The organism is Aquamicrobium sp. LC103 (assembly GCF_001014615.2).
Lineage (GTDB): Bacteria > Pseudomonadota > Alphaproteobacteria > Rhizobiales > Rhizobiaceae > LBCQ02.
In genome coordinates this window covers 1-57,671 of record NZ_LBCQ02000015.1, presented here as the reverse complement: position 1 = coordinate 57,671, position 57,671 = coordinate 1, and the positions used below count along the sequence as shown (strand labels likewise).

The following is a 57,671-nucleotide window of genomic DNA, read 5'->3' as shown; positions in this document are numbered from 1 at the left end:
TCCCCGACCCGGACGCTGACCTCTGTCCGGCTACCTAGGAATTCCTTTTGCAGGATGCGTCCCGACACGACCTGGGTATCCTGCGGCGTGGCTTGGCGCAGGCTCTCCGGCCTTATGATCAGATCGACTATCTGGCCCTTGGCCGGCTTGTCTTCGGGGCGCCGGCGTGCGTTCAGCTTCAGGTCTTGTCCAAGGCCCGATACTTCCACGAGAATCTCCGTCTCCGCCACATCGAGGACGATGCCCAGCACGACGTTGGCTTGGCCGATGAATTCCGCAACGAACCGGCTTGCCGGGTAGCGATAGAGGCCTTCTGGCGTCTCGGCCTGCGCGATCTGCCCCTTGTCCATGACCAGGATCCGATCCGACATAGACAGGGCCTCGGCGCAGTCGTGGGTAACATAAAGGGTGGTGGTGCCGAGCTCGCGCTGGATGCGCATGATTTCGCAGCGCATCCGGTTGCGCAATACGGAATCGAGATTGCTAAGCGGCTCGTCGAGGAGCAAAATTCGCGGCTGAGTGGCCAGCGCGCGGGCCAGCGCCACGCGCTGTTGCTGGCCGCCGCTGAGACCGGTCGCCATCCGGTCGGAAAAGGCGGTCAGGCCGACGAGATCGAGCATGTCCGTCACCTGCTTGCGGATTACCTCGCGCGGCAAGCCTTTCATCTTCAGCCCGTAGGCGACATTGTCCGCTACCGTCATGTGAGGCCAGATCGCATAGGACTGGAAGACCATGTTGATCTCGCGATGCTCCGGCCGGATGTGCAGGTCGGCGGTCGCAACCGGAATCTCGCCAATTCGGATTTCGCCCGCATCGATCTGATGGAGCCCGGCGACGCTGCGCAAGGTTGTGCTCTTACCGCAACCGCTGGGGCCGAGCAGTGTCAGGAATTTCGATGGCGGTATCGAAAAGCTGATGCCGTCGACCGCCGTCAGGCCGCGATAGCTGGCGACAAGCTTGCGGACGTCGAGACCGGCCGCCTTGGTTCCAAGTGGCATATTCATGGGGGCAATCTCCTCTCGTCAGACCGGGCTTTTGGATGCTTTGACGCCGAAGAAGACGCGAGCAGCCACGATCACGATGATCATCAGCAGGGTTTGGACGACACCGACAACGGAGGCCGCGGCCATGTTGCCGTCCGACGTGTAGTTCCAGGACAAGACGGAAAGCAGGATCGAATTGGGCGAATACAGCAGGATGGCGGTGTTCACCTCGCGGACGCAGAATACGAAAATCATCACCATTGCCGCGTAGACGGAAGGACGTAGCAGCGGCGCCACGATGGTGCGCAGCACCGTTCCCCTGGATGCCCCGTTAATGCTCGCCGCTTCTTCCAGCGACCGGTCGATCTGCGTCACCCCGTTGCTGACGATGCGGATCGCGTGGGTGATGTAGTTGGCGACAAGCCCTAGCGCGATCAGCCAGATCGTGGCGTAGAGCGGGGTGTAGATGTAGACGACGAATATCCCCGAGGCGAAGACGATGGCGCTGATCGCTATGGGGATCGAAGCGAGGTAGTTTGCAACCTCCGATCCCTTCAGTCTCAGCCGATCGTTGGCATAGACAAGCACCAGCGCGAAGAACACGCAGACGATCGGCACGATGATGCTGATGATCAAGGTGTTGACCGTCGCCAGCTGCACGCTGGTTGCCTGCAGCACCATGTTCAGCGTGTCGAGGTTGAACTCGGTCGTTGCGAGCGAACCGGTGCGGAATTTTGCGAACACCATGAAGAGCAAAGCCCCGTAAGGAAGAATGACCGTCACGAAGGTGTAGAACGCGAACACGACGAGGATGAGCGGCATGACCGCGCCGGCGTCGATCTGCCTGGTCGCGAAGCCGCGGCCGGAAACGGTGACGAAGCGTTGGCTCTCCCGCATCGAGCGTCGATAGAAATAGAACGCCACGACGCTGATGATGATGAGCATCGTACCGATCGCGGTGGCACGACTGAAATCCTGCGGGAAGCCGTGGACCGATTCATAGATATGGACCGACAGTGGCACGAAGTCTGTTCGCGCACCGAGGATAGCCGAGACCGAGAATTCACCGCTCGACAATATCGAGATGAACAGGATCGAGGAGAGCGTGGAGGAGCGCAGCAGCGGCAGAAGAATGTTGAAGGCTGTGCGCGGCACGCTGCCGCCTGCAACATAGGAGGCCTCTTCGAGATTGGCATCCGTGTTGCGCAGCGTGCTGGAAATGAAAAGGTAGCCGTAGGGAATGTAGTGGGCCGCTTTGACGAAGGCTATGCCGGTCACGGACATGATGTTGATGCGCATCCAGTCCGGCCCGCCCGCCATGTCGATGAACTCGTTGATGAGGCCGGAATTGGGAGCGCCGAGCGAAACCCAGGCAATCACGCCGATCAACGGCGACATGAAGAGCGGCATGAGAACCAGCATCTCGAGCAGCCCAGGCGCGGGAAGGCGGAACCGCGTCACCAGCCACGCGAGCAGCCCGCCGATCGCGGTCGCGGCAATGCCCACGGCGACCGACATCCAGATGGTTTGCCAGAGCGACCTCATGATACGCGGGGAGGTGTAGACGGCCACGAGCGTATCGATCGAAAATCCGGAAGCGAGATCGAAAGGATCGTTTAAAACCGAGCTCAAGCCGATGAAGAGCAAGGGCAGGCCGATGATTGCGATCAGCGAGCCGATGACGAAAATTCCGAAGGCGACTTCCATCAGGGTCTGGAAGCGGCGCTCCTTGAACAGGCCTGACGTCGGAAGGTTGATTGCTGCGGAAGCGGATTTCATTGAAGTCATCTCGATCCTCGTGGATCCGGTTCAGCCGGCGTCGGCTCGGCGGGAAATCACGGCATCGGTCAGCTCGCGCGCCAGCCCCAGATGGTTCTCCGGTTTCACCAGAGCAAGCAGTTCCTCGCGGGTAAGGGCCGCGGTCACGTCTTCCCGCTCCAGAAGCAATTCGAGGAGCGGCCGCTTTTGTTCAGATGCGGCACGTGCAACCTCCACCATGACGTCATGGGCCTGGGTTCGGCCCATCTGGGCGGCGAGCCCGAACATGACGGCCTCGGAGACGATGCCACCGCCGGTGATCTGCAAGTTCTCCAACATCTTGTCCGGGAAGATCTGGAGCCCTGCGAGGATGGTCTCGGTGTACTGTAGGGAGCCGTCGAAGGTGATGAGGCATTGCGGGATCAGCAACCACTCGCCCGAGACCGATGCAAGGTCGCGTTCGTGGCATCCGACCATGAGACCCTGCATCACCGGCACCATGCCGCGCACGATGCGGCAGCCTGCGACTGAGCGCTCGCACAAGATCGGGTTGTGCTTTTGCGGCATGGTGGAAGAGCCCACCTGACGTTTGCGGCGCGGTTCGTGCAGTTCGCCGATGTCGTTCCCCGACAGCCGGCCGACTTCCAGACAGATCTTTTCCAGGGTGGCCGCGATCATGCCGATGGTCGAGACGAGCTCGGTCAGGCGATCCCGCGATCCGTGCCAGGCGATATCCGGCTCAGCGAGGCCTAACCGCTTGCAGAACGCCGCCCGCACCCTGAGGCCGTCGGCCCCCAGCGAGGCGAGGGTTCCTCCCGCCCCGTGGAGTTCGGCGACCGAGATGAGCTCGCGGCAATGGCGGATCCTTGCCTCGTGGCGTGCCAGTTCGTCGATCCAGAGCGCGAACTTGAAACCCAGCGTTATGGGAACGGCATGCTGCCAATGCGTGCGTCCCGCCATGGGATGATGGCCTGACGATTCTACATGGCCAGCGAGGATCGTGATCAGGCGTTGAAGCGAGGGTTCAACGATGTCGAGAGCGTTGCGAAGCTGCAGCACCATGCCGGTATCGGTGATGTCCTGCGTCGTGGCTCCCCAGTGAACGTAGCGGCCGGCGTCGCCGGAAGCCGCAGTCAGCGCGTTGATCGCCGGCATCAAGAAATGCCGGCCGGTGCGCACCTCCTCTCCTATCCGTTCCACATCGAATTCATCCGACCTGGTTGCGTGCCGGATGCGTGAGGCGGCCTCCCGGGGGATCAGGCCGACGTCCGCCTCTGCCTCGGCCAGGCTCGCCCAGACCTCGAACCAGCCCTGAAGCAGCTGGCGGGTATCGAAGACATGGCGCATGCGCTCGCTGCCGAACACGTTGCGGAGGATTTGACAGTCGAGCGAAGTGCCCATGAGACGCGACCTTTCGATTGTCCGACCGCCTCGAAGAGGTCGGGATCATGGAACCTGGGAGTGTGGAAACGGCCTATTGCCCGTAGACTTCGGCCCAACGTGCATAGAAGGAGCGAAGCTCCTCATCCCGAAAGCGCTCGTCTGACTGCCACTCGACGTAGAGCGTGCTTGCGGGTCGATACCAGTCGAACCGGCTTACCTTGCGCCGGTCTTCCCAACCCTCGATGACCACATCGCCTTCGGTGATCTCCGCGAGCGAGTTCTGCGCCTCCAGGCTGGTGGCCCATTCTGTGAAGAGCCGTGCCGCGTGGGGGTTTGGGGCGTTCTCTGCAACAGAGGTATAGAAGATCGACGCCGCCGCCGTATCCGGCGCCTGGAAGGCTATCGGCGCTCCATTGACCGCCTGTGCGGCGAAAAGGGAGGTATAGGCGTCGGTCGTCGCCCAGTAGTCGCCGGCGATCACGCCATCCAGCACGACGGGTGAGGTGCGGATGATGGCGGGATCCTGCGCCGCCAGCTTTTCCAGATATTCCCAGCCATACTGGTCCTCGAGATTGTAGACGAGATTGGCGCTCGTTGCGAGCTGGGGACCACCGGCCGTCACGTCGACGACGGCGATCTTGCCCTTCAAGCGAGGATCGAGAAGCGCTGCCAACGGATCTTCGAACAGAGCCTTTTGCAGGTCTTCGGGAACGACGCGAGTGTTCCAGCCGACCGTCGAGACGGTCAGGAAGAGCGGGTAGGCGATCGCGTCCTTGCGCATGTTCTCAGGGAACAGAGCCGCGTTCTGAGGCGTGTAGCTGGCGATATAACCTGCTTCCTCTCCCGTTTCGATCACCGTCAGATCGCTGAGGGCGACGATGTCGGCCTGATTGCGCCCGGAACGCTGCTCCTGGACGAAGCGCTGAAAGATCGTATTGGTCGGACCGCGATAGTACTGGACGTCGATGCCGTATTGTTGCTCGAAATCCCGTACCCATACCTCGAACTTGTCCTGGCTCGGCGCACCGTAAACGAGAAGGTTGCCTTCCGCCTTTGCCAGTTCCGCGAGGGCTTCGATGCCGCCGGCCTGTTCTAGGTTGGCCGGAATTTCCGACTGGGCGTGGACATGGCCTGCTGCGAGGGCCATCGGGGCGCCGGCGAGTACGAGGCGCAGATACTTCCTGATCATGATGTCTCCTCCATCCGAGCCGCAGCGTCACCAATCTCCTCCGGTAACGGTGCGGCAGTCTCCAGATGCTAAGCGGCATGCGTTTTGAGGGTCAAACCGCGGCAAATGGTGAAAAACAGCGGGGCTTGACACCCTTTCCGGGTTCTTCGGACTATTTCCGGTTTGTCTCGGTAGCCTTGAGTTGCTGCTGTCCCCACTGTCTTTCCATGGTCTGCCGCCGCCGCGCCACGACCGCCCTCAGCGCCTTGACGATCGCCGCCTTGTTGGCCCGGATGAAGGAGATCGGGCCACCCACGCCCAGACCCAGGGGAGGCTGGTGCGGTGGGGTGGCGAGCAACACCGCGATCATTGCCGCGCCCTTGGTCGCGGCTCCTTCCGAGTGGGCGTAGCCTTCGTCACGGAAGCGGGCGAGCCGCTCCATAATGTCTTGCTGTTTCACCCACTTATCGGGCTCGGCCTCTTCCGCGTTCAAGCGGCGGATAATGGGCGGGACGTCCTCGGGAGGCATTGCTGAAAGGAAAACCTGTCCCATCGCCGAACGCAGAAGGGGGCGCATGCTACCTGCGGTGATTTCGCTGTTCGGCGGGAAGGCGCTGGAGCGCTGGACATGGATGTATTGGACGGCCAGTCCGCTCAAGGCGCCCAGCACAACGGTTGCGCCGGTCTTGGCCTGCAAGCCGATCATCAGCCGCAGGATCGTTCCGTCCGAGATCATGCTGTCGTTGATCCATGCGCCCAGGAGAGCTGCCTTCAAGGTGGGAACAAACGTTCTACTTGAGTGATCGCAGCTTATGTAACCTTGTGCCTCAAGCGATCTAAGCAAAGCGAACGTACTGGATGGTGGACAAGAGATCATGTCCGCAATCTCTCCAAGCTTCATCGGCTTCTGAGTGAAAGAGAAACATTCAAATATTCTTATCGTACGGAATGACGATTTTACAAATATATCACTTACGTTCGCGTTCATTTGATAACTCCAGTAGAATTCCGAGGTATCATATCGTCTCGTTAGCCACCGAAACTGCCGCCGCCTCGATGTTATTTTCAGATATGTGAATAGCTAGGCCAAAACCTCTCTTTTCACATAGCTGAAATCTGCTGCGGCTCCCCTTTCCCGCTGCCCGGATTTCGGTTCTTCATGGCCGCGGCCTGCGAGCCAAACGGAATGTGGAGAAAGCACGATGAGGTTCGGAACGGCTTTTGTGGAAGGAGAGCACGCGCCTGTCATGTCGCTTGACGGCAACGACTGGTATCTGATGGCCGCCTGCTTGAAGGACATGCTAAACGGCGTTGATGAAAATCCAAGCCTTGCCGACTTCATCGCCTTCGGAGACGAATTGGTCGAGGCTTGCCGGGTGACCAGGACTAAGGGTTTCCCTTCAGCGGCGCGGATCGAAAGCCCCGATTTTCGTGCGCCGATACCGCGTCCTGGCAAAAACGTCTTTTGTGTAGGACGCAATTATGCCGACCACATCGCCGAAGACAACCGATCGCGTGATCTCAATACCGATCTGCCAAAATACCCGCAGTTCTTCACCAAGCCTGCCACGTCGGTCGTCGGACCAGGAGAGCCGATCCTGCTTCACGAGAAGGTCACGCGGCGCCTCGACTACGAAGTCGAACTCGCCGTGGTGATTGGCCGAGCCGGGCGCGACATCGCCCAGGACAGGGTGGAGGAGCACTTATTCGGCTACATGATTTGCAACGACGTGACCGCTCGCGACCTGCAGCGTCGCCATGATCAATGGTTCAAGGGCAAGGGCCTCGATGGAAGCTGCCCGATGGGGCCATGGATCGTTCACAAGAGCGCGCTGGGGGATGTTTCGAATCTTGCGATCCGCTTGAGCGTCAATGGCGAGAGCCGCCAGGACGCGCGTATCAAGGATATGATCTTTACGATCCCGGAACTCGTGGGGTCGCTCTCGGCGGGCCTGACTCTTGAGGCGGGCGACATTATCGCGACCGGGACACCATCCGGCGTGGGATATGCGATGGACCCACGTCAATATTTGCAGGCGGGCGATGTCGTTCGATGCGAAATCGAGGGTATCGGCGTGATCGAAAACACGGTCGCTCTTGCCACCCTCCAGTCACGGTAACGATCATGGACGACATTTTTGCTCCGCTTCGCGGATTGAAGGTCATCGAAATCGGGATTGCGATGGCTGGCCCGTTCTGCGGCCTGATGCTTGCCGACTATGGTGCCGACGTCATCAAGGTCGAACGGATCGGCAGCGGAGACGAAAGCCGGAACTGGGCGCCGTTCTTCAAGGGCAGGACATCGCACTATTTCGCTGCCGCCAATCGCAACAAGCGCAGTCTCGAGATCGACCTCAAATCGGATGAAGGCAGGCAAATCATCAGGAAGCTCGCCAGGGAATCCGATGTGGTGATCGACAATTTCCGGGTCGGCGCACTCGATCGAGCGGGGCTGGGTTACGACGAACTCAGCAAGATCAACCCGCGGCTCATCTACTGCGGCATCAGTGGGTTTGGACGCCAAGGACCTCGCGCTGGTGACCGGGCGAACGACATCTTCATGCAGGCCTTTGCAGGCAATATGAGTGTGACGGGGGAGGAGGGTCGTGGGCCCGTAAAGGCAGGTATTTCCGTGGCTGACATCGGCGGGGGCATGTTCGGCACCATCGGCATCTTGCTTGCGCTTGCCGCGCGCGAACGCACTGGGAAGGGGCAGCGGGTGGATACGTCGCTGATGGAGGGCCAGCTGGCCATGCTGTCCTACCATCTGACCTACTATTTCGCATCCGGCACCCCGCCGGTCCGGCGTGGCGCCGCAATGCAGCTTTCGCCCGCCTATCGTGCGTTTGAGGCGGCGGACGACTGGATCGTCGTGGGCGCCTTTACCGATCGGATGTGGGAAGGAGTCTGCCGGGCAACCGGGCGTACGGAATGGATCAACGATCCGCGCTTCAAGACCGGCACCGATCGCGCCAAGCACCGCCTCTTTCTCATCGACGAATTGAACGCCATCTTCCGAACCAAGATGGTTGCGGAGTGGGTGGATATCCTGAACGCTCAGGATGTGCCGTCGACACCGGTCCAGTCAATCGACCAGGTGGTGATCGACGAGCAGGTGCTGTCACGAGACATGGTCGTTAGCGTCGACCATCCCGTCAGCGGCGAGATCCGGATGGCCGGACTTCCCGTGAAACTGTCCGACACGCCGGGCGCGATCAGATTCGCAGCCCCTCTTCTGGGACAGCATTCGACCGAGATCCTGTCGGAACTCGGTTTCCACAGGGACCAAATCACGGACCTGATGGAGCGAGGGGTGGTGGGAGCCAGCCGTGCATGATCTGTAACGTAATGATGTTGCCGGACTAAGCCGACTCGCCTCAAAAGAGGATCGGCCGGCGGGCTTTTATCGGTTGAGGAGGCGGAATAGCGCGCGTCGGGCATCAGAAACGTCTGCCGCAGTCGTCCAGTTGTCACCTCACCTTGCCGTGCTTCATCAGGGTGACCGGTTTATCGTCCATGGGCTCCACGAACGGCCATTATTCTCGCTGCTGAAAGTTGGCGGGGGATTTTTTGCAATCAGGCCGGGGCTCTCAATAGAGAACGCTCCGATCCTTTGGATTGTAGCCGCGCAAGTCCGACCATGCACCACGTTGCACTTTGGTGACCCACTCCGGGTCGCTCAGCAGCGCGCGTCCCACCGCCATGAGGTCGAATTCGTCCCGCTCGATGCGGCGGACCAGCTGGTCGATCGGCGCGGCGGAAGATGTATTGCCTTTCAGCAATGAATCGATGAACTCTCCTGAAAGACCCACCGATCCCACCGAGATCGCCTTCTTACCGGTCAGCTTTTTGGCCCATCCGGCGAAGTTCAGTCCGTCTGGCCCGTCGACCTCGGGAAACTCCGCATCCCAGAACCTGCGCTGGGAGCAGTGAAAGAAGTCCGCGCCTGCGTCGGCAAGAGGACCAAGCCAAAGCTCCATCTCCCGCGGTGTGCGGGCCAGACGATAGCCGTAGTCCTGCTGCTTCCACTGGCTCAGGCGAATGATGATGGGGAAATCGGGCCCGACCGCGGCGCGCATCGCCTTTAGGATCTCGAGTGCGAACCGAGACCGCTCCGCGAGCGTCCTGCCGCCCCAGTCGTCGGTGCGAAGATTGGTGTCGGCCCAGAAAAACTGATCGATCAGGTAGCCATGTGCGGCATGCACCTCGACAATGTCGAAGCCGAGACGCTTGGCATCTGCGGCGCCTGCCGCATATGCCGCGATCGTGGCCTCGATGTCTGTTTCGCTCATGGCCACGCCACGATGGATCCCAGGCGATACGAGACCTGACGGACTCTCCACCGGCTCGGGCGTGTCCCAGTCGAGCTTGCGGAAAGAGCCGGTGTGCCAAAGTTGCGGGCCCATCTTTCCACCGGCGGCATGCACGGCGGCTATAATGCCTTGCCAACCTTCCAGCGCTTGCGGCCCGTGGAAAAACGGAATGCCTGGATTGTTTCGAGAGGCCGGCCGCGCGATGGCTGTACCTTCCGAAAGGATGAGGCCCACATCGTTCCGGGCCCGGCGACGGTAGTAGGCGGCGTTGGCGGAGCCCGGTATCCCGTCGATCGCCATGTAGCGCGACATCGGCGCCATCACGATGCGGTTCTTGAGTTGGAGCCCCTTGAAGGTGAAGGGGCGGAAAAGCGCGTCCATGGTTCAATAGCCTCCCGTTTTAATCCGGCTACGACCGAACCCCTCCCGGTCGCCGGTACAATCAATCATCTTTCGCCCGCAGCCGCGGCGCCGTCGTCACGGGTTCGCGACTTGGGAACCAGGTTAGGGCAGGAATCCGCGTATGATCAGCTTCACGTAATTCGAGGCGATTGATTCAGCCGTCTCCGGTCCGTTGGGGCGCCACCACCTCGCCATCCAATTGAGGCAGGAAATGATGGCGCGAGCAGCCAGCTTGACGTCCAGTTCGCGAAATTCGCCGTTCTCGATCCCTTCCCGAATGATGCCCCGCAGCGTCTCTTCATAGCCGTCGCGCATGCGCTGGACCTTCGCCTTGGCATTGGGATCGGCGATCTCGTTGTAGCCAAGGGCGGCGGTGAAATAGAAGGGTGCGCTTTCCGAGATGTGCTGGGCATGAGCGCGGGCGAAGGCCTCGGCCTTGTCGCAGGCCGTCATGCGTCCTTGAACCTTTTCGTGCACCAAAGCCGTCAGCCGCGTGATCGAGGCAAGCACGATGGTGCTGTGGATCTCGGCCTTGTCGGAAAAGAAATGATAGATCGACGCCTTTTTGATCCCAACAGCGCTCGCGATGTCCTGGACCGAAGTGCCGTCATAGCCGTTGGCGGCAAACAGCTTGGCGGACTCGCGTAAAATCTCCGCCGCGCGGGGATTTCCCTCGCTCGATCCGCCGGTCGGCTCCCAGGCATTCGAAGGCGCGCTCACATCAGCCACAGCTCGTCTCAAACCACGAAATCCCGTCTCTTGCAACCTACCGATCGATAGATATCGACTTACAGATATGGTCAAGGCCTGTCAATAACTGCTCGCGGTTGGTTGGGATCGAAAAAAGCTACTAAAACAGTATGTTAGATACTATCCTTTGGAATTTTAGGCAGTTCACCTCCCGTTTCTTTGATATTTGAATCGCTTTCCGCCGATATGGACAATGCCGCAAGTTTCAAGGATAGAATCGGAAAAATGTGATATTAATACATAAAATCAATTAGATATATGGAAATCGAATTTTTTTACCTACCGATTGATCGGTAGGTAGCGTTGTGTTAGGGATGGCTCATCTTGGAGGAGGCAGGGTGTGAGCATCGAATTCGACGAGGAATCGGTTCCCGATTATGGCGCGCTACTGCGGCTGGACGGTCGGATCGTTGCCGTCATCGGCGCAGGTCGCGGAATCGGACGGCAAACCTGTCATGCCCTTGCGCAGGCGGGTGCCAATGTGGCCTGCATCGACATCGATATACATGTTGCGCAAAAGGTTGCTGACGAAGTCGGGGGCTGCGCCCTCAGCGCCGATGTTCGGCAAGAAGCCGAAGTCGAAGCCGTCTTCGACGCTGTAATCGAACATCTCGGCAGGCTGGATGCCGTCGTGGACATCGTCGGTGCTTCGCACGGCAGGCCGCTTCCTGAAATCGACGCCCCATTCCTGGAGCGCACCTTCGAGTTGAACCTATTTCAGGCGATTCATGTCACTCGTGTCGCCGCCGATCGCATGGCGCGCACGGGTGGCGGGGCGATCGTGCTGGTCGGTTCCTCCGCAGGCTTCGCGAGCCTGCCCAATCAAATCGCTTATGGATCCGCCAAGGCAGCTCTCCATCACTTTGTGCGGGGGGCTGCCTCTGAGCTTGGCCATCGCGGTATCCGCGTTAATGCCATCGCACCGGGTTATGTCCGCACCGAGCGCATGCTGGCGCGTTTTGCGCCTGAGCAGTGGTACGAGGTTGAGACCAACACGCCAATGCAGCGCGCTGGTGCCACCCCCGATATCGCAGGTGTTGCGCTGTTTCTGGTTCAGGATCTGTCCTCTTACCTCAGCGGGCAGGTGATCTTGGCCGATGGCGGAATGCTCAATCCGCCGCGGGTGATGAGGACATCCTCGGCGCGGCAGATCGCGGGAATGCTTTGCAACGATTGATCGAATTCCGCTGCAGGCCGGCAGACGAGATCGCTGGTTCTGCGGCATCCAAGCTGGGAGGAGCTGCAATGAGACTGACGTCGGGTTTGAAGACGGGGCTGGCGCTGACCGCCATCTTGATGGCGTCGACGGCGCAGGTTGCCGCCGAAGATCGCACCGCGCCGATTCGCATCGGCGTGCTAACCGACATGACCGGCCTTTACAATCAAGTCGTTGGCGAAGGTTCGGTTATCGCCGTCAACATGGCGATCGAGGACTTTGGTGGGAAGGTGCGTGGCCTGCCGATCGAGGTGCTTTCGGCAGATACGCAAAACAAGGTCGACGTGACGACAGGCGTTGCGCGGGAGTGGATCGAGACGCAGGGCGTCGATCTGTTCATCGACGTGCCGATATCGTCGGGTACGCTGGCCGTCAACAAGATGGTGAAAGACCACGACCGACTGCTTTTCTCGAATGCCGGTACCGGTGACCTGGGAGGTAGGGAATGCAATGGTCACAGCGTTCAGTGGAACTGGGACAATTACAGCATGGCCGCCGCGTTGACGAATGCGCTGCTCGCCGAGGGCTCGAAGAACTGGTTCTATCTTACCGCCGACTATACGTTTGGCCATGACCTTGAAGGCATCAGCGCCAACATCGTCAAGGAGAGCGGTGGCACGGTTGTCAAGGCGATCCGTATGCCGCTCGGTGCGGCCGACCAATCGGCTGCCGCTTTGGAAGTCGGCGGATCCGATGCCGATGTTATCGGCCTCGCCAATGGTGGCACCGATACCCAGAACTCGATCAAGCAACTCGCCGAATTCGGTGTCAGCGAGGCAAGCGGCAAGAAGATCGCTGCTTTCGTGCTGTCGCAGAACGACATCGATGGTGCAGGGCTCGATCTCGCCGGTGGCCTGTATGTCCCGATGCCCTTTTATTGGGACATGAACGAAGCCACGCGTGAATGGTCAAAGCGCTTTATGGAGCGCTCGGGCGGCCGTCCGCCGAGTTACCAGCAGGCGGGCGTCTACTCCTCGGTGACTCATTATCTGAAGTCGCTGGAGAACGCTTCGTCAAGCGATGGAGCCGACGTTATTGCCACGATGCGTGCCACGCCGATTGACGACAAGGTGCTGGGCAAAGGTGAATTGCGCGCCGATGGTCGTACAACCTTCCCGATGTACCTCTTCCAGGTGAAGACGCCTGAAGAGAGCACGGCCCGCTGGGATTACCTGAAACTGATCCGTGAGGTGCCAGCTGAACAAGTTCTGCGGGCGCCCGGCACCAGCGAATGCTCGCTCCTCACCTCGAACTAGATGGGTTGGCGGGCGACACCAAGTGTCCGGCGCGCCGTTCAGGACTGGAATTCATTGATCAGGATCACGGAAATGGTGCCCCGGCAGCGGACACATCCCCGAACGCTTTGGGGCTATCTGGATAACCACCGGCAACATGAGCCGGCGCGCACCGCGCTGGTCCATTCAGGCGGGCGGATGAGTTATGAGACGCTTTGTGCCGACGCCGAGGCGCTCGCCTGCGGACTAATCGATCTCGGCGCGCGTCCCGGCGACACGATCAGCTACCAGATGCCGAACTGGGCCGAGACGGTTCTGATCGTCCTGGCAACGCTGCGGATCGGTGCGATCTGCAACCCGATCATCACGATCTACCGCAGCAAGGAAGTCGGCTTCCTGCTGAAGGATGCGCGCTCGCGCTTCGTATTCATGCCCGAGGTCTATCGTGGTTTCACTTTCGCCGAGATGATGGCGCCGCTGGCTCGGGCCGTCGATGCACGGATGATCGTCTGTCGTGGCAGCCATCCTGATGCGATCGACTTCGAGGCGCTTCTGTCTCGCGGCCGCGAACTGCTGGCCGGGGGCGGTGCCTCGGCCTTCATGGAAGCCGATCCCGCGAAGGATGCGCTCTATCTCTACACCTCGGGGACCGAGGGCCAGCCCAAGGGCGTACGCCACTCACAGACGACACTGCTGAGCGAGGCACGTTCGGTTGCAAGGGCAACCCAGCTTGGGGCCGACGACACCTTGTTCATGGGCTCGCCGCTGACGCACATTACCGGGTTCGCCTATGCTTGCGTCGCCGGTCCGATGCTCGGCGTAAAGGTCTGTCTGCTCGACATATGGGACATCCATGAAGCCGCGGAGCTGATTTCGCGGGAGCAATGCGTGTGGACCGTGGGCGCGACACCGTTCCTACAGGGACTGCTTGAAGACGCCGCGCTTGCCGAGAAGATCCGACCCTTGCGGATATTCCGCTGTGGTGGCGCCGACGTGCCGCCGAACGTGATCCGCAAGGCGCAGCAACGCGGCATCCGCGCGATGCGCACCTATGGCTGCAGCGAACACCCCACCATCTCCGGCGGCGTGCATGACGATCCCGCCAAGGCCGCTACCACCGATGGCAGGGTTCATCCCCAAAACAGGGTCCGCATTGTCGATTTGGGCGATGAAACGAGGGTGCTCGGCCCCGGCGAGATCGGCGAGATCCAGTCGCAGGGCGACGAGGTTTTTCTCGGCTATGTCGACAGCCGCCTCGACAGGTACGCCTTCACGCCCGACGGCTGGCTCCGGACCGGAGACCTCGGTCATTTGGATGCGGACAACTATGTCACGGTCGTCGGGCGCAAGAAGGACATCATCATCCGCAAGGGGGAAAACATCAGTGCCAAGGAGGTCGAGGACCTCATCGTCGAGATTGTGCAGGTCCGCCAATGCGCCGTCATCGGGGTTCCGGACGCGGAACGAGGCGAGATGATGGTGGCCGTTTGTGTCCTGGAGCCGGGCGCCTCTCTCTCACTTCCCGAAATCCGCGAGCACCTGAACGCCGCGGGCATCGCTCGCCAAAAATACCCCGAACGGCTGGAGATCGTCGATGCGATGCCGATGAATGCCGCCGGTAAGATCCGCAAGATCGACCTGCGCGCCAGGTTCTCCACGCCCACATCTCCACAATATCAACCCCATGAGAGCTGACCAGATGGACTTGTTCAAGTTGACCCACCACCGGATCGAAATCGCAGATCTGGTCGCAACGGTCACGATCTCCAATCCGCCCGTCAACGCGCAGAACGATCTGACCCAGGAAGAACTGATCTTCGCGATGGACTGCCTGTCCGACCGCGACGACGTGCGCGTGGTCATTCTCACCGGAGAGGGTCGTGCCTTCTGCGCAGGCGTCGATATCAAGGCGCGCGCCGGCAAGGTCTGGGGCGAGGGAACGCGCAGGCGCAATCAGCGCAGCGCCCGAGAGAGCTATCATTCGGTGCGCGAGTGCACCAAGCCGGTGATCGGCGCTATCAACGGCCCCGCGCTCGGGGCCGGGCTTGCGATTGTCGCGTCGTGCGACGTCCTGATCGCGTCGGAGGCGGCGGTCATCGGCCTGCCGGAAGTCACGGTCGGGCTGATGGGTGGATGCCGCCACGCCATGCAGCTGTTCGGCCGCTCCAGGGTAAGACGCATGATGCTGACCGGCGACCGGATGGACGGGGCCGAACTTTACCGTCTGGGCGTGGTGGAAGCCTGTGTGCCGGCAGACGAATTGATATCCACGGCGCGCGCGATGGCATTGCGCATCGCAGGCTTCAGTCCGCTGGCGACCCAACTGGCCAAGCAGTCGCTGAACAATATCGAGCAGCTCAGCCTGCGTGACGGCTATCGCTATGAGCAGGAGATGACGATCCAGCTCGGCCGCAGCGAAGACACCAAGGAGGCGATGCTCGCATTCAGCGAAAAGCGGGCTCCCGTCTTCACCGGCCGTTGAAGCATCTCATGACAGACCGAGACAAAATGGACATCACATTCACTCCACAGCAGCAGGCCTATCGCGAGCAGGTCCGCTCGTGGCTTGCAGAAAACCTGCCCAGCAATTGGACGCAGGGCGGCCTGTGGCCCGCGCAGTCGGAAGAAGCCGAACAGGAATTGCTGATCGACTGGGAGCGCCGCCTTTATGCGGCCGGCTATTCGGGGATCGCCTGGCCGAAGGATTATGGCGGACAGGGGCGCGATCATGTCGACGACCTGATCGTCAACGAGGAACTGGGTGCTGCCTCCGCACCCGAAAGCATCAACACGATCGGCCGCGAACTCGTTGCGCCGATCATCCTCAGCGTCGGCACCGAGGAGCAGAAGCGCCACTACGTGCCGCGCATCCTGCGCATGGACGACACATGGTGCCAGGGCTTTTCCGAGCCGAATGCAGGCTCCGATCTCGCTTCGATCAAGACGAGAGCCCGGCGCAGCGGCGACAAATGGATCATAAACGGCCAGAAGATCTGGACCAGCTATGCCCATTTCGCCAATCACTGCATCCTGCTCGCGCGAACCAACATGGACGTCTCGCCATATCGCGGCATGTCGCTGTTCATCGTGAAGATGGAGACGCCGGGCATCGAGGTGCGGCCGATCCGGCACATGAACGGCCTGCGTCACTTCAACGAGGTCTTCTTCACCGATGTCGAGATCGACGACGGGATGCTGATCGGTCCGCTCGATACGGGCTGGAAGGTCGCGGTGGAGGTGCTGGGCTTCGAGCGCGCGACGACCCGGCTCTACCGTCAGGCACGCTTCACCGAGGAACTGCGCGCGCTGGTGGACTACGCCCTTGATGCCGACGACGTCGGCGATGCGCTTCGCGCCGAGATCGGCGGCATCGTCGCCGAGCTATCGATCATGCGCTATCACAATCTTCGCTTCATCAGCCGGCTTTCCTCCGGTGCGCGCATCGGCGAGGAAGCGAGCTTCCTTAAGCTGCTGTGGAGCAACCTGCACCAGAAGATCGCCCGGCTCGCGCTGGAGCTTCTCGGCCCGGAGTTCGACGCGCTCTCACCGATCGCCGAACGGTTCCGGCGGATCTATTTCACGTCACGTGGCGAGACCATCTACGCCGGAAGCTCGCAGATCCAGCGCAACATCCTCGCGGAGCGTGTCCTAGGGCTGCCGCGCGGCGAACGGAGGGTCGGCCAATGAATTTTCAGCAATCGCTCGAGCAGGACATGTTGCGCTCGTCGGTGGCCGCGACCTTCGATCGCGATGCCGCTGGGCGCGGCGATACCGCTCTGGCGGAACTCGGGATCTTCGGGTTGCTCGTCGCCGAAGCAAACGGCGGCTTGGGTCTCGGGCTTGCTGAAGCCGTCGTTGTGTTGCAGGAGGCCGGGCGCGCCGGTCTAGCAGGGACGCTGGCCGAAACGCTGCTGCTTGCCGATACCATTGCAACGGCCGTGCCGGAACAATGCGAGGCTGTGCTCGCCGGCGGTGCGCGCGTGGTGGCGCCACTGTCCGGTACTTTGACACGGGCGAATGGCCGGTTGCGCGGCAAGGTGACGATCCAGCATCCGCGCGCCGGGGACTGGATTGTCGTCGGCGTCGATGACGATGCGGAGATCGTCTTACTGCCGGCCAGCCGTTTCGAGCTTGCCGGACGCGCTCGCATCGAGGCCGAAGCCGATGCCTGCGAGGTCAATGTCGATGTGCCGGTGGCGGATGCGCGGCTCGTGCGTCTCCAGGGTTTCGCCGACCGGCTTGCGATCCTGCGTTGCGCGGAACTCCTTGGTGCTGCCGAACACTGCTTCACGCTGTCGGTCGGCTACATGAACGAACGCACCCAATTCGGCCAGGCCATCGGCGCCAACCAGGCACTGAAGCACATCGCCGCCGACACCTATCTGTCGCTGGAGAATCTCAGAGTCGCGGTCGAGTACGCGGCCGCGGCAAGCGATGCCGCGGATCGCGAGGACGAAGAGGCGCTTTGCGCAGCCGCTGTAAAGGCGGTGCAGGTGATGCTTGCCTACGTGCCCAACACGGCGCGGGAGATCGCCGAAACTGCCATTCACCTGCATGGCGGCATCGGTCTCACCTGGGAATATCCGCTCAACGTCTACGTCCGGCGCATCGTCCGACTGGGCACGGCGCTGGGCACGGCATCGGCGCACAGGCTCGCACTCTATGACGGTTTCAGCCGCTCGTCGAAGGTCGGCGGTAAGGCGACGCCATCATCCCATCTTCCACGCAACGGGGCTCATCATGACAGCGCTCTATGAGATGACCGACCCAGCCGCCGCGCTGTTTTTCCATCACGAAGCGTCCGAGGTGATCTTCTCCGACGGGCGATGGAACGAAGGCCCGGCTTATTTTCCCGCATGGCGCAGCTTGATCTGGTCAGACATTCCCAACGACCGGCTGATGCGCTTCGACGAGATCACCGGAACGGTCAGTGTCTTCCGCTCGCCTTCTTGCAACGCCAACGGCAATACGACGGACCGCCGGGGCCGGCTTGTCACCTGCGAGCATGGTTCCCGCAGGCTGACGCGCACCGAACATGACGGCAGCATCCATGTCCTTGCCGAACGCCATGGCGAGGGGCGGCTGAACAGCCCCAATGACGTAATCGTCAAGTCTGACGGTTCGATCTGGTTCTCCGACCCGCATTACGGCATCAACACCGACTATTTCGGCAATCGCGCCCCGAGCGAGCAGGATGGCGCCTATGTCTACCGGCTCGACCCGGCGACAGGCCAGCTTGCCGCCGTCATCACGACGATGGTGCAGCCGAACGGGCTCGCCTTCTCGCCGGACGAGCGCAGCCTTTTCGTCGTGGACACCGCCCGCACCATGGGTCCCGATCATCCGTGCCACATTCGCCGGTTCGACGTGTCGGCCGATGGCGGGCTGACGGATCGCGGCGTGGTGGTCGAGGCCTCGGCCGGTCTGTTCGACGGAATCAGGCTGGATGATGCCGGCCGGATATGGGCGGGCGCCGGCGACGGCGTGCACTGTTATTCGCCGGATGGACGGCTGCTTGGCAAGATCCTGACCGGGAGCGCGGTGATCAATCTGTGTTTCGGCGGCTCCAAGCGCAACATCCTCTATATGTGTGCGCCCAAGACGGTTCTGCGTGTTCCCGTCCGGGTGCGGGGCATCGACCTCTTCGCAACCACCGAGGGTGCAGCATGAGCGATGACCGCAAGGATCTGTCCGCGCCATCACCCGCGGACCGCCTGGCCGGAAGGGCGGTGCTGATCACGGGGGCGGCACAGGGGATCGGCCGCGCCATCGCCCGCCTCTTTGCTGCCGAGGGCGCGCGGCTCGCGTTGGTCGATGTCCAGGCGGCCGAGCTCGGCGAGGTTGCCGGCGAAACAGGGGCGATTGCGCTGGAATGCGATCTGCGCGATACAGACCGGATCGGTCACATCGTTGATGAAGCCGCGCAACGGTTGGGTCATCTGGACGGTTTGATCAACGCCGCCGGCATCCACGCAGCTGGTTCGGTCTCGGAGACGACCCCGACCCGCTGGCGCGAGGTAATGGCGGTCAATCTCGACGCACCATTCTTTCTGTGCCGCGCCGCCGAACCGCATTTGCGCGCCGTGGCGGGCTCCACCATCGTCAACCTGTCCTCCGGGACAGGCCTGTCGCCCTTCCCGCAACGTTCGGCTTACGCCACGTCCAAGGGCGCGCTGATCACGCTCGGCAAGGTGCTGGCCATGGAATTTGCGCCGGCGATCCGCGTCAACACGATCTGCCCGGGACTGATCGATACGCCGATGACCGCCGCGCTTCCCAATCACAACGATCTGCAGAACACGCTGCAACGCTATGCGCTGCGTCGACTGGGACGGGACGAGGAGGTGGCGCAGGCCGCCCTTTTCCTGACCTCGACCGCGTCCTCCTTCATCACCGGCACGACGATGGCGGTCGATGGGGGACGGACCTACCACTAGCGGCCCTTCGGAGGAGGAGACGAATGGCTGACACCTACATTCTGTCCTGCGAGGACCTCGTCAGGTCGTTCGGAGCGTTCAGGGCCGTGGACGGAATAACGCTCGGCATCCGCGAGGGGACGATCCACGCGCTCATCGGGCCGAATGGGGCCGGCAAGACGACGTTCTTCAATCTGCTGACCCGCTTCCTGCCGGGCACATCGGGCACCATCCGCTTCGACGGTCGCGACATCACCACGCTGTCGCCCGAAACCGTTGCCGATCTGGGCCTGATACGCTCGTTCCAGATTTCCGCGATCTTCCCAAGCCTCAGCCTGCTGGAGAACGTGCGCATCGCGCTGCACCGCCGCGAACCGGGCACCATGGCGTTCTGGCGTTCCGGCCGCACCATGCATCGGCTGAACGCGCGTGCGATCGATCTGCTGGACCGCGTCGGGCTGGCCGACCGCGCCGCTGATACGGCGGGCCAGCTTTCCTATGGCCGCAAGCGTGCGCTGGAGCTGGCGACGGCGCTGGCGCTCGACCCGAAAGTCCTTCTTCTCGATGAGCCGATGGCCGGTATGGGCACCGAGGAGATCGACAGGATCGCCGAGCTGATCCGCGACATTGGCATGTCGCGCACCATCCTGATGGTCGAACACAACCTTTCCGTCGTCGCCTCGCTCGCGCAGGAAATTTCGGTTCTGGCGCAGGGCAAACTGCTCGCGCAGGGCTCCTACGCGCAGGTGTCGTCAGATCCGGCGGTGATCGAGGCCTATATCGGGAGCGGTGGACATGGGTGAGGCTGTCCAGCGTCAGGCCGAAGCGCCGCTGCTTGCCGTCAATGATTTGCATGCGTGGTACGGCGAATCCCATGTTCTGCATGGGATCAGCTTCGATGTTTCGCGTGGGCAAGTGATCAGCTTGACCGGGCGTAATGGGGTCGGCAAGAGCACCACCTTGCGCGCAATCATGGGGTTGATAAAGAAACGCACCGGTTCGGTCGTGCTCGAGGATGCGGAGACGATCCGCCTCAAATCACGCGACATCGCCCGGCGCGGTGTCGGCTTCGTCCCGGAACACCGCGGCATCTTCGCCAGTCTCAGCGTCCATGAGAATCTGATGCTGCCCCCGGTCGTCGGTAAAGCCTCACTGAGCAGGAACGAGATCTTCCAGCTCTTTCCCAATCTCGAACGCCGCATGAGTAGCCAGGGAACCAGGCTTTCAGGTGGCGAACAGCAGATGCTGGCCATCGCGCGGGTTCTGCGCGCCGGGGCGCCCTTGGTGCTGTTGGACGAGCCGACAGAGGGGTTGGCTCCCGTCATCATCGAACAGATCGGCGCCATGCTGCGCAAACTTCGCGAGCGCGGATACACCATCGTCCTCGTTGAACAGAACGTCCAGTTCGCGTGGTCGGTCACTGATTGCTTCCACGTGATCGAGCATGGACGAGTTGTCGATAGTTTCCAGACAGCCGGCGCCGCTGGTTCGGACATCGGCAGGCTGAAACGCTATCTCGGGGTTTAGGATATGGAGTTTTTGAGCATCTCGCCGAGCGCCTTTATGGGCCAGTTGCTGCTGGGGCTACTCAACGGCGCGTTTTATGCGATGCTCAGCCTGGGGCTGGCGGTTATTTTCGGCCTCTTGCGGGTGGTGAACTTCGCGCATGGCGCCCAATATATGGTTGGCGCATTCATCGCCTGGATGCTGCTGGAATTTTTCGGCCTGAGCTATTGGTGGGCACTGCTGCTGGCGCCCGTCATCACGGGTGTGATCAGCATCGCGATCGAGCGTACGCTGATCGCTCCCCTCGCTGAGGCTGACCACCTCTATGGCCTGCTAATGACCTTTGGCATCGCGATGGTGCTGCAAGGCGGCTTCCAGATCGCCTTCGGATCGGCTGGCATACCCTATCGCGTGCCGCCCGAACTGGCCGGCGGGCTGCGTCTCAGCTTCATGTACCTGCCGAACTACCGGCTGTGGGTGCTGGCGGCTTCGATCGCCGTGTGCCTGATCATCTGGCTGATGATCGAGAAGACCAGCCTCGGAGCCTACCTTCGCGCGGCCACGGAAGACCCCGATCTGGTCGGTGCGTTCGGCGTCAATGTAGCGTTGCTGATCACCGTGACCTATGGCCTGGGCGCAGCACTTGCCGCTTTCGCGGGCGTGCTGGCTGCGCCGATCTATGCAGTAAACCCGCTGATGGGCGTCGAGTTGCTTATCATCGCCTTCGCGGTCGTCGTGGTCGGCGGCATGGGATCGATTCTCGGGGCCGTCGTCACCGGGTTCATGCTCGGCGTGATCGAGGCCCTAACCAAGATCTTCTATCCGGAAGCCGCCAGTATGGTGATCTTCATCATCATGATCCTGGTGCTGATGGTCCGCCCCTACGGCCTGTTCGGGAGGCAGATGTGACCGTTCAACCCGTCCTCGACAATTCTAGGGTCAGTCCGCCAGCAACTGGAGCAGACTTCGCGGCACCGGTCGTGCGCCGGGAGCGACACACGGACCTTCTGACGTGGCAACTCCTGTTGGTGCTGGCGGTGCTGCTCGCGATCCTGCCGCAGTTCGTCTACCCAGTGTTCCTGATGAAGGTCATGTGCTTCGCCATCCTTACCTCCGGGGTCGGATTGCTGTTGGGCTATGGTGGTCTGCTGTCTTTTGGGCATGCGGCCTATTTCGGCTTTGGAGCCTACACGGCCGGCTACGTCGCCGCGCGCCTCGGCTGGCCGCCGGAGGCGGCGATCCTGTCCGGCACGGCGGCATCGCTGGTGCTGGGGACCTTGTTCGGCGCGATCGCGATCCGCCGCCTCGGCATCTATTTTTCGATGGTGACCCTGGCCCTGGCGCAGCTCGTCTATTTCGCCGCACTGCAGAACCCGCAGATCACCGGCGGCGAGGACGGGCTGCAGCCAATCCCGCGCGGTGTGCTGTTCGGTGTCGTCGACCTGCAGGACACGACCAACCTCTACGTCTTCGTCTCCGTCGTGCTGCTTTTGACGTTGCTCTTCGTCCACCGGGTGATGACATCCCCCTTCGGCCGCGTGCTTCAGGCGATCCGGGACAACGAAGCACGGGCACAGACCTTCGGATACAGCGCGCGCCGCTACAAGCTGCTTATCTTCGTCATCTCCGCGGGGCTGGCTGGGCTTGCCGGCTCGCTGAAGGCGATCGTCATGCAGGTGGTGACGCTGACCGACCTGCATCTGACGACGACGGCCGAACCCATTCTGATGCTGCTGCTTGGTGGCATCGGCACGTTGTTTGGTCCCGTGATCGGCGCCGGCATCATCGTGTCGATGCAATACTTCCTGTCGCCCTTCGGTGCCTGGGTGACGGTGGTGCAGGGCCTGATCTTCATCCTGTGCGTACTGGCATTCAAGCAAGGGATCGTGGGCTTGATGAAGCACCTTTTCGCACGTCGCATGCGGTGAACCCAGCGTCGGACAGACAAACTCCCCTTACCAGCGCTGCAGGAGGAAACTGATGAACAAGACCGTGCAAAATACCATTGCCGACTGCGCACAGGAACGCCGGATAGCCGAGGACTGGCTGGAATGCTTCACTTCCGCTCTCGAGGCCAAAGACCAAGCCGGCGTTGAGGCTCTGCTGACGGAGGATGGATATTGGCGCGATTTGCTCGCGCACCAGTGGGATTTCCGGTCGTTGAGTGGCCGCAAGACAATCGCTGCCGCTCTGATCTCGGAAGGCGCGGAGCGGGGTGTGCATGGTTTTGCAATCGATCCGCGCTATAGCGCCCCGCGTCACCTGACGCGATCGGGCAGGCGGGTGATCGAGGTCATCGTGGCCTTCCGCGCAAGAATCGGCGCGGGTAGTGGCGTGGTGCGGCTCGAACAAGGCGGCGATGGCGTCTACCGGGCGTGGGGGCTGATGACCTCGCTGCAAACACTCGATGGGTATCCCGAGGCGGTTGGCGAACATCGTCCAGAGCGGGTGGCTGTGCATGCCGAAGGTGACAATTGGCTCGACCGTCTGGAACAAGACAGCAGGTTCGACACGGAGGAGCCGGAAGCGCTGGTGGTTGGCGCGGGGCATTCCGGATTGATGATCGCGGCCCGTCTGAAGGCCATGGGCGTACGCACGCTGGTGATCGAATCCCTCCCACGCGTGGGTGACGTCTGGCGTAACCGTTACCATACGCTCCAACTACATAACGAGATCTACACGATCGACTTTCCGTATGTGAGTTATCCTCGGACTTGGCCGGCTTACCTACCCAAGGACATGTATGCCGCCTGGATGGAATTTTATGCGCTGGCGATGGAACTGGCGGTTTGGACGTCGGTGCGTTTCGAGGGCGCGGAATATGACGAGGAGGCAGGCACCTGGAGCGCGCGGCTATGCATGCCCGACGGATCACAGCGTACCGTGCGTCCAAGGCATGTGGTGCTGGCGACCGGCGGTGTTTCGGGCCGAAAAAACTATCCACGGCTGCCGGGACTAGACAGCTTCGCCGGAACCACCGTGCATTCGGCCGATGTACGCCCGACCGATGACTATCGAGGCAAACGGGCTATCGTTATTGGCACCAGCACGAGCGGGCACGACGTCGCGCTCGAATTGACGCAGCGCGGCTGTGAGGTGACGCTGGTCCAGCGTAGTCCAACCACGGTCGTCAACATCGACCCGGCCAATCTCATCTACGCATTGTACAAGGAGGGCCGTTCCATTGATGAGGTCGATGTCGTGTCGATCGCGAACAATTTCGATGCCACCCTTGCCAGCTATCGTGATTTCTCGCGCATGGTCACGGAGATGGACAAGGATCTGCTTGAGGGCCTGGAGAAGGTCGGTTTCCGCACCGATCCGGGTTACCTGGGGGGTGGATACTTCGCCAACTACCTGCATCGTGGCGGCGGCTATTATCTCAACGTGGGCGCCTCCGAGTACATCATCGACGGACGTATCAAGCTTATCCAGAACGACAAGATCACTGGATACGAGAAGGGTGGCGCACGTCTTGATGATGGGAGCCTGCTATCGGCCGACGTGATCGTCTTGGCGACTGGCTATCTGAATCAGGAAGCAGATGTGCGCAGTTATTTCGGCGATGACGTTGCCGACAAGGTTGGCAAGGTATGGGGCTGGGACGAAGGCGGTGAATTGCGGCGTGCTTGGCGGCCAACGGGGCAGAAGGGCCTGTGGCTGCAGTTGGGAGGGGTGCCGCAGTCGCGAACCTACTCGAAGCTGCTGGCGCTGCAGATAGTTGCCGAACTGCGCGACCTTAAATGATCGAGAGGCCGGGATGGGCGCCCGACAATCTCAACGTCCCTTGTCGTCCAGCGCGCACAAGGAGGCGGCCGTCGCCAGACGGTCGATGAATGTTCGTCGCGCACATTTCCGATTTGCGCATCGCCGGCGGCACAGCAGATTGCTTTTACCGGCGGTGATATGAGATCGAGCGAGGGTGGGGACCCTCGGGCTTACCATTCGGGCTCCGGTTCATCGCCCGGCGGTGTTTGCGTGCCGTTCCGGCTCCGGAGCTGTTTCGATCGCTCGGAAACCCATGTTTTCGCGGCTTCGGTGAATTCCACGCCTCGCAGCATTCCGATCGCAGCCCTGGCCAGGGCGTGCTGGCGACCTGAACCCTCGGGATCGTCCCGGGAGGCCGTGTAGCCTACGAAGTCGAGGATGATGTTCCAGATTGGAGCGGGCTCGTTTCCACCATAGCAGCGCAGTGCCGGCGGCAGTGCTGCGAAAGCTTCCGGTGAAACCAGGCCCGACGCATCGAAGGGCAGGGCGAGGAGCGCTCGCATGCGCTGGGCTCCAAGTTCATGGGCCTTCAGGGCCGCTTTGTTCGAAATGTCGGCGAGGGGGCCATTGAGATCGCTGTAATAGGCTTCGATCCGTTCATCCAAAACCAGCCGGTCTATGCATGCGTCACAGACGAAGCCCTGCGGGCGGTCACCCGTGTCTTCGCCGAGCCAGATGAAATGCGTGGTCTCGTGACGGGATTCATAGCCTGCGTCGATCTCGTCCTTGTCCAGCCAGGCGAAGGCTTTCTTCGAACCACAAAGAACGCAATCCCCCCCAAGCCCTGAGAGGAAGCGATCATACTCGTCGTTAGGGTTGCTCATTGTCGCGACATGGAGGGTCTTGAATTATCGATCGATATGAATGTTCGGGTCGGATCGGCCCGAAGAAGCAAACGCCAGGAGGCGCGGATGGCGGCGGATGCTGCGCCATGGTTGTAACGGCCTTGCGAACTATCATGAATCCGGCGCTGGCGTTCGGCGCGCCGGGTATGGCCTGGACAGCTGGAAGTGCCTTGACGGGTTCTCGATGATGATCCTGGTTCTCTGGAACGGGGGAAACTTCAAGGGCAAGCAGCCGGTCGCGGTGCCCTGGCATCAAGCATTTGCGGTATTCTTCCATGGACTGTCCGGCAGGATCGAGCCGTCTGCGCACTGGCGACCCGCTCCCCGGACGGCCTCGGCTGTGAAACGCGTGGCACGGCGGTCGTTTCGGCGACCCGCTCACGCTTCGGTATAAAATATAGCAGTTTCATGCGCCCTCGTCATTGGCGAAACGTAATCCCGCCACCGACGAGACAAGGCGCGGAGGCCGGCGCAATTGTGAATCTCCTCAGTCGATCCGGGATAGAAGCATGGACAGACCGCACGGCGGCTTGCGGCTGTCGTGGAATCGAATTGAGTAAACATTGAATCAATCAACCAAACCAAGGCCTTGGTCCGTGGACAAAGTTTACGTTGTGGCGATTATTTTGTTGAATTTTTGGCACCTACTGGCGATGCTGCCAAAACGTGCATGGACATGGATGCTTTACATTTGAAAGTTGCAAGCCTCCCCGTTCTGCTTGCGCGACTGCGCCCCCAGATCGAGCAGCAGGTCAAACCGCTGGCAGACCCGTGGCCGGCATTCGTCCTCTTCTTCTCGTTGAGCGATGGGCAAAGCAGGGCCGCGGTCGTCACTGCCACGGCAACAACCTTCGCGGATGCCTGGAAGATCGGCGTCGGGCGTGCCGAGAAAGCCGCTGCCGCCGCGAGGATGACGGTGGAATGGCTGCGCGTGGATTGGGTCGAGACCGCAAGGACGCTGACGTGGAAAACACTACGCCAGCATCTTGAACGGACCAAACGCAACTATTTCCGCTGCGGCCTGTCGCTGGATGCTGGTTTCAAGCATGCCTTCCTTGAGACCGAGCTGAACGCCAATGCGATGCTCTATGGCGGCACGACGGTCGCGCATGCGGTCCTGAACACGAAGAATTTCGCTCGCTACGCAGGCATCCGCCACAAGCTGTCCGATGTCGATTTCTCGGACGATGGCGAGGTGCAGCTGTTCTCGGCGCGCGGCGCCTTCGCGAGCGCGGGGACTTGCGAGGTCTACCTCCTCCCCGGTGCGGGTCTGAATGCGGGTCGGCGCATCATCGAGCGGCTCGAGCCCGAACATGTCGAGGAACTGGTTGCGGGCGGAAGCAGGTATCTGGCGAGCCAGGTGCGGCCGAGCGGGCGTTTCCACTATGGCTGGCATCCCTGCTTCGACCGCAGGATCGACACCTACAACTGCCTGCGGCACGCGAGCTCGCTCTATGCGATGATCGAGGCGTGGGAGGTGACGCGCGACGACGCGCTCAAGGCGGCGATCGACAAGGCGCTTCACTATCTCACGCACGAGCTCATCAGGCAGGTCGAGCTTCCATCCGGCGTTGGGGCCGCGTTTCTCGTCGAGGAGAATGGCGAAATCAAACTGGGCGGCAACGCCGTTTGCCTGCTGGCGCTCGTCAGGTACAGCGAGCTGACCGGAAGAAGCGACCATCTCGAGCTGCTTGAGCGGCTTGCGACAGGGATCCTGCATATGCAGGATCCGGACAGCGGCAAGTTCAGCCACGTGCTCAACTATCCTTCCTTATCGGTCAAGGAGGAGTTCCGTATCATCTATTACGATGGCGAGGCCGCCTTCGGGCTGATGCGCCTCTACGGCCTTACGCGCGATGCGCGGTGGCTGGATGCAGTGGAAAAGGCGTTCAGCCATTTCATTGCCGCCAAGCATTGGCAGGCGCACGACCATTGGCTCGGCTACTGCGTGAATGAACTGACGCGCTACAGGCCGCTCGAAGCCTATTACGATTTCGGAATCCGCAACTTCGTCGATTATCTGGACTTCGTTATCGAACGCATAACGACGTTCCCGACACTCCTCGAACTGATGATGGCTGCCGAGCAGATGGTCAGCCGCCTGCGAGCTGAGCCCGATCTTCACCATCTGCTCGACAAGGTCGATCTTGGCAAATTCCATCGCGCGCTGCATGCGCGGGCGCACTATCTGCTCAATGGTCATTTCTGGCCGGAGCTTGCGATGTATTTCGCCAATCCGGGCAAGATCGCCGGTAGCTTCTTCATCCGCCACCATGCCTTCCGGATCCGCATCGACGACGTCGAGCACTACCTGTCGGGCTTCGTGGCTTATCTGAAATATCTCAAGTCTGGGAGAGACCGACTGGAACCCGCCGCCGATTTCCCTGAGCCGACGCGGACGCGGGATCAACTACATGCCAGGGTCGAGGCTACGCCGGACTGGAACGCCGCCGACATCGAGCAGGCGACACGAGGCACATGGCTGACAGAACCACCGCCCGGCTGGTCGGCCAGTGGCCTGTGCATCTATGCACCGGCCATGGAGCCGGGAAATCTGGTGGCCGCTCGAAGCGGCGAGGAAGAAAAGGGGGTGTCTGTCGGCGCGATCCGGCGGATGCAGCCGCCTCCGGCCGGCGTGATAACCAGCGACGTGAGCGCGCGCGAGAATTTTCCCGGCCTGCCGGTGCTGCATGTCGCCGACCCGGGCGACGCTATCCTCGCAATGGGCGAATATGCGCGCACACGGATGACGGGCAAGGTGCTTGCGGTCACGGGAAGCGCCGGTAAGACCACGGCTGTGGCTATGTTGGCCGATGCGCTCCAGCCTTACGGCCAGTCCGCGAAGAGCGCGCACAATGCGAACCTGCCGCATGGCGTGAGTTGGAATCTTGCCTCGATCGGCTGGAGCATGCCGCATGTGGTGCTGGAGGTGGCAATCGGGAAAATGAAAAAAAGCGCGCTCATCGCGCGCCCGCATATCGCCATCTTCACCAATATCCAGCCGGCTCATCTGGGAGAAAGCAGCACGATAGAGGACATTGCCCGCACCAAGAGCATGATCTTCCTCGGCATGTCGCCGGGAAGCGTGGCCGTTCTCAACCGCGACATGCTGGAATGGGGCATCGTCCGTGGTGCGGCCGAGGCGAGGGGCCTCAGGATCGTCCACTATGGCACCGCGCCGCAGAGCGATTTCCAGCTCCTCGGCTACGACGCGGTCGAGCAACGTGTGATCGCCCGTGCGCTTGGACGGGAGATCATCTACCGGCTTGGAGCGGCCGGCTCGCATATGGCGCTCAACAGTCTTGCCGTACTCGCCGCCGTTGCCGCGCTCGGCTACCCCTTGGAGCCGGCGTTGAAGCGGATCGAGGACTTCGCCGCCATATCCGGGCGCGGCCAGGAGTTCGATCTGATGATGGACGGGCTGCGCCTGACCGTCATCGACCATGCCTATAATGCCAATCCAGGCTCCATGCGGGCGGCCATCGAGCATCTTGGCGACAAGGGAGATACCCGGCGGCGGGTCGCGGTCCTGGGTGAAATGGCGGAACTTGGCCCCGGGGCGCAATCTCTCCATACGGAGCTGGCGCCACTGGTCGAAAGCCAGGCGATCGACCGCGTTTATGTAATGGGTGAACTCTATGCCGGCTTCTGGGAGAGGCTGCCGCCTGCTCGCCGTGGTCGCCACGCAAGCTCGCTCAACGAACTGAAGTCTGCGCTGCGCGAGGAGTTGGCCGACGACGACGTGGTGCTGCTCAAAGGCTCGAACAGCACCGGCATCCACCGGGTCGTGGCATGGATGAAGGAAAGGGCGACGGGGCTATCCGCGCCAATTCCGACCGTTGGCGCACCTGGCCGTCGCATGCGACGGCCGGAAGGCCTGAGCGGCTTGCTCTATGACGGCAAGGAGGGCAGGGTGGTCTTCGCGCAGCGCGAAGACGAGGCGCGCGCGCCGGCTTCGATAACCAAATTGGTGACCTTGTGCCTGGTCGAGGAGAGGTTGCGGGCCCTTGGCATTTCGCGCGAGACGATGATCGAGGTTTCGCCCAGGGCAGCGAACGTGAACAGTTGGTGGGGATTTGAGGCTGGCGAGCGCGTCGGGATCGATACGCTGATGCACGCCGCCGCCATCGTTAGCTCCAACGAGGCCGCCAACGCGCTCGCGGAATGGCACAGCGGCTCCATCGAGAATTTCACAGCCGCACTCAACGCACGGGCGGCGGAGCTGGGTCTGGAGAATACACGTTTTGCCACGCCAAGCGGGCTGGGTCGGCGGCAATGGTCGACAGCGAAGGACGTGCTTGCGCTCGCGCGGCACGTGATCGGCCATCAGCCGCACGTGTCCAGGCTGTGCGCGCAGCGTGTCTTCGAATGGAAGGGCAAGCAGTACCCGAACACGAACAGGCTGCTGTCGCAGGTGGACGGCGCCGACGGGTTGAAGACCGGTACGCTTGCCGGGCACGGCAACAATGTCGTCTTCTCCGCCCTGCGGGGTGAGCGGCGATGGGTCGCCGTCATTCTCGGCGCGGCAACCAAGGCCGAGCGCGACGAAGCCGTTCGCACGCTGATGGACGCTTACGCCTCCTGAATGCCGATCAGGCAGTCGAAAGTCATTCCATTCCTTCAAGGTCGAGTTCGTCCAGCGCTCGCCTGATGGACTTCATGTCCTCGCCGCGCGCGATCAATGCCGCTGCGAGGCGGGCATGGCGGGCGAGGGCATGCCGCTTCCTGTCCGTCGCATGCGCGTAGATGTGCTGGGGCTCGAAGCCGGCCCTGCGCAACCGTCGGACATAGTGTAGCTGACTCAGGAAGGGAACGACGTGATCCTCCGGATCGGAGATCACATAGATCCCGGGCGCGGGCGCGCTACGGATTTTACTGACTTCGTCGGCCGGGTCGTAGAACTCGCTGGCGTCGTAGAGAAGCCAGCCGGGAATCGTCCGCCGCCTGTCCCAATAGTTCATCACCCGTTTCACCGAGACGAGGCCGGAAGAGATCACCGCGGCCGTGATGTCCGAGCGCCTGTTCAATAGCGACGCGACCATATGGCCACCGCCGGACTGGCCCGTGAGTATGAAGGAGGAAATGCCATAGCGGCTTTTGATCATCTCCAGCGCCTGGTCCATCAGCGCCACTTCGCGCCGATAGCGGCGCTGATTGTGGTCGCCCGACGAGCCATGGGTGCCCGGACGCGCCAGATAGATCGCGGGCATGCGCGCCTGCCTCGACCATTGCGCCATGTCGGTATGGATACCGTCCGGCGATTGCCTGAAATAGCCGGGCGAGACCAGCCGCACACCCTTGGACGTGCGCAGGATGACATCGCCGCCGAAATAGACGAGAACCTCCGCATTCCGGTCATCGTTCAGGCCCTCGGCATAAAACCTGATGCAGTCGCCCTTGCCGTCGACTTCAATCCAAAGCGCGTTCGGGACCTCGGCGCATTGGGCGCGTGAGCTGAAGGAGCCGTACAATGCTTCATAGGCGTTGAAAGTCTGTTGGCCGCGCACGGTGACGAGTTCTCTCGGGCGAGGCTTCTCAAACGGGCCGAGCCGGGGATCGTCCTCGGACGCGCCGTGGGATGCGCCCGGAATCGCGAGCCAGACGAGGAACCACCTCAAAAGCCTCAGCATCGAAAGGACGTTCTCCTTCTCACCGCTCCCGTAGCGCTTCACGCGCGCGGTTCAGGGGTTTCACCAGATATTCGAACACGGTCTTGCTGCCGGTGTGGATGTCGACGGTCGCGATCATGCCCGGTACGATCGGGAAACGCCGTCCCGCCTTGTTCTCCAGCGCGTCGGATTCCGTCTGGATGAAGACACGGTAGTAGTAGACGTCCGGCTTGATCTCGTCCTGGATCGTATCGGGAGAGATCGACGTCACCTTACCTTCCAGCCCGCCATAGATCGCATAGTCATAGGCGGTGATCTTCACGCTGGCGCGCTGATCGGGATGGATGAAGGCGATGTCGCGGGGCGAAACACGGGCCTCGATCAGGAGTTGGTCGTCGAGCGGGACGATGTCCATCAGCTTGCCATTGGGTGGGATCACGCCGTTGACGGTGGATACCTCGATATTCTTGACGATGCCGCGCACGGGCGAGCGAAAAGTCAGGCGCGAAAGGGAATCCGCACGGCCTTTGACCACCGAGGAGAGCGCTTCCACTTCCGCGTTCGCCTTCGCCAGCTCCTCGCGCGCGTGCACGACATATTGTGACCTGACGTCGACCTGCTTCAGCTCCAATTCGACCAGTTGCCGCTTCAGGCGAAGCACCTCGACATTGCTGGCCGCGCCCACGGCGGTCAGCGATTCACTGATGGCGAGTTCGCTGCGCACCAGTTCGATCGATTCGCGTATCCAGCGCAGCGATTCGTCGAGGCTCCGCCGGCGCGCGTCGTAGAGTTCGGTCTCTGCGGCCTTCAACTCCGGATAATTGTCCAGCTCGCGGGGAAAGCCCAGCGGAAGCTGATTGACCTCCGCTTGAAGGCGCGCCGAACTGGCGAGTGCCGCGCGATATCTGGCCGCGCTTTCCTCGACATTGGACTCGGTCCTGGTTGGGTCGAGTTGCGCCAGCACCTGTCCCGGCTGCACGACGTCGTCCTGGCGCACATGGAGCTTTGCCAGTATGCCGCCCTCCAGTGACTGGATCACCTGCTCGCGCATCGTCGGTACCACGCGTCCGCTGCCGGTCGAAACCTCGTCGAGGTCGGCGAAGAACGCCCATGCCAACGCCGCTCCGAAGAATGCGGCGAGCGCCCACACGACGCGGGTCGAGCGTACCAGGCGGACATCGTCGGCCTCGCCGAACACCCATGCCCGCTCGCCTTCGCTACGCAGATATGCCATGGCTTCAGCCTCTCCCACAGGGTCGTCTCAACATCACGAGACAGAACTCGCCGATCGGTCGGTCGCGTGCTCTTTTGCGCTGGCCGGCTTTACATTCGCGAGCCCCCGCAGCACCCGGAGCGCGGCCTCCTTGGTGTCGTCGAGGGCGATCAGCCCATTTTCGACGACGAGAATCCGGTCGGCCAGTTCGAGCACGCGCATACGGTGCGTGGCAATCACGACCGTTCGTTCTCCGCTCCAGCCCATGAAACGCTGGATGAAGTGGCGCTCCGTCGCCTCGTCCATCGAGGCGGTCGGCTCGTCGAGAAGCACGACGTTCGGCTGGCGGATCAGCAATCTTGCCAGCAGGATCGCCTGCTTCTGACCTCCCGACAGGCCATGGCCACCTTCGAGCACCACATGCTCGAGCCCCCTGGGCAGTTTGCGGATGAACTCATCCGCTCCGACCATCGACAGGGTGCCGAGGATTTCCTCCTGGGAGGCATGCGGTGCGCCCATCATGATGTTGTCGCGTAAGGTGCCGTGAAACAGCCTGGCGTTCTGCGTCAGCATGCCGACGTCGCGCCGAACGTCGGCGGGGTCGATCTGCTGGAGCGCCATGTCGTCCAGCAGCACCTCCCCGGAACTCGGCTCGAGCAGGCCCGACAGGGCTTGCAGCAGCGTCGACTTTCCGGCGCCGTTCTTGCCCAGAACGGCGATCTTCTCGCCAGGATTGATCCGCAGATCACGCACCGCAAGCGCCGCCGGCGAAGTGTCGTCTCCATACCGGAATACGGCCGATTTCAGATTGAAGCCTCCCATGATGCGGGGGCAATGGATCCGGCTCTCCTGCTCCGGATGATCGATCGGCATCCTCATGATTTGGTTGAGGCTTTCGGCGCCGACCTTGGCCTGCTGCAGCCGGCTCATCACCTGGGTGATCTGCGCCATCGGCGCCATCATCCGCGAACCGAGCACTGAGGCCGCGACCAGGGCCCCGGTCGTCATATCGCCCTCCATCACCATCGGCGCGCCCAGCAGCACCACCACCGCGAAGACGCCGGTTTGCACGTTGTGCGTCCAGACGGTGAGAGTGTTGGTCAGGCTGCGCAGCTTTATCTGGACCTCGCCGGTCACCGCATTGAAATGGTTCCACTGCTGCTGGAACCGCTCCTCGGCCTGCAGGGTCTTGATGTCCTCGATGCCCTGAACGGCTTCTACCAGCATGGCGTTGCGCAGCGAAGATTCGCGCATCGCCTCGCTCGCATAGCCGCGCAGCCTGCGTTGTGCCAGCAGGCCGGGGATCACCAGCAGCAGCAATGCGCCGATCGGTACCAGGACCAATGTCCCGCCGATGTACCAGAAGACGACGAGGAACAGCAGGAAGAACGGGATGTCGGCGAGCGCGGCGACCGTCGTCGAAGTCAGCATGTCGCGCACCTGCTCCAGATCCCGCAATTGCGCGATGAAGGTTCCGGTCGAGGCGGGTCTGGCCCGGTTGCGTACTCGTAGCGCATGGCCGAGCACGCGATCCGAGATGCGCAGGTCCGCGCGCTTGCCGAGCAGGTCGATGATGTTCATGCGCAGCCGGCGCATGATGAAGTCGAAGACGACCGCCAGAAGGACGCCGCCGAAGAGAAGGTAGAGCGTGTTGAACGATTCCGCCGGCACCACGCGGTCGTAGACCTGCATGGAAAAGAGAATTCCCGCGAGACCGAGGGAATTGGCGACCAGCGATGCGAGCATCACATGTCCATAGGGCCGCAGGTCGCGCAGGATGATGCGGCGGAGCCAGTTATCCTCATAGGGGCGGATGTAGGCGTCGACGCGGGCATCGGGGATTGCCCGCGCCGGACGCGGAATGACGACGGCCTCCAGATTCCGCAGCAGCTCCTCGATAGGGATCGGGGTTTCCAACCCGCGATCGCCGTGGAGGATCACGCTCGCCTCGCCCGCCGCGCCGAGTGACTTGACCACGCCGACCTGCCCACCGCGCAACCGGGCGATCAGCGGAAGCTGCCAGCTCGACAGCTCGATTGTGCCTGGTTCGGCGAACTTGACGCGCAGACCAATAGTCCGCGCAAGGGCGCCTATTTTTTCCCGGTCGGTTTCCAGATTGGACCATCTGGCGGCCTGACGTGCCGCCTGCATCGATATCGGCAAACGATAGTGCTGCGCGACGTGACGCAGCGCATCCAACCACGGGTCGGCATGGAAAACGGCGTTTTCCTCGAACGTTGCCCCATTCTCCTGCGTTACGATCTGTTCCTGGTTCACGGCTGCAACGCCACTCCTTTCACCACCATGCCTTTGAGAGCGAAGACCTCGCGCGACAGCCCGGAATTGAACACGCATTCCATGCCCAGCCTGCGCAGGTCATGCACCGTGTTTGCCGTGTCGAAGCGTGCCGCGTGCAATTCCTGCTCGGCATTGAGGAGATCGAGAAGCGTGCGTGTGCCCAATTCGACATATTGCTGGCGATAGAGGTCGCGCGTTTCGCGCATCATCCCGTCGCGGGCCGACAGCGAGCCCAGAAGCCGCGACAGGCCGCTTATCTGGCTGCTGGCTTCGCTAAGGCTCCGCCGCACCTCGAAGCGCGCATTGTCGAGCGCGGCGGACGCCGCGCTCAAGGCGTGGGCGGCGGCATTCCTGCGAGCCGCGCCGGCGCCGCCCTCATACAGGTTTCCCGTGAAGTTGAGTCCGATTGTGAATTCGGGGTCGCGCGAGGCGTCCCGGTGTTGGTTCAGGTCGTAGCCGACGCCGGCTTCCAGCGACAATGTGGGAAACACCTGCGCACGGCTTTCGTCCAGTTGCGCGAGAGCTTCCTTGCGCTGCCACTCCGCCCTCATCATGGCTGGTACGCGGCTCCAATCCATCGTCCTTGTATCGCATGCGCCGCGAAGCCATTTCGGAACATTGGCCGAGACCAGGAACGGCCCCTGGCCGCCGACGAGGTGAGCCAGACTGCTTTGCCAACGGTTCAGCTCCGCTTCGATCTGCAATACCGTCGACTGTGCCGCCTGGACGCGTGCCTCCGCCTGGATCTCGTCGGAACGCGTGCTTGCGCCCTTGTCGCTTCGCTGCTTGACCAGTTTGCTGATGACGAGCACGCCGGCGACCTGGTCCTCGGCCACGCCGCGCAGGGCGCGGTTGCGCTGCACCTCGATGACCGCGGCGGCGGTTTCACGGATGAGCTGGTCGACGGCGAGCAGCAATTGCGCGCGGCTGATATTCTGACCCGCTTCGGCGGCTTCGACCGAACTGGACACCTTGCCGAAATCGTAGATCATTTGCGATGCGCCGAGATTGAATCTGGGTCGCCAACCGTCCTGATCCGTGCTGTCATAGCCCGAATTCACGCCGCCGCGCACGCGGGGATAATATCCCGACTTCGCGACGTTGATCTGCTCGCCCCGCTGGTTCAGCCGACCGATCGCCTCGTTGATGGAAGGATGCCAGGACACCGCCCGGCGGACGGCTTCGTCAAGCGTCAAAGCCGAATTTCTTCCTTGCGCCGTCGCCGTGGTCGGCGCCGCGGTGCCCAAAATGCCAAGCGAGATCGCGCACGCGCCGAGGATGGATGTGACGGTTCCGGCTGGCCACAGCTTTCGCATAGATGCTCCTTCTGCAGTCTGTGCGGCGTTTGCGCCGCAGGCTGACCACTCGTGCAAAAAGGCACCGGACCTCGTGCAGGCCCGGTGCCTTTCCTCATGCGTTGCACATTACGGTCAGATCACCGAACCTTGTGCCTGGTCCAGGTCGTCGGTCGCATCGGTCACCAGATAACCGAGCGGATCGTCGAGCACCTGCGGGATGGAGGAAATCTCCGCTCCACCCGGTCCCGAACCATCGGCACCTTCCGTCTCGTCTGTGAGCAGGCCTTCCAACGATAGGCCTTCCGCGTCCGCGTCAGAGTCGGCGAGCAACTCGTCGGCCGAACCATTCAGGCCCGTCGCAAGCGGCACGTCTCCGTCGTCCTCGACCCCGAAACTTTGGAGCGGGACGACATCGTCGGCGTAGGAGCCGTCGTCGATCGCTATGGTCTCGGCCGCCGCCATCATCACGCCGCTGGTCGCACCTTCCTCGATATTGATCACCAGATTGGCGGTGACCGTGTCGCCGTTGGGGTGATGGAGCTGATAGGTGAAGCTGTCGCTGAGACCTATCGAGGCGAGTTCCGCGTTGGGCGCATAGGTGTAGTCGCCGTTGGACGAGATCGTCAGCGTGCCGTGATCGCCCACGATGGTGAGACCTCCGGCACCCGGCCTGACGAACTCGCCCAGCTCGTCCATCACGCTCAGCGTCGTGTAGACGGAGCCGAGCGTGTCGTCGGCCAGCACGTTGCCCGTGGCGGGCGTCAACTCGCCGGGGACATCCACGTTTAGGTGGGTGGTTGTCGTTCCAACCTCGGTGGTCAGGCTTCCAACGATTCCGAGGGGAACCTGATATGCCACCGTTACGCGGTAGTCGCCTTCGCCCAGGCCCTCGAGCAACATACCCGTTCTGCCAGGAAGCAGTCCGATCAGATCCAGCAAATTGCCACCGGAGGCGGTCTCCACCATTTGCCAGGTTCCACCGACATTTTGCTCGACCGTGAGCGTCAGGGTGCCACCAAGTCCGAGCAGCGTTCCGGTTTGAACACCGATCTGAACATCGGCGACGGTATCGGCATCAACACTGAAGAACCCTTCCGTCGTCAGGGTTTGTCCAAGCCCCGCCAGCCAGGAAAGTTCGGCAAAGTTGGAATCTAGCCCGGTGGTCACCTCGTTGACGATCTCGATGCCTGCCGAGCCGGTGTCGTCATTCGCGACGATGGTGGTCGCCGGAGCCGACGGGTCGGCTTCGTCCCAGACAAGGGTGGCCTCGGGGCTGCCGATCTGGACATGGAGATTGGCGGTCGCCTCGCCGGCCGTCGGATGAACGAGCTTGTATGCGAAGCTGTCCACCTTGCCGACGGCCGCTGCATCGCCGTTCACCTGGTAGCTGTAGCTGCCGTCGGCATTGATGGTGAGCGTGCCGTACTGGCCGACCACCGTCATGCCATCCGTCACCTCGACGAAGTTGCCGGTCCCGTCGATGTCGATCTGCAGCACCGTCAGCCCGTCGGCCGGCACGGTGTCGGGCACGCCGTCGCTGCCGCTGCCGTCGAGCAGGTTGCCCTCGACGGCCGCGCCGGCAATGCCCTCGAACTCGGTCAGGCTGGTATCGTCGAGCGTTGCGGTCATATTGATCGTGGTCAGCGCGCCGACCAGCCCGCCGCCGCTATAGGTCAGCCGATAGGAGCCGGATTCAAGATCCGCGACATCGATCTGGATGCCCTGGCCGGCCAGGCCGAGCAGTTCGAGCAGCCCGCCCTGCGAGGAGTCGCCCAGCGTCACCCACTCTCCGTCTATGTTCACCTCGAGTACGGCGTTGACATTGGTGAGCAGCCCTAAAAGGCCTTCCACCTGCACGAGGAAGGAGGCATCGGTGGTGACACCGTCCGGCACCTCGAACTCGTAGGACTGAGTGAAGTTGCCGACATTGATCAGCACCGTGTTCGAAGCGGTTTCCTCGCGCTGAGTCACGACCGGCGAGAGTGAGACCTCGGCGCCGGTCACGTCGTCGAATGCCTCGAGATCCGCGTCGGCGTCGGCGTCTGCATCGGCATCCGCGTCGGCGTCGGCGTCAGCGTCCGCATCGGCATCCGCGTCCGCATCGGCATCAGCGTCGGCATCCGCATCCGCGTCTGCGTCAGCATCCGCATCAGCGTCGGCGTCCGCATCAGCGTCGGCATCCGCATCGGCGTCAGCATCCGCGTCGGCGTCGGCGTCTGCGTCCGCATCCGCATCCGCATCCGCATCGGCATCCGCGTCCGCATCGGCATCCGCATCCGCGTCGGCGTCTGCGTCCGCATCGGCGTCAGCGTCGGCGTCTGCGTCCGCATCAGCATCGGCGTCTGCGTCGGCATCGGCATCGGCATCGGCATCGGCATCCGCGTCCGCATCGGCATCCGCGTCGGCATCAGCGTCGGCGTCAGCATCCGCGTCTGCGTCCGCATCAGCGTCTGCGTCGGCATCCGCGTCCGCATCGGCATCAGCGTCCGCATCAGCGTCTGCGTCGGCATCCGCATCGGCATCCGCATCCGCGTCGGCATCAGCATCCGCGTCGGCGTCTGCGTCCGCATCAGCATCGGCGTCGGCGTCTGCGTCTGCGTCCGCATCAGCATCGGCGTCTGCGTCGGCATCCGCGTCCGCATCGGCATCAGCGTCCGCATCGGCATCGGCATCCGCGTCCGCATCGGCATCCGCGTCGGCATCAGCGTCGGCGTCAGCATCCGCGTCGGCGTCTGCGTCCGCATCAGCGTCTGCGTCGGCATCAGCGTCCGCATCGGCATCGGCATCGGCATCCGCGTCCGCATCGGCATCGGCATCCGCGTCCGCATCGGCATCCGCATCCGCGTCGGCATCCGCGTCGGCGTCAGCATCCGCGTCGGCGTCTGCGTCCGCATCAGCGTCTGCGTCGGCATCCGCGTCCGCATCGGCATCAGCGTCGGCATCCGCATCGGCGTCAGCATCCGCGTCGGCGTCGGCGTCGGCGTCCGCGTCCGCATCCGCGTCGGCATCAGCGTCCGCATCGGCATCAGCGTCGGCATCGGCATCCGCATCCGCGTCGGCGTCTGCGTCCGCATCAGCATCGGCGTCTGCGTCTGCGTCCGCATCAGCATCGGCGTCTGCATCGGCATCCGCGTCCGCATCGGCATCCGCATCCGCGTCGGCGTCAGCATCTGCATCCGCGTCTGCGTCGGCATCCGCGTCCGCATCCGCATCAGCGTCGGCATCGGCGTCCGCATCCGCATCCGCATCAGCATCGGCATCCGCATCGGCATCCGCATCCGCGTCGGCATCAGCGTCGGCGTCAGCATCCGCGTCGGCGTCTGCGTCCGCATCAGCGTCTGCGTCGGCATCCGCATCGGCATCCGCATCCGCGTCGGCATCAGCGTCGGCGTCAGCATCCGCGTCGGCGTCTGCGTCCGCATCAGCGTCTGCGTCGGCATCCGCGTCCGCATCGGCGTCAGCATCCGCGTCGGCGTCCGCATCAGCATCAGCGTCGGCGTCCGCGTCGGCATCGGCGTCCGCATCAGCATCCGCGTCCGCATCGGCATCCGCGTCGGCGTCGGCATCCGCATCAGCGTCGGCGTCCGCATCAGCGTCCGCATCCGCATCAGCGTCGGCATCAGCATCCGCGTCGGCATCGGCGTCCGCATCCGCATCTGCGTCCGCATCAGCATCAGCGTCTGCATCGGCATCGGCGTCAGCATCAGCATCAGCGTCTGCGTCGGCATCCGCATCTGCGTCCGCATCAGCATCAGCGTCGGCGTCCGCATCGGCATCCGCGTCCGCATCTGCGTCGCTATCGTCATCATTGTCTGAAGCGGCGGCCGCGGCGATCACGCCTCCGGCAGCCAGCGCACCGAACCCGGCGAGCAACGCCGGTGGAATACCGCCCCCGGCACCGACGAGCTGGTCCACCGACTGGATTTCGGTGAACTGGAAGTCGGCGAGGCCATCACTGTGCTGGCCCAGCCACTGCCTGCCGTCTTCGTCCTCCAGAACGAGGTCGTTGTTCTGGCTGAAGAAATCTTCGATCCGGATCGTTCTGCCCGAGTGCAGCCGGATGACCAGATCGGACCCGTCGCGGACGTAAGCCGCCACCTGCGTGGGTGCCAGCGACAGCTTCACCACGCTTGGCGCGGTCAGTGATATATTGTCCGATGCGACCGTCCGAACCGAGCCGTCCGCCTTGAGTGTTACCGTCGCCGCCATTTCGCTTCCCTCGTCTGTTGCCTGATCAAGTTGCGATTGCTCGGAGCTTCATCCGGCCGTGCGTGCCGCTCGGATGGTGAACCCCGGTTGGAAAGATGAACTGCGCCTGCCAGGCGCCGCGTTTCGCTTTTCGCCGCGGCCGCCGCCTCTGAAGCGGAAGCAACCGCTTTGCAGACGCAAGCCGGATATGAACGATCGGTCGACCGCTGCCGGAGAGGTGGCTTGGGCGCGGCAGGCGCCCGGTATCCGCGTTGCGGGCCTGGACGACCGTAGCGTCGGCTTCGCGACGACAAGGTCGCGCAACTTTGAACATGAAGCCGAAACGGTCATAGGCCCCCCGTGCGGATTCAGCGGAATCCAGCCCTTAGGAAGCCATGCCGATGACGCGAAGTCTTTGTCGGTTATTGCGAATTGTTGACTGATATCCGCATTGCACGCGCTTTGGCGCATGCCGCCGGCCGGGCAGGCATGCTTGCGGATATTATGGGCGGCGGCGAGGGCTGGCCGATCGCGCCGGCCTTGCAAGCAGGTTCGGCCGATGGCCGAAGCTACGGCAGCCTCGACGCGGCTGCCGTCTAGCGAAGATTCAGTTTTTTCTCAAGTGCTCAATCGTTGGCGAGTTTACGGAAGGCGGCCGGCGGCCGGCCAACCGTCCTCGAAAATACCCTCGTGAAGTGCACATGATCGGCAAATCCGCATTCGGAAGCGATCTGCAGGATGGGAAGCGAGGTTTTCGCGAGAAGATAGCGCGCGCGCCGCACACGGCTGTGCAGCAGGTACTGATAAGGCGTCTTGCCGGTGGACAGCTTGAACAGGCGGGTGAAATGCCCGGCGGTAAGCCCGCTGCCTTCGGCAAGATCGGCCAAGGACAGCTTGTGGCCCATCCTGGCCTCCACGACGTCCTGGAATCGTGCCATCTGCCGTCTGGTGAGGCCGTGTGCCGGTTCGTCCGCGGCGCGGAACGGACCGGCGCTGGAATGATGTTGCAGAACGTGGCCTGCCAACGTCCTAGCAAGATGCTCCACATGGAGATCGGGGGTTTCCGGATTGAGTTCAGCTGCCTCGCCGATCGCGCCGACGAGTCCTTCGAGCAAGGGGTCGATGAACGGCAACTTGGTGATCACCTCGATCGAGGCGGGATCCCGGTTGAAAATATCGGCCGCGACTTCCGCCAGCAGCGATGCGTGAAGATAGAGATGCGTGGTGTGAAGCCGCCTGTTCAACCTGAACCGAACCGACTGGGCGGGAGCAAGAATGCCGACCTGGCCGGAATGGAGGTTCGAACTGATCTCCCCGGCATTCAGACTGTAGGCCAGCCTGGCGGATCCGGAGCGCACGAGCCCGATGAAAAGATGCGGACTGGAGGGGAAACTCCGTTCGTACGGGTCCTCGATCTGCATCGACACATAGGTGCTCTGCCACCGGCAACCAGCACTGGTCAACAGCGTTCGGCAGGTATCGATTTGGCTGATGCCGTGTATTTCTCTTATCGGAAATTCGCGAACGGCGTCAGCATCGCCATTCCTGTACATCGAGAGAACGAATCTAGCAGACGCGCCTTTCGGATCGCGCGCCTTCGCGCCAAGCAAGATTCGAGGGTTTCTTTTCCAGTGTCGAACGACAATGAACGGTTGTGCCTGAGTGGTTCATTTTCGTGGTCTCCGGTGCCCCCCACCGGATGCAAAATGAAATATATCGTGATTCCCCCATTTTTCAGCCACCCAATTTCAACCTGACGAGCAGGTTGGTTCAACTTATGGTTAACGAAAGGCCGGATGAACCCAATGCGCGCGGGCCAGGCATCATTCGTCTGGAAGGCTCACGCGATTGCTTGTTCGAGGGCAACCAGGCTCCGCTGATCCGCCGGCCATCCACCCCTTCGTCGGCGGCAATCCGAGGCAGTTCAGTCTTCAGTGGCTCGTGACGAAAAGCTGGCGGTCGAATCTGGTCAGCCGCTCATAGCCATCGGCGACTATGCGGATCGTCTCGGACATGCCGAAGCCTCGCGCCAGAACATAGGTGTGGAAGACCATGTTCTCCTGAAAGACCCAGTCAGCCGCCGGATGGGCCTCCAGCGGCTCACCGCCATTGGGATGCAGCAGCAAGCCTACGGAATAGAACGTCTTGTTGGTGTAGTGTTCACGCAGGCCCGCCGACATGACGCCTTCACGGTAGACCGCATCGGGAACCGTTGCCGGGACACCGGGCCGAACTTCTGCGAGGGCAGCGTCCTGTATACGGATCAGCTTCTCGACCGTCGAGAAATCCTCATCGCGTGCTTCGGCAACCTTCATGGGGCGCATGAAACGGGCATGGTAATGATGGCTGTTCGGCGTCACTTCGAGCTGCACGATATCGCCGTGCTCCAGCACGCGGTCGCTGTAGCCACCATGCAAGTGGAAAGCGCGCTCGCCCGAAGACAGAACGCCTGGACCTGGCAAGTCGGACCCGGCTCGGATCATCGCGGCGCAAATCTCCGCCGCCATTTCGCGCTCGCTTGCACCCACGCGCGCGGTTTCGATGCCGGCGCGCATACCTGCCTCGGCGGCACGCGACGCAATCCGTTGATAGGCTATCTCAGCTTCGGACTTGATCTTGCGCATCTCCGAAACGAGATCGGAAACGTCCTCGATGCGAATGCCGGGCAACGCCGCGGCGATTGCTTCCCACCGTGCAGCGTTCAGCACCCACGCGCTCTTTTCCACGCCGATGGCTGCCGCGCGGCCAAGCCGGGAGGTTATTGCCCCTACCGCAACCGCCAGCCTGTCATCGCTGTCGCACCACAGCACCCTGTCGCGAAACACGCAGGTGCTGTCGAGATAATATTCCTCAACATCGCGGGCAAAGAGCGTCGGCTCACCGTTGGCGGGAATGATGGCGAACTGAAACGTCCCATAGGCGCGGGTGAAGTAACCGGTCAGCCATGTCACCGTCTCGGGCAGAAAGGCCACCATGCCATCAAGCCCTAGCGCTTTCAGCGCGGACTGAACGCGCGCCAGTCTTGCGCGATATTCAGAAGGATCGAACCAATAGTTGTTCTGCACCCGAAATCAGCCTCTCTTAACAAGTTCGGCGAAGCGGGTCAGGATGGTTCCGGCCTCGATCTGGGGGTCGGCGGCGGCGATAAAGGCATCGACGTCACCGCCATCCTTTACCATACGTTCCCGGTTCTGCTCGAACCACGCGGGAGCCTGCGTCCGCGTGACCTCGGGATGTCCCTGAACGCCCCAGGCGCGATGCTGGCGATGCCGCCAGACATGATTGGGGCAGATGTCGGACCAGGCGAGAACCACCATATCCGGATGGTCTCCGCGTACCTCGTCATTGTGCCAGACGAACATGCGCACCGCCGTGCCCCAGTCTTGCGTCAAGGCATCTTGCGCAGCGGCGGCAGCCAGCGGCAGATCCTTGTAGCCGATTTCGCAGAAGTCGCGGCGGAAGACCTGTTCCTTGCCACAAAGCGCGGAAGCGAGAATCTGGTGGCCGAAGCAGACGCCGAGCATCGGAATGTCCTTTTGCGCCGCGTCGCGTATAAGTTCGTGCTCGCGATGTATCCAGTCGATGTCCTCATAAGCGCCATGGGGGCTGCCCGAGAGAAAGATGCCGTCGTAGCCCTCGAGACTGTCGGGGAACGCGCTGCCATAGGCCCAATAGCGATCTACACTTAGCCCCCAGCCCTCGAACCGCTCATCGAGTTTTGCGACCGACTGCAATTGCCGTCCGTTTCCGAGGTAGAGCAACCGTTTTCCGGACATGAAGCCCCCTTTTAGGCGGCTAAACCGAGCCAATTCGGCACGGGTCGCCTGTTGATGCGCCATTGGTATACCATAGGCCTACCAAATCACAATGGAACAGGCTCCTCCGGAGGAAAAAAGTGCGGTGCGGCTCTCCGAGAGCGTGGCATGATCATGAAGCCGGTCGAATGATCTGCAGGGAATCTTCGGAAGCTGATGGCAGTCGTCGGCACGGTGAACATAGTTGGGAAAGATACGTGCAGGTGATCCGGCGATCATGCGCGATAATTCGGGCGGCCAAGGAACAAGAGCATGGCGATTGGAACGCATCGATTTTGGCGACAGCCGATGGCCGGTGTACCATAGAAGTCGAGAATCTGGCCGCCCTATGAGGTCGAAGCCTTCGCAGGCATGGCCGCGTTAGCGGTCATGCAATATGTCGAGAACTCTCTAGTCGATCAGGTGGACAGTCACGCAGTTCATTTCAGCGGCGTTCCTGAGGTCCCTCCTCGCAGAAACCCGACAGCACGCGCGCTGCCTCCGCGAAGTCGTCGATTTCCATCGCCTCCTGCGGATTATGGCTGCCGTTGCGATTGCGAATGAAGATCATCGCAGTCGGCACGCCCATCTTTGCGAAAACCGCCGAATCATGTCCCGCGCCACATGGCATTTTCCGGGCGTCAATCGACTGCGCTTGGACGATGCGGCCAAGGTGGGCGAGAAGGTCGCTATCCATGCGGGCAGGCTGGCTACCGGTTTCAGCGCCCAGATGAAAGCGGACATTGCATTCCGCTTCGATGGCCGCGACGGCCTCGGCCAATTCGCCGCGCATGAAGTCCAGCACTTCCAGATCCTCGCTACGCACATCGAGCGAGAAGTCGGTTCGTCCGGCAATCTTGGAAAAAGCGGCATCGCGGCCTGTAGCCACCTGCCCGAACGTCACCGCCAAATCACGCCCAGCGGCAGTCAGGCGTTTCCACGCGTCATCCATCGCAACGACCAGTCGCGCGGTGGCAAGAGCGGCGTCGCGCCTGTAGGCGCGAGGAGTCGCGCCGGAATGCGCGTAACTACCCTCACACCATGCGTGGCGATGCCTAAAGCTACCGCGAATGCCTGTCACCAACCCGATAGGCCGTTCCTCACCGACGAGAACCGGGCCTTGCTCGATATGTGGCTCAAGAAAGGCGGCTATGCGCGACGGGTCCAGATGAGCCGTACCCGCGCGCAGCTTTTCAGCATCTCCACCCGCCGCGTCGATGGCCTTGCCGAGCGGAATGCCGTCGCCCGCACGAAGCACATGGTCCAGTTCGTCGCTCGTCAATTTGCCGAACGCAGCCCGCGAGCCGACATAAGAAGCGCCGAACCAAGTGCTTTCCTCGGCACGGATCGCCATTAGCGTCAGGTCGCGCGCGGGCCTACGCCCTGCCTTGAAGAAGCCGGAAGCCACGGCCAATCCGGCCAGCACACCGGCGGCTCCGTCGAAATTGCCGCCTGCGGGCACGGAGTCCAGATGCGAACCGACCATGACCGCTGGGCCGTTCTCGCGGCCTTTCATCGTCATGTAGAGATTGCAGGCTGCGTCGACCTCGCAAACCATGCCCATGCGCCCTGCTTCACGCAGAACAATCTCATGCGCAATCTGCTCTCCCAACCCGTAGGAAGTGCGATTGATGCCGTGTCCAGGGCGACCTACGCCCGTGCGCTGCTCGAGCTCGGCAAACAGCTTCACCGCAAGAGGGATGTCCGGCTGCGGCGCACCATTGGGCAGCAAAGAAGTTGCCCCTTGTCCCTCCGGGACAGGGGTTACAATATCTTGCGCTGAAGGAGTCATCTGCGGGTCAGTCTTCCGATAATGCTATCCTGCACATTGACAATGTGCTCGGTCATGGCTGCTTCCGCAGCCTCTCCGTCACCCGCCTCCACCGCAGCCAAGACCTTCAGATGCTCGCGGCAGGTGGTTTCAAATCGCTCAGGCATGGCGCGCAGGTCGAACATCTGTGTTTGGCGGCGCAAGCTCTGGATAATCTGGGCGAGTTGAGGATTGCCCACCGCACGGGCCAATCCGCTATGCAGATTTTCATCGAGTTCGCGCACCACGGCGCGATCGGTTTCGGTCTTCCCTTTAGCCAGAAGCTGTTCCAGGGCTGCCGTCAGCCTTTGTATTTCCTCATGCGGAACCTTGCCCGCCGCCATACGCGCCACGCGCGGCTCAAGCATGAGGCGAATCTGCAACGCATCCATGTATTCCTCGATGCGCATCTGCTTGACCTGAAGGCCGCGGCTTCCCTGACGGATCAGCAATCCCTCGCTTTCCAGCATCAGCAGTGCATCGCGGACCGGCGTGCGCGACATGTTCAGGCTGTCCGCCAGACGCCGCTCCGTCACCAAATCGCCCGGGCGCGCCTCACCACCTTCGATCATTTTGAGAATTTCTTCGTAAGCCTGCAAGGCAAGCCTTTTATCTGGCGCGTGCAGCATCGTGCTCCTTCGCTAGTCCTCGTTGCGTCCGGCTGCAATGTGCCGCTTCAACCGGCACAACCTACAAATTGAGGGCAGGATTTCGCCCGCTTGGGATAGTCGGCCTGCTTATTCTTAACCCGAACACCATGCAATATGCAATGTGAATGCCATCGGTTGACTAATGGTATACCAAGCCATACGATCCTTCAGAAATCTCCCCTGCTGCTCCTCGGCATTGAGACCATTGGGAAAGGATCCGACCTTGGCGTTTGCTCCGCAAAGCATGCTTCCCTTCGAGCGTGATGAACTGGAGGCTCGGCAAGTTCGATTGCGGGAAGCCCTGAATGATGAAGGCTTCGATGCGATGCTCGTCTTTTCTCAGGAAAGCCTGTTCTGGCTGACCGGTTATGACAGCGGCGGGTTTGTGTATTTCCAGTGCGCGCTGGTGACGGCTGACGACAGGCCCATGGTCCTTTTGACACGGCGGCCGGACCTTCTTCAGGCGCGTATGACCTCCACCATCGAAGACATTCGTATCTGGTGGGATGCCGACGATGCCAACCCGGCAGCCGATCTCAAAGAAATACTGGCCGAGCACGGATTGCAGGGCAAGCGAATTGCCATTGAACTCAATACGCACGGATTGACCGGCTGGAATCTCTGGCGCTGTCAGCAGACCTTCGGCCAATGGTGTCAGTTGGAAAATGACGACCACCTGATCCGCAAGCTGCGTGTGCGGAAGTCGCCAGCAGAAATAGAGATCATGCGCGAGGCGGGCCGCATATGCGACCGCTCGCTCGAACGGGTCATTGCCGCGGCGCGCCCGGGGATTCTCGACAGCGATCTCAAAGCGGAATACCTCGCCTCGATCCTCGGTGACGGTGCCGACATGCCGCCCAATGCACCCTTGTTCAATTCGGGTGAAAGGGCGGTCTTTGGGCGCGGCGTGGCGACGGCACGTCGCTTGCTGGAGAATGACCAGATTCTTGTGGAATATCCGGTTCCCTACAAGCACTACAACGTCAAGACGGAATGGCTGATCGTGCTGGGCAAGCTGAAGGACGAGCAGCGGCGCATGTATGACGTGGCGCGCGAAACGCTAGCCCGCATGACCGATCTTGCGCGCCCTGGCACAACGCTGGGAGAAATCTTCGACTGTTACGCCAACCATCTGGATGCCGCCGGTTTTGCCGCCTCGCGCTACGGCGCGACAGGTTATTCCGTCGGAATTTCCTATGCTCCCACATCCATGGATGTGCCGCCCATGATCTATTCGGGCAACGCGACCGTCTGCGAACCGGGAATGACGCTGTTCTATCACGTCATGAACGGCGTGCAGGACAACGGCCTTGCCATGGGCGTCGGCCACACCTTGCTGGTTACGGAAGGCAAGCCCGAAATTCTAACCTATTTGCCCGACGACCTGACAGTCATCACGTGATGCGTGGGGCCAAAAACCGATGAGGCGCCGGAAGCGCTTCGCCAAAAAAAGGCCCTCCATGGGCCATATAAGAGGAGAACACTCGTGAGCCAGTTTACACTCAAGCGCCGCCACGTCATTCTCGGCATGGCCGCAGCCACTGCGACAGGATTCCTGCCGTCCATCGCATTCGGACAGGACGCCAATCCGAAGCCCGGCGGCACGCTGAAAATCAGCCACTCGACCCGCATCGCCACGCTCAATCCGCTGACCCTTTCGGGTCCCGCCGAATACCCCTGCATCGACATGCTTTATTCGCGCCTGACGCGCATCGGCCTCGACAGCCAGCCGCACCCGGACCTGGCGGAAAGATGGGAAGCATCGCAAGACGCCACGCAATTCACCTATTACCTGCGTAGCGGCGTCACCTTCCATGATGGCACGCCTTTTACCGCCGACGATGTGGTCGCCACCTACGAGGCGATCCTCAATCCCGACATTCCCGCCGCCGCATCTTCCGTCGTGAACATGGTGAAGAAGGTGGAGGCGCTGGACGACACGACGGTTCGCTTCACTCTTTCGTCTCCTTTTGCCGATCTTCCCTTCTCCACCGCGCATGCGAACACCTGCATATTGTCGCGCAAAGCCTTGGAAGGCGACCTGGCTCAACTCGAGACCAAGGCGAACGGCACCGGCCCGTTCAAGCTGGAGGTCTATGACAGCGCGCGAATGGTGCGGCTGGCCAAGAACGAGAACTATTTCGTTGAAGGCAAGCCCTATCTCGACGGCGTGGATATGATGCTCTTCCCCGACCTCGCGGCCGAAAGCGCCAACTTCCTGTCCGGCACGACGGATGTGATGCTGACAGTTCAGCAAGCCGATTTCCAGCGTATCGCATCGAGCACCGGCATCGAGGCCAAGCGTGTCAATTCCGGCCGCTATGTCTGTGTCGCGATGCGTCAGGACGCTGAACCGTGGAATGACGTCAGGGTGCGCAAGGCGCTCTCAATGGCAATAGACCGCCCGCTTCTGGTGGACATGCTATTGGAAGGGCTTGGCCGACCGGCCTATGACTCACTGGTTGCGCCCGAACTGCAATTCGCGACCGAAAAGCCGGAAATCGCCTATGACCCGGAAGGCGCACGGGCGCTTCTGGCCGAAGCTGGCTACCCTGACGGCATCAGCGTCAAGCTTGTCGCTTCCGACCGCCCGGCGATCCGCTCTCAAACCGCGATCGCCATTCAGCAAACGACTGCCGCAGCCGGTTTCAACATCGAAATCGAGACCATGCCGCACGATACCTATCTGGCCAACGTGTGGATGAAGGGACCATTCTATATCGGCTACTGGGGTATGCAGCCGACCATCGACGAGACATACAATCTGTTGTTGACGTCGAACGCTTCCTATCAGGACACGGAATGGAAGAACGAGGAGTTCGACGCGCTGATCGCAGCAGGACGCGAAACGACGGACGAGGCGAAGCGTGCGCAAATCTACGCTGACGCCCAGGCGCTCGAACTGCGTGATACGCCTTACATCGTGCCGTTCTTCGAAGACGTCCTGACCGCCAGCAGCGACAAGACCAATGAATGGCAGGTGGCACCGATTTCTCGCTATTTCTACGTCGAGAACGTCTGGCTCGATCGCTAACTAACGGAGATCGGTTCGCGTGAGCCTGACCTACCTACTGCGTCGCCTCGGCGCCGTCCTGATCGTTCTGGCGATCGTCACGGTCGCGGTTTTCGTCATCACCAATGTGCTGCCAGGAAACGCGGCGCTGATGATACTGGGCGAGAATGCGACCGCCGAAAACCTTAGCGCGCTCGAGCGACAGCTTGGCCTCGATCGGCCACTGCCGGTTCAGTACCTGCACTGGATCGGCGGCGTGCTGCAGGGGGATTTCGGCATGTCGCTGCGTCTGAGACTGCCGGTGTCGGAAGTCGTCGGAAGCGCGTTCTTCAATTCGCTTTGGCTGGCGGGTATCGTTCTGGTGGCCGTCACCTTGATCGCAATTCCTCTGGGCGCGCTCGCCGCGCTCACGCGAGGCACGGTCGTCGACGCGGTCATCGGCGTGTTCTCCTATCTCGGCACCGCCCTGCCTGAATTCGTAACCGCTACGCTTTTACTCGTGATCTTCGCCAAACCCGAAAATCCCATCTTTCCGGCGGGCGGCTTCGTTGCGCCCTTCGACGATTTTCCCGGCTTTTTGCGCCATGTGGTCCTGCCCGCCGCGACGCTCGGCCTGATTCTCATGGCGCACATCTCACGGCAGGTGCGCTCCGAAATGTCCGAGGTTCTGGCTTCGGACTACGTTCGCGCCGCGCGGTTAAAGGGGCTGAGCGAGCGCCGCGTGATCTGGCGCCATACGCTGCCGAACTCGCTTGCCCCGGCCGTTGCCGTCATCTCGCTCGATATAGGCTATCTGCTCGGCGGCATCATAGTGGTTGAAGAGATCTTCGCCTGGCCCGGTCTCGGGCGGCTGCTGATCTACGCGCTGCAAAACCGTGATCTGCCGGTCATTCAAGCGATCACACTGCTTCTTGCGGTGGTCTACGCCCTCTCCAACCTGCTGGCCGATCTCGTCATCGCAAAGCTGGATCCGAGAGTCCGCTATGCGTAAGCTCCTATCATCGCCGAGCGGATTGATAGGTTCGCTCCTGCTTGCAATCGTCTTGACGGCGGCGCTGTTCGGCCCGTGGCTCGCGCCCTATGAGCCGCAGCAGTTTCACGCGCAAAGCCGCCTGCAAGGCCCGAGCCTGCAATTCCTGCTCGGCACCGACCAATATGGTCGCGACCTGCTTTCACGCATCCTGAACGGCGCTCCCGCCACAGTGCTTTTCGGCATCGGCGCAACCGTGCTGGGCGTCGGCGTCGGCTCCATCATCGGTGTCATCGCCGGGGTCGCCGGCGGGCGCACCGACAGCATCATCATGCGCATTCTCGATGGAATGCTGGCCATGCCGGAGCTCCTGTTCACTTTGCTTATAGTCACCTTTCTCGGCGGAGGCACGACACAGGCACTGCTGGCGGTAGCCGTGACTTTCACGCCCGGAATGGCGCGTGTGGCGCGCTCCTCGGTCCTGTCGGTGCGCACGCGCGAATACGTGCTCGCCGCTATTGCACGTGGTGAAAGTCAAAACTGGATCGTGTTCCGAGAGGTGCTTCCAAACGCGCTTGGCCCCGTCATCGTCGAGGCCACGATCCGCGTGAGCTTCGCCATCATGATCGGCGCGACGCTCGGCTTTCTCGGCTTGGGCGCGCAGCCGCCTTCGACCGAATGGGGGCTGATGGTCGCCGAAGCGCGGCAGTTCATGTTCCGCAACCCGTGGTGCGTCGCCATGCCCGGCCTTGCAATCGCGATAACCGCGATGGGTTTCAACCTGTTCGGCGACGCCCTGCGCGACGTGTTCGACCCGAAACGGAATCATTGATGACCGCCTCCGTCAAACAGCGTCCGGTTCTTGAGGTCTTAAACTATTCCATGAGCTACCAGACCGAAGATGGTCCGGTCGAAGCGCTCAGGAACGTTTCCCTCAAGGTCATGTCGGGAGAAACCCATGCGATCGTGGGTGAAAGCGGCTCGGGCAAATCCACCCTCGCATGGGCGGTGACTCGCTGTCTGCCGGCAAACGCCCGCGACCTGAACGGCGCGATCCTGCTCAACAGCGAGGACGTGCTGGCAAAAAGCCGGAGCGAATTGCGCGATCTGCGTGGACGACGAATATCCATGGTATTCCAGGATCCCAGCTCGTCGTTGAATCCGTCGATGAAGCTTGGTGACCAGGTAATGGAGGTGCTGCGCCGCCATCGCGGCATGAGCCGGGAAGCCGCGCGTATTGAAGCCGAAGCCGCGCTTTCGCGAACCGGCATCCAGAATCCGGCCGCTATGATGGAGCGCTATCCGCACGAAGCTTCGGGCGGCGAGAAGCAGCGCGTTATCATTGCCACCGCTTTCGCCTGCAATCCCGAGCTTATCATCTTCGACGAACCGACCACCGCACTCGATATCCTTACCGCCAAGCAGATTCTCGAACTTTTCGTGAAACTGCGGAAGGAAACCGGCGTTGCAGCGCTTTATATCTCGCACGATCTAGGGCTGGTTCGCCGGATCGCCGATACCGTCACCGTGCTCTACAAGGGCGAAGTGGTGGAGGAAGGCGATGTAAAGACGGTATTCGAAACGCCGAAGCATACCTATACGCAAAACCTGCTTGCTGCCCTGCCTCGCCCCCAGGACCGAATCGCCGCACCCGCTCCCGAAACCACCGCACCGCTTTGCGCCGTGGAGAATGTCAGCGTGCGCTACAACGAGCCGTCATGGCTGACCCGCATCGTAAACCCGGCAGCGAAAGCGCATTATGGGGCAAAGCAGATTTCCTTCGACGTGCGCCCTGGCGAGCTCGTCGGGATCGTGGGCGAAAGCGGCTCCGGCAAATCTACGATTGCAAGGGCTGCAATCGGGCTCAACCCGTTCGAGGGGCGCATCACCTTCAACGGACGGCACTTCGACAATTGGAAGGCATTTGACAAGGCTTATCGCAGACAGGTGCAGATCGTCTTTCAGCATCCCGACGCCAGCCTCAATCCGCGTGAAACAATCGGCAGGATCCTTGCCCGCCCGCTGCGGCTCTACAATTTGGCGCCCGCCCACGCAGTGCCGGAACGGGTGCGCGAGCTTCTGGAGACGGTGCTGCTGCCGCCAGAATTCGTCAATCGCTATCCGCACCAGCTTTCCGGCGGACAAAAGCAGCGTGTAGCCATCGCCCGCGCCTTCGCAGCCGAGCCGAAGCTAGTGATCTGCGATGAGATCACCGCTGCGCTCGACGTCTCGGTCCAGTCGGCGGTGGCCCAGCTGCTGGTGGAACTACAAGCGCGCTCGGGCGCAGCCTGCCTGTTCATCACCCACGACCTGAACCTTATTCGCCAGCTTGCACATCGTATCGTCGTCATGCATCGCGGAACGCTGGTGGATACGTTTGACGTGGCGGATGCAGTCGCGCCCGAACGCGCGGACTACACGCGCGCGCTCTTGAACGCAGTTGCCGTTCCGACACGCCCTGCTCACACATCCTGAGGTTCCTCGTCCATGATTACTCCCCTGAACATCGCCCGCACGATCGATGAGAAAGCCTGTCTCGAAACCCTTTCTGACATGGTGCGACACAAATCATATTCCGAAACGCCGGGCGAGAGGGCGCTGGCTGAACATATGGTGGAACTCATGCGCGATATGGGCATGGACGAAGCCTACTTGATGCCGGTCTGCGGCGATCGCGTGAACGCCATCGGCATCTGGCGTGGCACCGGCGGCGGCAAGAGCATCCTGTTTAACGGCCATCTCGACACGAACCCCGCCACCGAAGGCTGGACCGTGGATCCCTGGGCCGGAAAGGTGGATGAGAACTTCATCTACGGAATCGGCGTTTCCAACATGAAGGCGGGTGATGCCGCCTATCTTTGCGCGGTGCGAACGCTCATCCAGAACGGAATAAGGCTGAAGGGCGATGTGATCCTCACCTTCGTCATCGGCGAGCTTCAGGGCGGTATCGGCACCCATGCGGCGGTGAAGGCGGGCTTGCGAGCGGACTATTTCATCAATTCCGAGCCGTCCGATCTTCAGGCCATCACCATGCACGCGGCGGCCTTTACGTTCGTCATCGAACTGGAAGGCATTACCCGCCATCTTTCGAAGCGCGAAGCGGCGGTCGATGCGATCCTCGCCGCGTGCGAACTGATACCGGAATTGCACGGCCTGACCTTCTCCGATGCGCCCAGTGAAGAACACCGCTCGATCAACCGGGTTCATGTCGGTGTCGTGCACGGAGCGCTGGGGCGCGACCTGCATGAATGGCGGCCTCCCCAGGTGGCCGATTTCGTGCGGCTCAAAGGGTCGGGCCGCTACGGCCCCGGCCAAACCGAGGAGAACGCGCTGGCCGACATCCAAAAGGCGCTGGATTCGCTATGCGCCCGCTATCCGGGCCTGAAGGCCAAGCTGAGCACGGAAGCCAGGGAAGGACGGCCCGTCATGCCCGCTTTCGAGGTAGCCAAGGACAGCCCGATCGTCACCGCGCTCAACGCCGCCTACGGGGCGATACGCAACGAACCGCAGCCCACGGGCGCAATCACTCCGCCGGGCTTTTTCGGCACCGATGCCGGGCATCTTTATGAGCATGGCGGCATGACCGGCGTCGTTTGCGGCCCCGGCGGGCGCTACAACACCATGCCGGACGAGCGGGTCGACATTCCCGATTATCTCGACTGCATCCGCATCTATCTGCTGACCATCTGCGAAATCTGCGAGGTCGCATGATCGCTCTCGATCAGGAATACGCTGCCTGGACCATGTCAGGCCGCGAAGTTGCACTGCGCTTTCCCGAATCCGAATATCGTGACCGCCTCGCGCAGGCGCGCGCGCGACTGGTCGCCGAAGGGCTGGATGCGCTGCTGATCTTTGCGCAGGAAAGCCACTATTATCTCACCGGCTTTGACACTGCCGGGTTCGTTTTCTTTCAGGTCGGTGTCTTGACCGCCAATGACGACAAACTGGTTCTGCTGACCCGCATGCCGGACAAACGGCAGGCGGAAGTCGCATCGCTCTATGATGAAATCCGCATCTGGTTGAACGCCGAAGATGCCGACCCGGCAGCGGAACTACGCGACATTCTCGACGAGCTCGGCCTCAAGGGCGGAAAAGTCGGCGTCGAGATGGACAGCCACGGGCTGACGGTGGCGAACTGGCAGCGCGTCGCGACCAATCTGAATGGGTTCGCGACGCTCTGCGACGCTTCGCATGTCGTGCGACGGCTGCGGTTGGTGAAAACACCAGCCGAACGCGACATGATGCGCATGGCCGGGCGTCTGGCTGACATGGCCGTGCAGGCGGCTTTCGATGCGGCGACACCGGGCATATTCGACACGGCCATGTCGGGAGCAGCCGTCACCGCTCAGCTTGCGGCGGGCGCCGACATGCCCGCTGGCGGGCCTCTCCTGAATGTGGGGTCGCGCGCGCTTTTCGGGCGCGGCATGGGCGGGCCACGCAAGCTGGAAGAAAACGATCAAATCCTGATCGAACTGGCCGGCTCGGCCTGTCGCTACCATGTCGTCGTGGAGCACACCGCTGTAACCGGCAAGGTGGACCCGCGCCAGCAGCGCCAGATGGATGTCGCCATCGACGCGCTGAACCGGATCAAGGAAGCGGCGGTTCCCGGCGAACGGCTCGGCACACTCAACGACATACATTACAGCGTGCTGGATGCCGGAGGCTATGCGAAGCAGCGCTATGCTGCCTGCGGCTATGCGCTCGGATGTACCTTCAAGCCGACATGGATGGATGTGCCGCCCATGATCTACACCGGCAATCCGCTGGTACTGGAACCGGGCATGGTCTTCTTCGTCCACATCATGATCCCCAATACCGAGACTGGTCTGGTCGCGGGCGTCGGCCAGACCTTCATCATAGGCGAAGAAGGTAAAGGCGTCGAAACGCTCAGCCAGTTGCCTCTACAACTGTGGAAACTTTGAAAGCGTGGCCTGACGGTCCGTGATATCCGCATCGCGGGAAGGTTCATTCATCAACGTTCGTCCGTTCGACGGGTCGCGCTTGTCAGCTTGCGCTGCCATCGGCAACTAGCCCGGAACGTGTCCCTGCGATCGCAGCGCCCCCACGAGCAGATCCGTATATCCGGCTACGCTTGCTTCTGCCTGCTCGCGAAGAGACAGCGCCGTCCACATCTCCAGCGGCGCGATGAAGTCGCGCAACTCCCGCCCCGCATCCACGGATGAAACCGTCGACCCGTCGAGTGCGAGCGTGACGAGGGTGACTTTCGATGCATATCTGATCGCGGCGATCCGTTGAATTGCCGGATCTCCGACCACCCGCACATTGAAAATCGTGATGCCTCCGAGACGGATCGCCTCTTCATCGAGGGCCGTGGCGAAACTTTTGTCGATGAGATCGAGCTTCACTTCGCTCGCGGTGGAGGAATCGCCGGTGATCATGCGGCGATCTTGGCACGAATATGTGGATGCGCAAGCCGGTCACTGGCTGGTGGCGGTGCATGCACCTCGTCGGTGAAGAGCCGACACGCGCCTGTCTCGCGCATTGTCATCAAGTTGTGACACGGGACACATAGATACGGGCGAACTCGTCAATGTCGAGGAGCCCCGATGGTGACACGATTGTCGACATGCCGACTGGGCGCCCCAAGGTTGGATCGCGATATTTCCGTCCTTGGCCATGCGTGGCAGACGATCCACGGCGAAGCCGGCGTCGGAAAGGCTCGCCCGGACCGCAATCGCCGATGACTTGTCACGAAATCGCCGAAGCCTTGCCCGGCGGAATCCGCAGCTCCTAGTTCACTGGATTTCACATCGACGGGCGCACCCCACGGTGCGACGCGGAAAGCCGTCGTTACGCGCAACGTCCCAGACCATACCACTCATCGGAACATGGCGCGTCGTCACGAAACAACACATCAGCATCGGACGAATGAATATGAGGTCGTCAACCGCCGAAAAATACGAGTTCCGGCATTCCTTGCAGCAAAAAGAAAAAGCGTTCCGGGAAGTGGAAGATCTACTGATAGATCAATTCGAGACACTTCCTCGCCAATTGAAGATCGCGGCCAATTATATCCTCAATGAGCCGACGGAAGTTGCCTGGTGCTCGATGCGCGAGCTCGCCCGCAGGGCGGGGGTAAGCCATTCGACCATGATGCGGCTGGTGCACTGGATCGGCTTCGACAAGTACGAGGAGGTGCAGTCCCGATACCAGACTGCCATAGACCGCGTGGGCAAATCCGTCGATGGGGCGGTGCAGTCGGGTGCGCAGGTCGATATCGACGGCTTCAATGCCTTGTTTTCGGCACAGGCAACCAGGTTGACCGAAGGATTGGAGTTGCCCAAGCCGTTCGCGGAGGCTGCCCGGATTCTTGCCGAAGCTCCGCAGGTCTATTGTCTCGGGCTGCGGTCACAATACGCGGTGGCCCATCAGTTCAACTACGCGCTATCGCATTTCCACAACTCGACCGTCCTGATCGATAGGGAAATCGGGTTGAAAACGGGCGGTGCTCTCGAGGACTCTGGCCCTGCCGATGCCCTGCTGGCGATCAGCACCGCGCCCTATGCGCGCTTGACGGTTGAAATTGCCCGCGAAGCGGCCAGCCATGGCGTCACGATTGTGGCCATCACCGACGACCGGCTCTCGCCGCTGGTTCGCCTTGCACGCGTCAGCATTCTGGTCAGGCCAGTCAAGCGCTTCTACTTCCAGAGCATCACCCCGACCCTGGCGGCGGCGGAGATACTCGCCGGCCTCGTTGCGCAGAGATTGAATGCGCGGGCAAGGGGCTCCGCGGAGCTTGCCGGACCTCTTGGCGGGTGAATGAATTTCCAGCGCAAGGCGTAGTAAAAGTAATATTTATTATCATTTATCCATGTTGCTTTATTTTAAAATAAGCCAGCAAAATATCAAAATAGTATATAAATTATTCTCTCACGTGTATAACTTCTAAAATAGGAATTTATAAATAATAGTTGTTCCATTTGGATTTTCGATTGTCGCAACGGCAAGTTAAATTGCTCGGCGCACAGGTGACGCTTCGTCAGCCGCAGACAAGAAATCGGTGAAAAGCGCCGAAACGGGTAAGGCGGGCGCCTTCCTGTTTGGCTTTCTTGCAGGGGAGTTGG

The 57,671-nt window shown here is 61.6% G+C and carries 43 protein-coding genes (1 of these 43 running past the window's edge); 24 read left to right on the top strand and 19 right to left on the bottom strand.

The features are described from left to right. From XW59_RS25260 to XW59_RS25240, 5 genes are all read right to left on the bottom strand, one after another. On the bottom strand, positions 1-1,004 hold the 5' portion of the coding sequence (locus XW59_RS25260) for an ABC transporter ATP-binding protein (RefSeq protein ID WP_047148675.1). It extends 112 nt beyond the left edge of the window; 1,004 of the gene's 1,116 nt are visible here — the first part of the coding sequence; its start codon is at positions 1,002-1,004; its stop codon lies off the left edge, out of view. 18 nt (positions 1,005-1,022) lie between these two features. Next, the gene (locus tag XW59_RS25255) at positions 1,023-2,762 is read right to left on the bottom strand and encodes an iron ABC transporter permease (RefSeq protein ID WP_047148674.1); all 1,740 of its coding nucleotides are present in this window, start codon (positions 2,760-2,762) and stop codon (positions 1,023-1,025) included. A gap of 30 nt (positions 2,763-2,792) precedes the next feature. Next, the gene (gene purB, locus XW59_RS25250) at positions 2,793-4,142 is read right to left on the bottom strand and encodes an adenylosuccinate lyase (RefSeq protein WP_047148673.1); all 1,350 of its coding nucleotides are present in this window, start codon (positions 4,140-4,142) and stop codon (positions 2,793-2,795) included. Between the two features lie 73 nt (positions 4,143-4,215). After that, positions 4,216-5,313, bottom strand: a complete 1,098-nt coding sequence (locus XW59_RS25245; RefSeq protein ID WP_047148672.1) for an extracellular solute-binding protein — start codon at positions 5,311-5,313, stop codon at positions 4,216-4,218. Positions 5,314-5,464: 151 nt separating this feature from the next. Further along, on the bottom strand, positions 5,465-6,280 hold the full coding sequence (locus XW59_RS25240) for an IclR family transcriptional regulator C-terminal domain-containing protein (RefSeq protein ID WP_082137830.1): 816 nt from the start codon (positions 6,278-6,280) through the stop codon (positions 5,465-5,467). 214 nt (positions 6,281-6,494) lie between these two features. Here XW59_RS25240 and XW59_RS25235 point away from each other — a divergent pair, with 214 nt between their 5' ends. Both XW59_RS25235 and XW59_RS25230 read left to right on the top strand, forming a co-directional pair. Further along, positions 6,495-7,412 (top strand): fumarylacetoacetate hydrolase family protein, encoded by a 918-nt coding sequence (locus tag XW59_RS25235; RefSeq protein WP_137327101.1) that lies wholly within the window; start codon positions 6,495-6,497, stop codon positions 7,410-7,412. Between the two features lie 5 nt (positions 7,413-7,417). Further along, positions 7,418-8,629 (top strand): CoA transferase, encoded by a 1,212-nt coding sequence (locus tag XW59_RS25230; RefSeq protein WP_047148669.1) that lies wholly within the window; start codon positions 7,418-7,420, stop codon positions 8,627-8,629. A gap of 253 nt (positions 8,630-8,882) precedes the next feature. Here XW59_RS25230 and XW59_RS25225 read toward each other — a convergent pair whose 3' ends face one another. Together XW59_RS25225 and XW59_RS25220 are read right to left on the bottom strand one after the other, a co-directional pair. Further along, positions 8,883-9,986, bottom strand: a complete 1,104-nt coding sequence (locus tag XW59_RS25225; RefSeq protein ID WP_047148668.1) for an NADH:flavin oxidoreductase — start codon at positions 9,984-9,986, stop codon at positions 8,883-8,885. Between the two features lie 123 nt (positions 9,987-10,109). Then, positions 10,110-10,727, bottom strand: a complete 618-nt coding sequence (locus XW59_RS25220) for a TetR/AcrR family transcriptional regulator (protein WP_170990219.1) — start codon at positions 10,725-10,727, stop codon at positions 10,110-10,112. A gap of 370 nt (positions 10,728-11,097) precedes the next feature. Here XW59_RS25220 and XW59_RS25215 point away from each other — a divergent pair, with 370 nt between their 5' ends. The 13 genes from XW59_RS25215 to XW59_RS25155 all read left to right on the top strand — a co-directional run bounded on the left by XW59_RS25215 (position 11,098) and on the right by XW59_RS25155 (position 24,877). Continuing rightward, complete coding sequence (locus tag XW59_RS25215; protein ID WP_082137827.1) at positions 11,098-11,934, top strand: SDR family oxidoreductase; 837 nt, start codon at positions 11,098-11,100, stop codon at positions 11,932-11,934. Between the two features lie 68 nt (positions 11,935-12,002). Next, positions 12,003-13,229, top strand: a complete 1,227-nt coding sequence (locus XW59_RS25210; RefSeq protein WP_047148667.1) for an ABC transporter substrate-binding protein — start codon at positions 12,003-12,005, stop codon at positions 13,227-13,229. Then, the gene (locus XW59_RS25205; protein ID WP_082137826.1) at positions 13,230-14,903 is read left to right on the top strand and encodes an AMP-binding protein; all 1,674 of its coding nucleotides are present in this window, start codon (positions 13,230-13,232) and stop codon (positions 14,901-14,903) included. It abuts the gene before it with no gap. Positions 14,904-14,907: 4 nt separating this feature from the next. Continuing rightward, on the top strand, positions 14,908-15,690 hold the full coding sequence (locus tag XW59_RS25200) for an enoyl-CoA hydratase/isomerase family protein (RefSeq protein WP_047148666.1): 783 nt from the start codon (positions 14,908-14,910) through the stop codon (positions 15,688-15,690). 26 nt (positions 15,691-15,716) lie between these two features. Beyond that, positions 15,717-16,895, top strand: a complete 1,179-nt coding sequence (locus tag XW59_RS25195; RefSeq protein WP_047148665.1) for an acyl-CoA dehydrogenase family protein — start codon at positions 15,717-15,719, stop codon at positions 16,893-16,895. Next, a complete protein-coding gene (locus XW59_RS25190; RefSeq protein WP_047148664.1) occupies positions 16,892-17,965 on the top strand; it encodes an acyl-CoA dehydrogenase family protein in 1,074 nt (357 codons plus the stop codon). Before XW59_RS25195 ends, XW59_RS25190 begins: the two co-directional genes overlap by 4 nt. Next, on the top strand, positions 17,949-18,878 hold the full coding sequence (locus tag XW59_RS25185) for an SMP-30/gluconolactonase/LRE family protein (protein WP_052958524.1): 930 nt from the start codon (positions 17,949-17,951) through the stop codon (positions 18,876-18,878). Before XW59_RS25190 ends, XW59_RS25185 begins: the two co-directional genes overlap by 17 nt. After that, the gene (locus tag XW59_RS25180) at positions 18,875-19,645 is read left to right on the top strand and encodes an SDR family oxidoreductase (RefSeq protein ID WP_047148663.1); all 771 of its coding nucleotides are present in this window, start codon (positions 18,875-18,877) and stop codon (positions 19,643-19,645) included. The genes XW59_RS25185 and XW59_RS25180 overlap by 4 nt, the downstream gene beginning before the upstream one ends. A gap of 23 nt (positions 19,646-19,668) precedes the next feature. Next, positions 19,669-20,427 carry an ABC transporter ATP-binding protein gene (locus XW59_RS25175; RefSeq protein ID WP_047148662.1) on the top strand — a complete coding sequence of 253 codons (759 nt, stop codon included), beginning with the start codon at positions 19,669-19,671 and terminating at the stop codon, positions 20,425-20,427. After that, positions 20,420-21,151, top strand: a complete 732-nt coding sequence (locus XW59_RS25170; protein WP_047148661.1) for an ABC transporter ATP-binding protein — start codon at positions 20,420-20,422, stop codon at positions 21,149-21,151. The genes XW59_RS25175 and XW59_RS25170 overlap by 8 nt, the downstream gene beginning before the upstream one ends. Positions 21,152-21,187: 36 nt before the next feature. Then, positions 21,188-22,039: a branched-chain amino acid ABC transporter permease gene (locus XW59_RS25165; protein ID WP_246666225.1), complete on the top strand. Its 852-nt coding sequence runs from the start codon at positions 21,188-21,190 to the stop codon at positions 22,037-22,039. Further along, the gene (locus tag XW59_RS25160) at positions 22,036-23,058 is read left to right on the top strand and encodes a branched-chain amino acid ABC transporter permease (RefSeq protein WP_246666215.1); all 1,023 of its coding nucleotides are present in this window, start codon (positions 22,036-22,038) and stop codon (positions 23,056-23,058) included. The genes XW59_RS25165 and XW59_RS25160 overlap by 4 nt, the downstream gene beginning before the upstream one ends. A 52-nt stretch (positions 23,059-23,110) precedes the next feature. Continuing rightward, positions 23,111-24,877 (top strand): NAD(P)/FAD-dependent oxidoreductase, encoded by a 1,767-nt coding sequence (locus tag XW59_RS25155; protein WP_082137824.1) that lies wholly within the window; start codon positions 23,111-23,113, stop codon positions 24,875-24,877. Between the two features lie 191 nt (positions 24,878-25,068). Here XW59_RS25155 and XW59_RS25150 read toward each other — a convergent pair whose 3' ends face one another. Then, positions 25,069-25,722 carry a hypothetical protein gene (locus XW59_RS25150; protein ID WP_047148657.1) on the bottom strand — a complete coding sequence of 218 codons (654 nt, stop codon included), beginning with the start codon at positions 25,720-25,722 and terminating at the stop codon, positions 25,069-25,071. A 712-nt stretch (positions 25,723-26,434) separates the two neighbouring features. On the opposite strand from XW59_RS25150, the gene XW59_RS25145 reads away from it, so the two are divergent. Continuing rightward, complete coding sequence (locus tag XW59_RS25145; protein ID WP_246666214.1) at positions 26,435-30,328, top strand: Mur ligase family protein; 3,894 nt, start codon at positions 26,435-26,437, stop codon at positions 30,326-30,328. Positions 30,329-30,350: 22 nt separating this feature from the next. On the opposite strand, the gene XW59_RS25140 is transcribed toward XW59_RS25145, so the two are convergent. The 10 genes from XW59_RS25140 to XW59_RS25095 all read right to left on the bottom strand — a co-directional run bounded on the left by XW59_RS25140 (position 30,351) and on the right by XW59_RS25095 (position 46,582). Continuing rightward, positions 30,351-31,373 (bottom strand): prolyl oligopeptidase family serine peptidase, encoded by a 1,023-nt coding sequence (locus tag XW59_RS25140; protein WP_047148776.1) that lies wholly within the window; start codon positions 31,371-31,373, stop codon positions 30,351-30,353. Between the two features lie 19 nt (positions 31,374-31,392). Next, on the bottom strand, positions 31,393-32,586 hold the full coding sequence (locus tag XW59_RS25135; protein WP_047148656.1) for an HlyD family efflux transporter periplasmic adaptor subunit: 1,194 nt from the start codon (positions 32,584-32,586) through the stop codon (positions 31,393-31,395). 33 nt (positions 32,587-32,619) lie between these two features. After that, on the bottom strand, positions 32,620-34,827 hold the full coding sequence (locus XW59_RS25130) for a type I secretion system permease/ATPase (RefSeq protein WP_047148775.1): 2,208 nt from the start codon (positions 34,825-34,827) through the stop codon (positions 32,620-32,622). An 11-nt stretch (positions 34,828-34,838) separates the two neighbouring features. Beyond that, positions 34,839-36,059 (bottom strand): TolC family outer membrane protein, encoded by a 1,221-nt coding sequence (locus XW59_RS25125; RefSeq protein WP_052958550.1) that lies wholly within the window; start codon positions 36,057-36,059, stop codon positions 34,839-34,841. 234 nt (positions 36,060-36,293) lie between these two features. Further along, the gene (locus tag XW59_RS29540; protein ID WP_136068502.1) at positions 36,294-40,370 is read right to left on the bottom strand and encodes a BapA/Bap/LapF family large adhesin; all 4,077 of its coding nucleotides are present in this window, start codon (positions 40,368-40,370) and stop codon (positions 36,294-36,296) included. Positions 40,371-40,975: 605 nt separating this feature from the next. Continuing rightward, positions 40,976-41,959, bottom strand: a complete 984-nt coding sequence (locus XW59_RS25115; protein ID WP_136068500.1) for an AraC family transcriptional regulator — start codon at positions 41,957-41,959, stop codon at positions 40,976-40,978. A 321-nt stretch (positions 41,960-42,280) separates the two neighbouring features. Further along, positions 42,281-43,414, bottom strand: coding sequence for a Xaa-Pro peptidase family protein (locus tag XW59_RS25110; protein WP_047148652.1), 1,134 nt, complete (start codon positions 43,412-43,414; stop codon positions 42,281-42,283). Positions 43,415-43,420: 6 nt separating this feature from the next. After that, entirely contained in the window at positions 43,421-44,188 is a 768-nt protein-coding gene (locus tag XW59_RS25105; RefSeq protein WP_246666211.1) for a type 1 glutamine amidotransferase, read from the bottom strand. A 400-nt stretch (positions 44,189-44,588) separates the two neighbouring features. Further along, a complete protein-coding gene (locus XW59_RS25100; RefSeq protein ID WP_246666210.1) occupies positions 44,589-45,875 on the bottom strand; it encodes a hydantoinase/carbamoylase family amidase in 1,287 nt (428 codons plus the stop codon). Between the two features lie 56 nt (positions 45,876-45,931). Continuing rightward, complete coding sequence (locus XW59_RS25095; protein ID WP_047148649.1) at positions 45,932-46,582, bottom strand: GntR family transcriptional regulator; 651 nt, start codon at positions 46,580-46,582, stop codon at positions 45,932-45,934. A 244-nt stretch (positions 46,583-46,826) separates the two neighbouring features. On the opposite strand from XW59_RS25095, the gene XW59_RS25090 reads away from it, so the two are divergent. From XW59_RS25090 to XW59_RS25060, 7 genes are all read left to right on the top strand, one after another. Beyond that, complete coding sequence (locus XW59_RS25090; protein ID WP_170990216.1) at positions 46,827-48,005, top strand: Xaa-Pro peptidase family protein; 1,179 nt, start codon at positions 46,827-46,829, stop codon at positions 48,003-48,005. A gap of 84 nt (positions 48,006-48,089) precedes the next feature. Next, positions 48,090-49,637 (top strand): ABC transporter substrate-binding protein, encoded by a 1,548-nt coding sequence (locus XW59_RS25085; RefSeq protein WP_136068498.1) that lies wholly within the window; start codon positions 48,090-48,092, stop codon positions 49,635-49,637. A gap of 19 nt (positions 49,638-49,656) precedes the next feature. Then, the gene (locus XW59_RS25080) at positions 49,657-50,607 is read left to right on the top strand and encodes an ABC transporter permease (RefSeq protein WP_047148647.1); all 951 of its coding nucleotides are present in this window, start codon (positions 49,657-49,659) and stop codon (positions 50,605-50,607) included. Then, positions 50,600-51,418 carry an ABC transporter permease gene (locus XW59_RS25075; RefSeq protein ID WP_047148646.1) on the top strand — a complete coding sequence of 273 codons (819 nt, stop codon included), beginning with the start codon at positions 50,600-50,602 and terminating at the stop codon, positions 51,416-51,418. The genes XW59_RS25080 and XW59_RS25075 overlap by 8 nt, the downstream gene beginning before the upstream one ends. Beyond that, positions 51,418-53,061 (top strand): ABC transporter ATP-binding protein, encoded by a 1,644-nt coding sequence (locus XW59_RS25070; protein WP_047148645.1) that lies wholly within the window; start codon positions 51,418-51,420, stop codon positions 53,059-53,061. The genes XW59_RS25075 and XW59_RS25070 overlap by 1 nt, the downstream gene beginning before the upstream one ends. A 12-nt stretch (positions 53,062-53,073) precedes the next feature. Beyond that, on the top strand, positions 53,074-54,297 hold the full coding sequence (locus XW59_RS25065; RefSeq protein WP_047148644.1) for a M20/M25/M40 family metallo-hydrolase: 1,224 nt from the start codon (positions 53,074-53,076) through the stop codon (positions 54,295-54,297). After that, entirely contained in the window at positions 54,294-55,508 is a 1,215-nt protein-coding gene (locus tag XW59_RS25060; protein WP_052958520.1) for a Xaa-Pro peptidase family protein, read from the top strand. The genes XW59_RS25065 and XW59_RS25060 overlap by 4 nt, the downstream gene beginning before the upstream one ends. Positions 55,509-55,613: 105 nt before the next feature. On the opposite strand, the gene XW59_RS25055 is transcribed toward XW59_RS25060, so the two are convergent. Then, complete coding sequence (locus tag XW59_RS25055; protein WP_052958519.1) at positions 55,614-55,985, bottom strand: hypothetical protein; 372 nt, start codon at positions 55,983-55,985, stop codon at positions 55,614-55,616. A 490-nt stretch (positions 55,986-56,475) separates the two neighbouring features. On the opposite strand from XW59_RS25055, the gene XW59_RS25050 reads away from it, so the two are divergent. Continuing rightward, a complete protein-coding gene (locus tag XW59_RS25050; RefSeq protein WP_052958518.1) occupies positions 56,476-57,366 on the top strand; it encodes a MurR/RpiR family transcriptional regulator in 891 nt (296 codons plus the stop codon). Positions 57,367-57,671 lie beyond the last annotated feature (305 nt).

What these genes read in the sequence shown, in the direction of transcription:
- XW59_RS25255 (WP_047148674.1), bottom strand. Translation starts at nt 2,762, where the DNA reads ATGAAATCCGCTTCCGCAGCAATCAACCTTCCGACGTCAGGCCTGTTC.
- purB (WP_047148673.1), bottom strand. Translation starts at nt 4,142, where the DNA reads ATGGGCACTTCGCTCGACTGTCAAATCCTCCGCAACGTGTTCGGCAGC.
- XW59_RS25245 (WP_047148672.1), bottom strand. Translation starts at nt 5,313, where the DNA reads ATGATCAGGAAGTATCTGCGCCTCGTACTCGCCGGCGCCCCGATGGCC.
- XW59_RS25240 (WP_082137830.1), bottom strand. Translation starts at nt 6,280, where the DNA reads ATGAACGCGAACGTAAGTGATATATTTGTAAAATCGTCATTCCGTACG.
- XW59_RS25235 (WP_137327101.1), top strand. Translation starts at nt 6,495, where the DNA reads ATGAGGTTCGGAACGGCTTTTGTGGAAGGAGAGCACGCGCCTGTCATG.
- XW59_RS25230 (WP_047148669.1), top strand. Translation starts at nt 7,418, where the DNA reads ATGGACGACATTTTTGCTCCGCTTCGCGGATTGAAGGTCATCGAAATC.
- XW59_RS25225 (WP_047148668.1), bottom strand. Translation starts at nt 9,986, where the DNA reads ATGGACGCGCTTTTCCGCCCCTTCACCTTCAAGGGGCTCCAACTCAAG.
- XW59_RS25210 (WP_047148667.1), top strand. Translation starts at nt 12,003, where the DNA reads ATGAGACTGACGTCGGGTTTGAAGACGGGGCTGGCGCTGACCGCCATC.
- XW59_RS25205 (WP_082137826.1), top strand. Translation starts at nt 13,230, where the DNA reads ATGGGTTGGCGGGCGACACCAAGTGTCCGGCGCGCCGTTCAGGACTGG.
- XW59_RS25200 (WP_047148666.1), top strand. Translation starts at nt 14,908, where the DNA reads ATGGACTTGTTCAAGTTGACCCACCACCGGATCGAAATCGCAGATCTG.
- XW59_RS25195 (WP_047148665.1), top strand. Translation starts at nt 15,717, where the DNA reads ATGGACATCACATTCACTCCACAGCAGCAGGCCTATCGCGAGCAGGTC.
- XW59_RS25190 (WP_047148664.1), top strand. Translation starts at nt 16,892, where the DNA reads ATGAATTTTCAGCAATCGCTCGAGCAGGACATGTTGCGCTCGTCGGTG.
- XW59_RS25185 (WP_052958524.1), top strand. Translation starts at nt 17,949, where the DNA reads ATGACAGCGCTCTATGAGATGACCGACCCAGCCGCCGCGCTGTTTTTC.
- XW59_RS25180 (WP_047148663.1), top strand. Translation starts at nt 18,875, where the DNA reads ATGAGCGATGACCGCAAGGATCTGTCCGCGCCATCACCCGCGGACCGC.
- XW59_RS25175 (WP_047148662.1), top strand. Translation starts at nt 19,669, where the DNA reads ATGGCTGACACCTACATTCTGTCCTGCGAGGACCTCGTCAGGTCGTTC.
- XW59_RS25170 (WP_047148661.1), top strand. Translation starts at nt 20,420, where the DNA reads ATGGGTGAGGCTGTCCAGCGTCAGGCCGAAGCGCCGCTGCTTGCCGTC.
- XW59_RS25165 (WP_246666225.1), top strand. Translation starts at nt 21,188, where the DNA reads ATGGGCCAGTTGCTGCTGGGGCTACTCAACGGCGCGTTTTATGCGATG.
- XW59_RS25155 (WP_082137824.1), top strand. Translation starts at nt 23,111, where the DNA reads ATGAACAAGACCGTGCAAAATACCATTGCCGACTGCGCACAGGAACGC.
- XW59_RS25150 (WP_047148657.1), bottom strand. Translation starts at nt 25,722, where the DNA reads ATGAGCAACCCTAACGACGAGTATGATCGCTTCCTCTCAGGGCTTGGG.
- XW59_RS25140 (WP_047148776.1), bottom strand. Translation starts at nt 31,373, where the DNA reads ATGCTGAGGCTTTTGAGGTGGTTCCTCGTCTGGCTCGCGATTCCGGGC.
- XW59_RS25135 (WP_047148656.1), bottom strand. Translation starts at nt 32,586, where the DNA reads ATGGCATATCTGCGTAGCGAAGGCGAGCGGGCATGGGTGTTCGGCGAG.
- XW59_RS29540 (WP_136068502.1), bottom strand. Translation starts at nt 40,370, where the DNA reads ATGGCGGCGACGGTAACACTCAAGGCGGACGGCTCGGTTCGGACGGTC.
- XW59_RS25105 (WP_246666211.1), bottom strand. Translation starts at nt 44,188, where the DNA reads ATGGCGCATCAACAGGCGACCCGTGCCGAATTGGCTCGGTTTAGCCGC.
- XW59_RS25095 (WP_047148649.1), bottom strand. Translation starts at nt 46,582, where the DNA reads ATGCTGCACGCGCCAGATAAAAGGCTTGCCTTGCAGGCTTACGAAGAA.
- XW59_RS25075 (WP_047148646.1), top strand. Translation starts at nt 50,600, where the DNA reads ATGCGTAAGCTCCTATCATCGCCGAGCGGATTGATAGGTTCGCTCCTG.
- XW59_RS25070 (WP_047148645.1), top strand. Translation starts at nt 51,418, where the DNA reads ATGACCGCCTCCGTCAAACAGCGTCCGGTTCTTGAGGTCTTAAACTAT.
- XW59_RS25065 (WP_047148644.1), top strand. Translation starts at nt 53,074, where the DNA reads ATGATTACTCCCCTGAACATCGCCCGCACGATCGATGAGAAAGCCTGT.
- XW59_RS25060 (WP_052958520.1), top strand. Translation starts at nt 54,294, where the DNA reads ATGATCGCTCTCGATCAGGAATACGCTGCCTGGACCATGTCAGGCCGC.
- XW59_RS25055 (WP_052958519.1), bottom strand. Translation starts at nt 55,985, where the DNA reads ATGATCACCGGCGATTCCTCCACCGCGAGCGAAGTGAAGCTCGATCTC.
- XW59_RS25050 (WP_052958518.1), top strand. Translation starts at nt 56,476, where the DNA reads ATGAATATGAGGTCGTCAACCGCCGAAAAATACGAGTTCCGGCATTCC.